This is a genomic window from uncultured Mailhella sp., assembly GCF_905187505.1.
Lineage (GTDB): Bacteria > Desulfobacterota > Desulfovibrionia > Desulfovibrionales > Desulfovibrionaceae > Mailhella.
On record NZ_CAJJIC010000003.1, the window covers coordinates 1 to 57671 of the forward strand.

At 60.6% G+C, this 57671-nt stretch carries 44 protein-coding genes (1 of these 44 running past the window's edge); 16 read left to right on the plus strand and 28 right to left on the minus strand.

The window, feature by feature from the left end; genetic code table 11:
• Positions 1–67: 67 nt before the first annotated feature.
• On the minus strand, positions 68–1579 hold the full coding sequence (locus QZZ60_RS00835) for an amidase family protein (RefSeq protein ID WP_295636464.1): 1512 nt from the start codon (positions 1577–1579) through the stop codon (positions 68–70).
• Between the two features lie 288 nt (positions 1580–1867).
• Entirely contained in the window at positions 1868–2407 is a 540-nt protein-coding gene (locus QZZ60_RS00840; protein ID WP_295636467.1) for an HPP family protein, read from the minus strand.
• 289 nt (positions 2408–2696) lie between these two features.
• Here QZZ60_RS00840 and QZZ60_RS00845 point away from each other — a divergent pair, with 289 nt between their 5' ends.
• The gene (locus tag QZZ60_RS00845; RefSeq protein WP_295636470.1) at positions 2697–3236 is read left to right on the plus strand and encodes a GNAT family N-acetyltransferase; all 540 of its coding nucleotides are present in this window, start codon (positions 2697–2699) and stop codon (positions 3234–3236) included.
• A gap of 222 nt (positions 3237–3458) precedes the next feature.
• On the opposite strand, the gene QZZ60_RS00850 is transcribed toward QZZ60_RS00845, so the two are convergent.
• The 3 genes from QZZ60_RS00850 to QZZ60_RS00860 form a co-directional block, all read right to left on the minus strand.
• Positions 3459–4319, minus strand: coding sequence for a YitT family protein (locus QZZ60_RS00850; RefSeq protein ID WP_295636473.1), 861 nt, complete (start codon positions 4317–4319; stop codon positions 3459–3461).
• Positions 4320–4428: 109 nt separating this feature from the next.
• Entirely contained in the window at positions 4429–6288 is a 1860-nt protein-coding gene (locus QZZ60_RS00855; RefSeq protein ID WP_295636476.1) for a cation-translocating P-type ATPase, read from the minus strand.
• Positions 6289–6423: 135 nt separating this feature from the next.
• Complete coding sequence (locus QZZ60_RS00860) at positions 6424–6699, minus strand: metal-sensing transcriptional repressor (RefSeq protein WP_295636479.1); 276 nt, start codon at positions 6697–6699, stop codon at positions 6424–6426.
• A gap of 707 nt (positions 6700–7406) precedes the next feature.
• Between QZZ60_RS00860 and QZZ60_RS00865 the strand changes: the two genes are divergently transcribed.
• Entirely contained in the window at positions 7407–9839 is a 2433-nt protein-coding gene (locus QZZ60_RS00865; RefSeq protein ID WP_295636482.1) for an EAL domain-containing protein, read from the plus strand.
• A 33-nt stretch (positions 9840–9872) separates the two neighbouring features.
• Here the strand turns inward: QZZ60_RS00865 and rlmD are convergent, their stop codons facing one another.
• On the minus strand, positions 9873–11363 hold the full coding sequence (rlmD, locus tag QZZ60_RS00870; RefSeq protein WP_295636485.1) for a 23S rRNA (uracil(1939)-C(5))-methyltransferase RlmD: 1491 nt from the start codon (positions 11361–11363) through the stop codon (positions 9873–9875).
• Between the two features lie 346 nt (positions 11364–11709).
• Between rlmD and QZZ60_RS00875 the strand changes: the two genes are divergently transcribed.
• Positions 11710–11844 carry a hypothetical protein gene (locus tag QZZ60_RS00875; protein WP_294445492.1) on the plus strand — a complete coding sequence of 45 codons (135 nt, stop codon included), beginning with the start codon at positions 11710–11712 and terminating at the stop codon, positions 11842–11844.
• A gap of 156 nt (positions 11845–12000) precedes the next feature.
• Here QZZ60_RS00875 and QZZ60_RS00880 read toward each other — a convergent pair whose 3' ends face one another.
• From QZZ60_RS00880 to QZZ60_RS00910, 7 genes are all read right to left on the minus strand, one after another.
• Positions 12001–12396 (minus strand): hypothetical protein, encoded by a 396-nt coding sequence (locus tag QZZ60_RS00880; RefSeq protein WP_295636490.1) that lies wholly within the window; start codon positions 12394–12396, stop codon positions 12001–12003.
• Between the two features lie 142 nt (positions 12397–12538).
• On the minus strand, positions 12539–14284 hold the full coding sequence (locus QZZ60_RS00885) for an NADH-dependent [FeFe] hydrogenase, group A6 (RefSeq protein ID WP_295636493.1): 1746 nt from the start codon (positions 14282–14284) through the stop codon (positions 12539–12541).
• Between the two features lie 23 nt (positions 14285–14307).
• Entirely contained in the window at positions 14308–16194 is a 1887-nt protein-coding gene (locus QZZ60_RS00890) for an NADH-quinone oxidoreductase subunit NuoF (protein WP_295636496.1), read from the minus strand.
• A 13-nt stretch (positions 16195–16207) separates the two neighbouring features.
• Positions 16208–16693 carry an NADH-quinone oxidoreductase subunit NuoE gene (gene nuoE / locus QZZ60_RS00895; protein ID WP_295636499.1) on the minus strand — a complete coding sequence of 162 codons (486 nt, stop codon included), beginning with the start codon at positions 16691–16693 and terminating at the stop codon, positions 16208–16210.
• A 176-nt stretch (positions 16694–16869) separates the two neighbouring features.
• Complete coding sequence (locus tag QZZ60_RS00900) at positions 16870–17895, minus strand: tripartite tricarboxylate transporter substrate binding protein (protein ID WP_295636502.1); 1026 nt, start codon at positions 17893–17895, stop codon at positions 16870–16872.
• Positions 17896–18073: 178 nt separating this feature from the next.
• On the minus strand, positions 18074–19462 hold the full coding sequence (locus QZZ60_RS00905) for a tripartite tricarboxylate transporter permease (protein WP_295636505.1): 1389 nt from the start codon (positions 19460–19462) through the stop codon (positions 18074–18076).
• A gap of 1 nt (position 19463) precedes the next feature.
• The gene (locus QZZ60_RS00910; protein WP_295636508.1) at positions 19464–19919 is read right to left on the minus strand and encodes a tripartite tricarboxylate transporter TctB family protein; all 456 of its coding nucleotides are present in this window, start codon (positions 19917–19919) and stop codon (positions 19464–19466) included.
• A gap of 164 nt (positions 19920–20083) precedes the next feature.
• Here QZZ60_RS00910 and infA point away from each other — a divergent pair, with 164 nt between their 5' ends.
• The 7 genes from infA (at position 20084) to QZZ60_RS00945 (ending at position 26209) form a co-directional block, all read left to right on the plus strand.
• On the plus strand, positions 20084–20302 hold the full coding sequence (gene infA, locus QZZ60_RS00915) for a translation initiation factor IF-1 (RefSeq protein WP_077071795.1): 219 nt from the start codon (positions 20084–20086) through the stop codon (positions 20300–20302).
• 112 nt (positions 20303–20414) lie between these two features.
• Complete coding sequence (locus QZZ60_RS00920; protein ID WP_295636514.1) at positions 20415–20687, plus strand: DUF4911 domain-containing protein; 273 nt, start codon at positions 20415–20417, stop codon at positions 20685–20687.
• A gap of 10 nt (positions 20688–20697) precedes the next feature.
• Positions 20698–21264, plus strand: a complete 567-nt coding sequence (locus tag QZZ60_RS00925; protein ID WP_295636517.1) for a LemA family protein — start codon at positions 20698–20700, stop codon at positions 21262–21264.
• A gap of 192 nt (positions 21265–21456) precedes the next feature.
• Positions 21457–23367, plus strand: coding sequence for a DUF2207 domain-containing protein (locus QZZ60_RS00930; RefSeq protein ID WP_295636520.1), 1911 nt, complete (start codon positions 21457–21459; stop codon positions 23365–23367).
• Between the two features lie 149 nt (positions 23368–23516).
• On the plus strand, positions 23517–24101 hold the full coding sequence (locus tag QZZ60_RS00935; RefSeq protein WP_295636523.1) for a hypothetical protein: 585 nt from the start codon (positions 23517–23519) through the stop codon (positions 24099–24101).
• Positions 24102–24110: 9 nt separating this feature from the next.
• A complete protein-coding gene (gene coaBC, locus QZZ60_RS00940; RefSeq protein ID WP_295636526.1) occupies positions 24111–25337 on the plus strand; it encodes a bifunctional phosphopantothenoylcysteine decarboxylase/phosphopantothenate--cysteine ligase CoaBC in 1227 nt (408 codons plus the stop codon).
• Between the two features lie 401 nt (positions 25338–25738).
• Positions 25739–26209, plus strand: a complete 471-nt coding sequence (locus QZZ60_RS00945; RefSeq protein ID WP_295636529.1) for a hypothetical protein — start codon at positions 25739–25741, stop codon at positions 26207–26209.
• Positions 26210–26361: 152 nt separating this feature from the next.
• Here QZZ60_RS00945 and QZZ60_RS00950 read toward each other — a convergent pair whose 3' ends face one another.
• From QZZ60_RS00950 to QZZ60_RS00965, 4 genes are all read right to left on the minus strand, one after another.
• The gene (locus QZZ60_RS00950; RefSeq protein WP_295636532.1) at positions 26362–27285 is read right to left on the minus strand and encodes a glycyl-radical enzyme activating protein; all 924 of its coding nucleotides are present in this window, start codon (positions 27283–27285) and stop codon (positions 26362–26364) included.
• Positions 27286–27377: 92 nt separating this feature from the next.
• Positions 27378–29849: a glycyl radical protein gene (locus QZZ60_RS00955; protein WP_295636535.1), complete on the minus strand. Its 2472-nt coding sequence runs from the start codon at positions 29847–29849 to the stop codon at positions 27378–27380.
• Between the two features lie 534 nt (positions 29850–30383).
• Entirely contained in the window at positions 30384–31079 is a 696-nt protein-coding gene (locus tag QZZ60_RS00960; protein ID WP_295636537.1) for a Crp/Fnr family transcriptional regulator, read from the minus strand.
• A 31-nt stretch (positions 31080–31110) separates the two neighbouring features.
• Positions 31111–31302 carry a hypothetical protein gene (locus QZZ60_RS00965; protein WP_295636540.1) on the minus strand — a complete coding sequence of 64 codons (192 nt, stop codon included), beginning with the start codon at positions 31300–31302 and terminating at the stop codon, positions 31111–31113.
• A gap of 192 nt (positions 31303–31494) precedes the next feature.
• Here QZZ60_RS00965 and QZZ60_RS00970 point away from each other — a divergent pair, with 192 nt between their 5' ends.
• Genes QZZ60_RS00970 through QZZ60_RS00980 form a run of 3 tightly spaced genes read left to right on the plus strand, consistent with a single transcriptional unit; the run spans position 31495 to position 37386 of the window.
• The gene (locus QZZ60_RS00970) at positions 31495–32721 is read left to right on the plus strand and encodes an efflux RND transporter periplasmic adaptor subunit (protein WP_295636542.1); all 1227 of its coding nucleotides are present in this window, start codon (positions 31495–31497) and stop codon (positions 32719–32721) included.
• Complete coding sequence (locus QZZ60_RS00975; protein WP_295636543.1) at positions 32714–35917, plus strand: efflux RND transporter permease subunit; 3204 nt, start codon at positions 32714–32716, stop codon at positions 35915–35917. The genes QZZ60_RS00970 and QZZ60_RS00975 overlap by 8 nt, the downstream gene beginning before the upstream one ends.
• The gene (locus QZZ60_RS00980) at positions 35914–37386 is read left to right on the plus strand and encodes an efflux transporter outer membrane subunit (RefSeq protein WP_295636546.1); all 1473 of its coding nucleotides are present in this window, start codon (positions 35914–35916) and stop codon (positions 37384–37386) included. Before QZZ60_RS00975 ends, QZZ60_RS00980 begins: the two co-directional genes overlap by 4 nt.
• 229 nt (positions 37387–37615) lie before the next feature.
• Here QZZ60_RS00980 and QZZ60_RS00985 read toward each other — a convergent pair whose 3' ends face one another.
• The 6 genes from QZZ60_RS00985 to QZZ60_RS01010 all read right to left on the minus strand — a co-directional run bounded on the left by QZZ60_RS00985 (position 37616) and on the right by QZZ60_RS01010 (position 47821).
• The gene (locus QZZ60_RS00985) at positions 37616–39679 is read right to left on the minus strand and encodes an FAD-dependent oxidoreductase (RefSeq protein WP_295636547.1); all 2064 of its coding nucleotides are present in this window, start codon (positions 39677–39679) and stop codon (positions 37616–37618) included.
• A gap of 3 nt (positions 39680–39682) precedes the next feature.
• Positions 39683–40999, minus strand: a complete 1317-nt coding sequence (locus QZZ60_RS00990) for a nitrate/nitrite transporter (protein WP_295636549.1) — start codon at positions 40997–40999, stop codon at positions 39683–39685.
• 60 nt (positions 41000–41059) lie between these two features.
• Positions 41060–41911 (minus strand): amidohydrolase family protein, encoded by an 852-nt coding sequence (locus QZZ60_RS00995; RefSeq protein WP_295636551.1) that lies wholly within the window; start codon positions 41909–41911, stop codon positions 41060–41062.
• Positions 41912–42162: 251 nt separating this feature from the next.
• On the minus strand, positions 42163–43149 hold the full coding sequence (locus QZZ60_RS01000; RefSeq protein ID WP_295636554.1) for a TAXI family TRAP transporter solute-binding subunit: 987 nt from the start codon (positions 43147–43149) through the stop codon (positions 42163–42165).
• Positions 43150–43190: 41 nt separating this feature from the next.
• Complete coding sequence (locus QZZ60_RS01005) at positions 43191–45092, minus strand: TRAP transporter permease (protein ID WP_295636557.1); 1902 nt, start codon at positions 45090–45092, stop codon at positions 43191–43193.
• An 812-nt stretch (positions 45093–45904) separates the two neighbouring features.
• Complete coding sequence (locus QZZ60_RS01010) at positions 45905–47821, minus strand: NAD(P)/FAD-dependent oxidoreductase (RefSeq protein ID WP_295636560.1); 1917 nt, start codon at positions 47819–47821, stop codon at positions 45905–45907.
• 202 nt (positions 47822–48023) lie between these two features.
• Here QZZ60_RS01010 and QZZ60_RS01015 point away from each other — a divergent pair, with 202 nt between their 5' ends.
• Positions 48024–49967, plus strand: coding sequence for a sigma 54-interacting transcriptional regulator (locus QZZ60_RS01015; RefSeq protein ID WP_295636563.1), 1944 nt, complete (start codon positions 48024–48026; stop codon positions 49965–49967).
• Between the two features lie 227 nt (positions 49968–50194).
• Here the strand turns inward: QZZ60_RS01015 and QZZ60_RS01020 are convergent, their stop codons facing one another.
• The 5 genes from QZZ60_RS01020 to QZZ60_RS01040 all read right to left on the minus strand — a co-directional run bounded on the left by QZZ60_RS01020 (position 50195) and on the right by QZZ60_RS01040 (position 55699).
• Entirely contained in the window at positions 50195–51184 is a 990-nt protein-coding gene (locus tag QZZ60_RS01020) for a TAXI family TRAP transporter solute-binding subunit (RefSeq protein WP_295636565.1), read from the minus strand.
• A gap of 1 nt (position 51185) precedes the next feature.
• On the minus strand, positions 51186–52037 hold the full coding sequence (locus QZZ60_RS01025; RefSeq protein WP_294445461.1) for an amidohydrolase family protein: 852 nt from the start codon (positions 52035–52037) through the stop codon (positions 51186–51188).
• A gap of 24 nt (positions 52038–52061) precedes the next feature.
• The gene (locus tag QZZ60_RS01030) at positions 52062–53960 is read right to left on the minus strand and encodes a TRAP transporter fused permease subunit (RefSeq protein ID WP_295636569.1); all 1899 of its coding nucleotides are present in this window, start codon (positions 53958–53960) and stop codon (positions 52062–52064) included.
• Positions 53961–54149: 189 nt separating this feature from the next.
• Complete coding sequence (locus QZZ60_RS01035) at positions 54150–55043, minus strand: lysophospholipid acyltransferase family protein (RefSeq protein WP_295636572.1); 894 nt, start codon at positions 55041–55043, stop codon at positions 54150–54152.
• Positions 55040–55699, minus strand: a complete 660-nt coding sequence (locus tag QZZ60_RS01040) for a lysophospholipid acyltransferase family protein (protein WP_295636575.1) — start codon at positions 55697–55699, stop codon at positions 55040–55042. Before QZZ60_RS01040 ends, QZZ60_RS01035 begins: the two co-directional genes overlap by 4 nt.
• Positions 55700–55863: 164 nt before the next feature.
• Between QZZ60_RS01040 and QZZ60_RS01045 the strand changes: the two genes are divergently transcribed.
• Together QZZ60_RS01045 and QZZ60_RS01050 are read left to right on the plus strand one after the other, a co-directional pair.
• Positions 55864–56706 carry a pseudouridine synthase gene (locus QZZ60_RS01045; protein ID WP_295636578.1) on the plus strand — a complete coding sequence of 281 codons (843 nt, stop codon included), beginning with the start codon at positions 55864–55866 and terminating at the stop codon, positions 56704–56706.
• A gap of 70 nt (positions 56707–56776) precedes the next feature.
• Positions 56777–57671 carry the 5' portion of a M17 family metallopeptidase gene (locus QZZ60_RS01050; protein WP_295636581.1) on the plus strand. The gene runs 641 nt beyond the window's last position, so 895 of the gene's 1536 nt are visible here — the first part of the coding sequence; it begins with the start codon at positions 56777–56779; its stop codon lies off the right edge, out of view.

Here is a 57671-nt window from a genome sequence, read left to right on the forward strand (position 1 = left end):
CCGGCCCGGAAGGGCCGGCTCCCTTCGTTTTGAAAAAGCGGCTTGCCTGCACTAGGCTTCGGGAGCGTCAGTCCACGGAGACGGAAGAGAAATCCAGATCGGGGAAGGCTGCCGGAGGTCTGCGGTGACGGGTGGCCTGCTCATAGGCATAGCCCATGCCGATGAGCGTCTCTTCGCTGAACGGCGCTCCCATGAGTTCCACGCCTACGGGTACGCCGAGAGGCGCGGCGGGACCGGCGACGGAAAAGCCTCCGGGCAGCGTGATGGCGGGAAGTCCCGTGACGGATGCCATGAGGCCGTTGCGTCCGGCCTGTCCGCGGGCGTCGTTTGTGTGCACCACGAGCATGGATTGAAGGGGATACACAAAGGCGTCCATGTCGTGTTCCGTCATGAAGGAAACGACGAGCTCATGCAGCCGGGAGTTTCTGTCAAGGCGGGCTCTGTATTCCGGATTGTCGGCGGGATTGATTTCCGCAGCCTTCTGCTCCAGGTCCAGGGCTACGGAGGGGGTGATCAGCCCCGTGGCCACATATTCCCTGATGTTGCGCACGGGCGCCGCGTCGCCGAGCTCACTGAGGTATCTGTTCAGAACGATGCTCTGTTCCCAGCGCTGAACGTCGTTGTTTCTTATGAGATCGGAAACCCGGAGTTCGGGAATGTCCACGCGCGTCACGGTGGCTCCCAGCGCCTCGAAGTCGCGGACGGCGGCATCCATGACCCGAAGAACGTCCGGATCGCTGCCGAGATTGGTGGTCAGAAGAGCCAGTCTTCTGCCCCGCAGAGCGTCGGTTCTGAGCGCCTTCGTGTAGTCGGGCACCGTTCGGTTTTTCATGACGGCCGTGCTGGCGTCGTCGGGGTCGTATCCTGCCATGACGCCGAGCAGCAATGCCGCATCGGTCACGCTGCGGGCTATGGGGCCGCCCTGGTCCTGAAGATCGGAACAGGGAGAGATGCCGGTGCGGCTCACGAGCCCTCTTGTGGGACGTATGCCCACCAGACTGTTGGCGCTGGAGGGCGAACGGATGGAGTTGACCGTGTCCGATCCGGTGCCGGCTGTGGCGAAGTTTGCCGCCACGGCCGCTCCCGTGCCGCCGGAGGAGCCTCCCGGCGTGCGCGTGAGATCGTAGGGATTGAGCGTCTGTCCTCCCAGAGAACTGATGGTCATGCCGTGATTGGCCAGCTCCGTGAGATTGGTCTTGCCCAGAATGACGGCTCCCGCCTCCCGGAGCCGGCGCACGGCAAAAGCGTCCCGCTTCGGTTGCAGATTCCTGAAGGCCAGAGCGCCGCTCGTGGTTTTCATGTCCTTGGTGTCGAAGTTGTCCTTGAGCACGAGGGGAATGCCGTGCAGCGCTCCGACGGGGCCGCCTGCGGCCCGTTCCGCATCCTTGTGCCGCGCTTCCTCAAGCGCTGCCGGATTGACGGTTATCATGGTTTTGAGGCAGCCGTCGTATACCTTGATGCGTCTCAGGTAATACCGTACCAGCTCTTCGGACGTGAGCGTGCCGTTGCGCATCATGGTTTCAAGTTCCGGTATGCTTCTCTCAAACACACCGGAAGAACACAACAATTCCTTGTTCATGAGAAATCCTTTTTTCCGTCGCCCGCGAAAAGACGTCTCTTTTCATGCAAATGGCGTGCCGCTTGTTATAACAACTTGAAATTGCAGGCGTTGCCGCAAGACCTGAAAGGCGTTGCCGGTACGTTTTCATATTGCCCGCACAAGAAGTTTTGGCAAGGGGCGTTCCGGTGACGGGTGTCGGGGCCGCAGGAAGAGAAGGTACAAAGTTGTTTCACTGGCGGCTCGGGAGAACAAAATTGAAAGGGACGCCACCAAAGGAGCGTCCCTTTTCAGAAAAAATGACGGGCGTCACCACCAGTAGAGAGGATAGCGGCGCGAATGGGGAACATTGTTGACGATGAGTGCGACGAAAAGCATGATACAGGCTCCGGTCAGACAGGGCACAAGGGCGTACCAGTAGCCGAGCTGCCTGATGCCTTCTCCTCCGGTGACGGCGATGAGGGCCGTGGCGCCTCCGGGCGGATGGAGCGTTCCGGTCATAAGCATGACGGCAATGGCCGTGGACACGGCAAGGCAGGCGGCAAGCCATGTGGACTCGGGAAAGAGCATGCCCATGGTGACGCCCGTAAGCGCAGAAACGAAGTGTCCTCCCACCAGATTGCGCGGTTGCGCCAGCGGACTTTGTATGGCCCCGAAGGCCAGTACGGCAGAGGCCCCGAAGGATCCGATGAGCAGAGGAAATCCGGTGCTTCTGGTCACGTGTCGTTCGAGAAGGGCAATGAGGGCGATGGAAATGCAGCTTCCCAGCCAGGAGAGAAGAATCTCCCGCATGCAGGTTCGGGGCGGCGTTGCTCCGCCTCCGCGCATTTTTTTCAGTACGTTCGTCATGTTTTCTCCCGTGCCGGAAGGTCTTCCGGCAGAAAGGAACATAGGGGAAAGACGGCGGAATGACTGTGCCTTCAGACACAGAACGCATCCTTTCCGCGGAAGAAGCGGGAGAGGCTCCGGCATGTGTCCGGGATGTCGTACATGGGAAAGGATCGTTCTGCCCGGAGCACGGCCGCCAGAAATGAGGGTGGCTCCGTTCGGGGAGCGTTTCCTGATTTTCGGCGTTTTCCAGGAAGGTTTGACTTTGCCGGCCCCCTCATGCAGTCTCGGGAACATGGGGAGGAAGGTGATGGCGGAAGGGATGATTCGTCTGGTGAGAGCTCGCCCTGAGGAGCTGCGGGACGTGATGCTGGCGGTGCAGGAGGCGTTTGCTCCTGCCGTTGAGGAGTCCTTCGGAAGAAACGATTACGGTCCTGTTCCGACGGACGAGGACGTGCAGGCGTCGTTCGACGCCCCCGGTGCGGAAGTATGGCACGTGGTTCAGGGGACGGAGCGCGTGGGCGGCGCGGTGGTGCGCATTGATGCGGCAGGCGGGCATAACGTGCTTGATCTGTTTTTCCTGTCTCCGTCCTGTCACGGCAGAGGACTGGGACTTGCGGCATGGCGGGCTTTGGAGACCATGTATCCGCAGACAAGGACATGGGAGACGGTGACGCCGTACTTTGAAAAGCGGAACATCCATTTTTACGTGAACAAGTGCGGCTTTCACATCGTTGAGTTCTTCAACGCACGCCATCGGGACTCTTCTCTTGTGGTTCCCCTGTGCCGGAACGGACTGCCCATGCCCGGCATGGACGAGTACTTTCTTTTTCGGAAGGTCATGAGATGAGAGCTTCCCTGCGGCCTGCCGCGTCCGCAAGGAAAAGTTCCTTCGGAAAGGACGGAGGGAGAGGGGAAAGGGGGACGCGTCCCATCTGCCCGGAAGGACGGAGCAGAAAATGACCGAAGACGGTCTGTCTTTTCCCGAGGCGGAAGGGCAGAGGCCGGGAAGCCTCTCGCAGGAAGCGTTTCTGAAAAAAAAAGCCGCAGCACGAATGCTGCGGCCGTCGCTCTACAGCGTGGGACGCTGATAGAAAAGTCCTTTGAGTTCCTGTGTCTTTACGGTGTTGATGAAGGAGTGGGGATCAACCTCGCGCACGGCGTGGACGACCTTTTTGCTCTCGTCGCTGGAAACGACGGAATAGACGAGGCTGCGTTCCTTGAGATGGAAGGAGCCTTCGCCTCTGAGTATGGTCGCTCCGTGCCGGGAGGTGGCATAGATGACTTCGCATACCTTCTGCGGGTTGTCCGTGACGATGAAGAGCGTTTTTTTCTGATAGCGCTTGTAGAGCGTGTGCACGACCTGCGTGGTGGTATACTGGAAGATGATGGAATAAAGGGCCTTGTCCCAGCCGAAGGAGAAGCCGGCCACGACCAGAAGCACGACGTTGAAGTAGAGCACGACGTTCCAGGCGTCGATGCCCTTTCTCTGGGAGAGGTAGATGGCGATGAAGTCCGTGCCGCCGCTCGTGGTGTCCATGCGCAGGCACAGACTGATGGAAAAGCCGTTGATGATGCCGCCGAAGATGCTGATGAGCAGGGTGTCGTAGGTAATGATGTAGGAGGGGATGAGATCGGTCAGAATGCCGGTGAGCATGATCATCAGACAGGAGTACAGCGTGAACTTCTTGCCGATGTAGCGGAACCCTATGTATATGGGGATCATGTTCAGCAGGAAGTTGACCACGGCGAAGGAGAGATGAACGTTCAGAAATCGTTCCGCAAGCCGCTGAATGAGGATGGTGAGGCCGGTCGCGCCGCCGGGATAGAGTCCGCCGGTCTGCACGAAGGTGTTGATGTTGAGCGCCATGAGCAGTGATGCCAGGCATACGACAAGAATGGTTTTTGAGTCGTCTTTCCAGCTGAAGAGCATGGGAACCCCTGAATGAAAGGTGATGGTCTATAAGTCTTCTTTACGGGTTCCTGAAAAAATAGCAAGAGGCCCGCGAAGGGCCTTTTTTCGGGAGAGAATACGGGATCTTTCAGCCCCGGAACTTCCATTTCAGAAGCAGGGCCGAGTGGAGAATGACGGCCACGGAGCCGGCGTTGTGGACAAGTGCGCCCGTCACGGGGGTAAGCAGGCCCAGGGCCGCCAGAATGATGGCCGCAAAGTTCAGCGTCATGGAAAAGGTGAGGTTGAAGCGTATGGCCTGCATCATGCGCCGGGAAAGACGGACGGCGTGCGGCACTTCGCCTATGCCGTCGCGCACGAGCACGATGTCGGCGGCATCCACGGCGATGTCGCTGCCCATGCCGCCCATGGCCATGCCCACATGGGCCCTTTTCAGAGCCGGGGCGTCGTTGATGCCGTCTCCGGTCATGCAGACGCGGTCATGCTTTTCCATGAAGCTCAGTTTGTCTTCGGGCAGACATTCGGCCTGCCATTCGCGTATGCCCAGCGCTCGGGCAATGTGCCGCGCCGCGTTTTCATGGTCTCCGGTGAGCAGCACGGGAGTGATGCGCGCGCTCTTCAGAGCCTGAATCGTGGCTTCGGCCTCGGGGCGTATCGTGTCGGAAAGAGCGATGAAGCCCGCAGCGGCGCCGTCCACGGCCAGCCATACGACGGTGCAGCCCTCGGACACGAAGCTTTCGGCAGCCTTCAGCGCCTGGTCGGAAGGCCCGGCTCCCTGTTCCGTGAGAAAGGCGGCGTTGCCTGCCAGCACGTCGCGACCTTCCACCCTGGCGCATACGCCGCGTCCCGGGATCATGCGGAAGGCTTCGGTTTCGGGAAGAGGCGCGTCATGCTCCGAGAGAAATCCCTTCGTCACGGCGCGTCCGAGCGGATGTTCCGAGCGCTGTTCCGCCGCCGCGGCCATGCGGTACAGAACGGCGGGCGTCATTTCGCGGCGCAGGCTTTGAACGGCGCGAACGGAAGGTGTGCCCATGGTGAGCGTGCCCGTCTTGTCGAAGGCGCATATGTTCACTTCGGCAAGGCGTTCCAGAGCGTCGCCTTCGCGTACGAGCATGCCGTGCCGGGTAAGATTGCCTATGGCCGCCACAATGGCCGTAGGCGTGGCCAGCACCAGCGAGCAGGGGCAGAAGACCACGAGAATGGTGACGGCGCGTATGACTTCTCCCGTGACAAGCCAGGTGGCAAGCGCCGCGGAAAACGCTCCCGCCACGATCCACGTGGCCCAGCGGTCGGCCAGACGGACTACTTTGGCCTTGCCGGCGTCTGCGGACTGCACGAGCCGGATCATGCGCTGAATGGACCCGTCCTTTCCGCTTTTGGTGGCCTGCATGTCGAAGGTTCCGTAGCAGTTCACGGTTCCGCTGTACACCTCGTCTCCTTCGGCCTTGTCCACGGGCAGGGCTTCTCCGGTGAGCAGCGCCTGATCCACGGAACTCATGCCTGCGACGACGACGCCGTCCGCGGGAACGGTCTCGCCGGGAAGCACGCGCAGTCTGTCGCCTTCACGCACGCTTTCGGCAGGCGTCATGACCTCCTTGCCGTCCTTGACAATGCGGGCGGTCTGAGGGCTGAGCCGGACGAGTTTTTCAATGCCTGCTCTGGCACGCGCGGTGGTGGCTTCTTCAAGAAGCGCGCCGAGCTGCATGATGAAGGCCACTTCCCCGGCGGCAAAGTCTTCGCCGATGATGACGGAAGCGACGAGCGCCGTGGCCACCAGAACGTCCGCCCTGATGTCGAAGCGGGTTGCGAGACCGACGAGGGCTTCCTTCACGATGGGGGCTCCGCAGAGCACGATGGCGGCCCAGGCGGGATCGACGGGAAAGACGCCGGGCATGATCATGCTGAGGAGCAGAGCGATGCCGGAAATGATGAGACAGAGAAGTTCCGTTTTGAAATCGTGCCAGAGCAGCATGAAATCCGTCTTTGCCATGAGCGTCCCCCGTGAGAGAGTTGTTCCCGATGAAAATACCTATAGGGGTATAGGTTTGTCAAGGCGGGGAGCGGCGGTGCACTGACGCGCGGCGGAAACCGGAGAAGAAAGGGGGGCGCTGATGCGCGGCGGGGATCAGTTCATGTTGGCGAAGCGCTCCACGGCCTTGGTGAAGCTGGCTATGGTCTGGTCGGCGTCGCCGTGCTCTATGCCGTCGCGAACGCAGTGACGTATGTGGCCTTCAAGCACCACCTGACCGGCCTTGTGCAGGGCGGACTTGGCGGCGTTTATCAGGGCAAGCACGTCTTCGCAGGGAACGTCCTCGTCGATCATGCGGTCGATGGCCTGCACCTGACCGATGATTTTTTTCAGGCGTCGGTGCAGGTTTTCGGAATCCATGCATTGTTTCATGCGGTTACCTCCGGCCCCTGGAACGGGGCGTATTTTCCGCCGAAGGCGCGGCTCCGGGCTCTGGAGCCGCAGCAGAGAACGCGTCCTGCGCAGCGGCGGGCATGCGCGGCGGAATGTCGCTTCCCAAGAGAAAGGGACGTCTCAACGAGTGTATCTTAAGTTTTTCTGCCTTCAAAGAAGGCGGAAGGTCGTCGTGCCGGAGCCTTCCGATGCGCGGACTCCCGCTTGTTCGACTTTTTCGGTCGCGCCTTCCGTCGGCATGTCTGCTTCTGTTTTTCTTTGACAGAAAGAGGGCGGGAAAAGTGCCGCTCATACGGCTGCGTCAGACGGACGCAGAAAGCTGAAATGACCTTTGCGGCTCTTCTGAGACATGTAGAGCCGCAAGTCTCCTTCATAAGGAAAAGGTCGACAAGGAGAGAAAAGAGCCTCGTCTTGTATGTCGGCTCGGTATGATATAGGATAATACATGTTTTTCGCAGAGAAAAAATGATTTGCCGCCGGGAACGGGGCGGAATATTTTTATGAGATGGCGTACATCTGCATGGATATGGTAAAGAGAAGAGTCGATGGATAGTCTTTGGAACAACAGTGAACTTCGTCAGCAGATGCTGAACCATTTTGGAGACAGTACAGGGGAATGTTATCAGTACTATTCCTTTGTGGAAAAAAAGTTTTGCTTTTCTGAGAATATTCGGAAAATAACGACGATGATTCCCGTTTCGGGCTGTTCGCTGGACGACTGGTATCGGGCGATATATCCCGCGGACTGCGTCAGGCTGAAGCGCTACGTATCCGGCTCCTTCAGCAGGGAGCGACAGCATTACCATTTCAACTATCGCATGCGGAACCGTTTCGGACAGCTGATATGGCTCAGCAGCAAGGGGAAATGCTATTTCGATGACTGCGGCGAGGCGAGTTTCTTTCTGGGAACGATATCGGCGCAGGAGCATCTGGAGCAGCCCGTCAGGGACAGCTGTCAGACGGCGTGGCTGATGGAGCTGGAAAAGGCTCATCATCAGGGACGGAGCGGTCATCTTCTGATGGTGAATGTGGATAACCTGAGCCGGATAAATCTGAAATACGGCCGGGAGTGCGGCAACGGCGTTCTTGAAGTGCTCAGGGACGCCATGAATGATGCCTGCACGGGAGAGCAGCGGGCATGCCGTATCAACGGCAACTGTTTCTGCATACTTCTGCCGGAGACGGACGACGCGCAGGTGAAGGCATATTTTCGGACGGTGCAGAGAAGTCTTGAAGGTGAGTGCACCATTTCCGGCGGCTGCGTTCCGCTGCAGAAGTATCAGATTCCGGAGAGCGAAATGCTCCTGCAGTACGCCGAGAGCTCTCTGGAGGCCGCAAAAAAGTCGGGAAAGAACCGGCTTTGCTTCTTCATGCCCGAGGACTATGAGCGAAAGATTGCCGCCCTGGAACTGCTCGAGGAAATGGAGAATGCCGTAAGAAACGATTTTTCGGGATTTTTTCTTCTTTATCAGGCGCAGATTCGTTCCGAAACTTTTGAGCTTGCGGGAGCGGAGGCGCTGCTTCGGTTCCGTTCGTCCCGAAGGGGCGTCATTTCCCCGGACGAGTGCATTCCGGTGCTGGAGCGGAGCGGGCTGATCGTGCCGGTAGGCGAGTGGGGCATCCGACAGGCGCTGGAGCAGTGTCGCATCTGGAGGCGGACGGTTCCCGACTTTCGCGTCAGCATCAACATGTCCTACCGGCAGCTGGGGCAGTCCGAGATTCAGGACGACGTTCTGAACCTGCTACGGGCGAGCGGGCTTCCCGGCAGCGCTCTCGCCGTCGAGGTCACGGAGGGCAGGGAGCTTCAGAACTATCCGTATCTGAACGCCGTGTTCAGCGCCTGGAAGGAAGAGGGCATAGAGATTGCCGTGGATGATTTCGGAACCGGCTATTCCAGTCTGAGCTGGCTGAAGGAACTGTCCATCGACGAGATAAAGATCGACCGCTGCTTCGTCAGGGACATTCAGCACAGCGCTTACAATCTGCGCCTTTTGTCCAACATCATCGAACTGGCCGCCGGCGGCAGCATCCGCGTATGCTGCGAAGGCGTGGAGACCTCCGAGGAACTTGCCGTTCTGGAGCCGCTTCATCCGGCGCTCTATCAGGGGTACTTTTTTGCCAGACCCGTGTCCCCTGAGCAGTTCGTGATGAAAAAGAAGTACCTGGAGTCCGGTCTTTGTCTGGACGACAGAAACCGGGAGGCGCTCTCCACCCGGCGGGATCTGCCTTCAAAGGACAGGTACGCCCTTGAGCACATCATACTGGAGAAGACCGAGGACATCATTTCCCTGTGTGATGTTCTGACGCATGAGATATACTATCTCAATGCGGCGGGGAAAAGGATCTTCGGCGTCAGGGACTACCGGGGACGGAAATGCTATGAGGCACTGCGGGGACGGAACACGCCCTGCGTTTTCTGTCCCAATGCCGAGCTGCGTCACGACTCCTTTCATATATGGGAGGACTGGAACAGTTACTGCGACAGGCATTTTCTTCTGAAGGACAAGCTGCTGGAGGTGGGCGACAGGACCCTGCGCCTTCAGGTCGGCATGGACATCACAAGGCGGGAGTACGTCAGTCGAAAGGCTCAGGCGCGTCTGGATTTTGCAAGGCGCATCACCGGCTATGTGGACGTGCTGCACAGACAGAAGAACTGGAGCCGCGCCGTGGATCTGGTGCTTGCATCCGTGGGTGAGTTCTACAGGGCGGATCGGGCCTATCTGTTTGAACCTTCTCCCCGGAAGCCCGAGTTCTGGGACAATACCTTCGAGTGGTGCGCTTCCGGCATCACGCCCCAGAAGGAGAATCTGCAGCAGGTGCCGCCGGAGGCGGTATCCCGGTGGATGGAACTTTTCCTGCACGACAAGTCCGTCATCATCTACAACACGGAGCCGCTCAGAAGGCATTCTCCCCTTGAATGGGAGATGCTTGAGAGTCAGGAGATTCAGCGTCTGATCGCCGTGCCGCTCATGGAAGAGGGACGCGTGGTCGGCTTCGTGGGGGTGGACAATCCCCGTTACGCCATTGAGGACGACACGCAGGTGCGGGTGCTGGCGAGCTTTCTTGTCGTACGCTTCCAGCGGGAAAGAAGGGAGCGTCAGGCAAAAAGCGACGCGTGATAGCGTCGCTCATGCGGGAGTGGAAAGCCTTTCCTAAGCCCTGCGGTCCGTTCGAGCTTCGTGCGCGGAGAGCGACAGCGCGGCCACGGTTTCCACGTGCGGCGTCTGCGGAAAAAGGTCCACGGGCTGCACGGCACGTATGTCATAGGCCTGGGAAAGCAAGGCAAGGTCGCGGGCAAGGGTGGCAGGATTGCAGGAAACGAGCACGAGGCGCGGAGGGCGGTGCTTGAGCAGCGCCTGCACGGTTTTCTCATCCATGCCCGCGCGCGGCGGATCGGTGACGATGAGGTCGGGCACGCCTCTTTCCCGGAAAATGCTCTCCAGCCTTGCGGCATCGCCGCATGCAAAACGGAACGTCGTCTCTTCCCGGAGTCTTTGGGCGTTGACGGATGCCAGCTCCACGGCCTGGGCCACGCTTTCCATGCCGAACACGCGCGCAAAATGCGGGCTCATGGTCAGCGCAAGGCCGCCCGCACCGCAGTAGATGTCCCAGCATTCCCCGCCCCGGAAGCCGCCTTCGCCGGAAAACAGGGACGAGGCAAGGTCGGCGGCCGTGTTGTAGAGCAGTTCGGCGGCGCGGCTGTTCACCTGGAAGAAGGAATTGTGGTCGAGGGTGAAGGTCACGTCGCGGCCCTGAAGATGCAGGGTTTCAGAAAGACGCGCTTCGCCCAGCGTGAACGCGGTTTCTTCGCCGTAGGCTATGTCGGCCTCGTCCGCGCGGATGCTGTGCACGAATCCCGTCACGCCGAGTCCGGCATCCATGAGCGCTGCGCCGAGCTTTCTGACGTTCGCGGTCTCCTGAGGCGAGGGCAGGGTGATGAGTTCCACAAGGCATCCCCCGGCGCGGGGCTCGCGGATGACGACGAATCGCAGAATGTCGCTGGGGCGTACGGAGCTGCTGAAATTTTTCTTTTTCGGCGTGCGTTCTCCGGCCTTTCTGCCGGAGGGGGCGGCTCGCAGGCCGAAGCGTCCGCACAGTCCGCGCACCGCTTCCAGCACCGCCATGGTGCGGGACGTTTGAAGCAGGCACTGCGTCACTTCCGTGACGGCGCGGGACGAGCGGGCCCGCAGTCCGAGCCGCGTTCCGCCGTTTTCATCCTGAGCGAAGGCGAATTCCATTTTGTTCCTGTAGCCCCATTCCGCCTCGTCTCCGACGCCGATGGTCGGACGAAGCACGCCTTCCGGCAGCTCCAGTCGTCCGAGACGGCGCAGGGCGTCCTGCACGATGCGCGTTTTCCACGCAAGCTGCCGGTCTCCGGGCAGACGCTGCCAGGGGCAGCCGCCGCATTTTTCGGCATGAACGCACGGAGCGGGACGCTCCTCGGAAGACGGCTTCACCACGCGGACAAGCTCGGCTTCGGCCATGCGTTTCTTTACGTGGCTGAGGCGGACAAGAACGCGCTCTCCGGGAAGTCCGCCCCGGACGAAGACGGTCATGCCCTCAGGGCTGCGTCCCACGGTTCTGCCGTCGGGAGAAAGGCCGTGCAGATCCATTTCCAGCGTGTCGTTCCTGTCGTATTCCATGGGTGTTCTCCTGAAACGTGATGGGGCATCATAGCAGGGCGGAGGAGGAAAGGCAAAAGCCTCCGGGAAGGGCGGAAGGCTTCCGGCTCTCGTTCGTACAGGCGCGGAGCCCGACGCTCTGCGAACGGGCCGTGCGTTCCGTCTCTCTGACGCCGGCTCCCGGTAGAGGTGCGTAAATTCCTTGCTTCTGCCGCATCGTCCTGCCGTTTTCGCCGCAAAGAAAACGGACGCGGCATCAAGTCGTTCCGGCGGAGCTCCTTGACTTTTTACCGGGCTTGGGAGAAGGTAAAAGCTGATTCCGGCATATCGGCCGGAAGGCCGTCCAGACTTTTCGAGGAGCACACGTATGGGAGAACTCATCACCAGCGCCATGCACTCCACCCCTCAGGGATTCGTGGGCGTGGGCTGCATCTTCATCTATTTCATTGTCATGATCTGCGCCATCATCTATCGCGTCAGACGTGGCGAGCACGTTCACTGATACCGTCATCATCGCACGAAAAAGGCGTTCCCTTCCGAGGAGGGGGACGCCTTTTTCGTTTTTTCAGCCTGCGGACATGGAAAGGGGAGAACGCTCGTCATGACCTCGCGCATCGCCCCTTTCGCCGGATGCTCCGCCTCGGGACGGCAGCAGGCATCACTGAGGAGTGCAGGGATGGCTGCGCAGGGCGAAGCGGGCCGTGCCTTCGGCCAGAATCTTGTCGAATTCTTCCATGTTGTTTTCCGCCACGTCCCGCAGGGCGAGCAGAAGCGGGATGGCCGTCATGAGCCAGAACTTGCCGGACACCTTGCCCGAGGAGGCGCCGCCGTGGGCGTAGGCCTCCACGAAGGGACGGGCGGTGTTGCTCAGTTCTTCGCCGGTCTTTTCCCGGAAGATGCGGTGAATGTCCATGACGAGCTCGTGCGAGCTGTAGGGGAAGGGCGTGTCGGCAAAGGCCTTTTTCATGTCTTCCCACAGATACGGGTCGCCGCGAAGGCCCCAGTTCGGGGGCTGTATGTTGAACATTTCGGAGAGAAAGCGATTTTCAGACATAGGTCCTCCACAGATTGAGCCGGAATGTTGCCGGTGCGGGGCTTCATATTGGCGGCAAGAGAAGGAAAAGTCAAAGCCTGCATGAAAAAAAAAGGCGCCCCGGACGTTTTCGTCCGGAGCGCCGGGAGATCAGGCCGCCGGCCTACTTGCTGCGGCAGGAGCGGTACTGTTCATAGTAGTGGGTGTGCAGAAGTTCGTGGGCCTTGTGACTGTTGGGCTCACCGAGGAAGTCCCGGTACAGGGCCTGTATTTCGGGGTTGTCGTGGCTTCTGCGCACGGGCAGGTTGCGGTCGTTGCGGTACAGGGCCTCGATGCGCAGACGGGGCGTGTCGGCGTCGAGGTTGATGGGCTGACCGCCGCCGTTGATGCAGCCGCCGGGGCAGGCCATGATTTCGATGAAGTTCCAGCCGCGGGGATTGCCTTCGCGGATCATGTCGCACACCTTGCGGGCGTTGGCCAGACCGTGTGCCACGGCCACCTTCAGCGTGAGAATGCCGTTGAAGTTCACTTCGGCCTCGCGTATGCCTTCCATGCCGCGCACGGCGTCGAGTTCGATGGGTTCCATCTCTTCGCCGGTGATCACCTTGTAGGCGGTGCGCATGGCGGCTTCCATGACGCCGCCGGTGGCGCCGAAGATGTTGCCTGCGCCGGAGCCCTCGCCCATGATGGGATCGAATTCCTCTTCCGGCAGGGCGAAGAAGTTGATGTTGGCTTCCTTGATCATCTGGGCGAGCTCGGTGGTGGTGAGCACGATGTCGGTGTCGGCAAAGCCGCTGGCCGAAAGCTCACGGCGTGCGGCCTCGAACTTCTTGGCGGTGCAGGGCATGATGGACACGGACACGATCTTGGAAGGATCGATGCCCTGCTTCTGCGCATAGTAGGTCTTGAGCATGGCGCCGAACATGGACTGCGGGCTCTTGGCGGTGGACAGATGCGGAAGCAGGTCGGGATAATAGAGCTCGATGAAGTTGATCCAGCCGGGCGAGCAGCTCGTGATCATGGGAAGCTTGCCGCCGTTCTTCACGCGGTCGATGAGCTCGTGGCCTTCTTCCATGATGGTGAGGTCGGCCGACCAGTTGGTGTCGAACACCTTGTCGAAGCCGAGGCGTCGCAGGGCGCTGACCATCTGACCGGTGGCGATGTCGCCGGGCCTGCCGCCGAAGGGTTCGCTGATGGCCACGCGCACGGAAGGAGCGGTCTGCACCATGACGATCTTTTCAGGATCGCGCAGAGCCTGCCAGGCGCGTTCGATGTCGCTTTTGAGCGTGATGGCTCCGGTGGGGCACACCTTGCGGCACTGGCCGCAGAAGGTGCAGGACACTTCGCCGAGACCGAGGTTGAAGGCCGGAGTCACGCGGGCGTTGAGGCCGCGGTAGGCGAAGGAGTAGATGCTCACGCCCTGCACTTCGGCGCACATGCGCACGCAGCGGCCGCAGAGAATGCACTTCGCCGGATCGCGCACGATGCAGGGATTGCTTTCATCCTTCGGCAGTTCAGGACGGTTGTATTCGTAGCGGACGCGGCGGATGCCCAGGTTGTTGGCCACGCGCTGCAGCTCGCAGTTGCCGGAACGCGAACAGGCAAGGCAGTCCTTGGGATGGTTGGCGAGCAGAAGTTCCACGATGTTCTTGCGCGATTCCAGCACTTCGGGATCGTTGGTGAACACTTCCATGCCTTCGCTCACCTTGGCGATGCAGGCGGGGATGAAGGAACGGGCCTTCGTGACCTTGCACACGCACACGCGGCAGGAGCCTTCGGGGCGCAGAAGAGGATGGTAGCAGAGCGTGGGAATGTTGATGCCGACAAGTTTTGCGGCTTCCAGTATGGTGGCGTCCGCGGGGGCGGTCACTTTCTGGCCGTCTATAGTCAGAGTAACGGTATCACTCATGATGATTCTCCTCGAGGTCGGGCTTACACGCGGCTGATGGCGCCGTGCTTGCACTTGTCCATGCAGGTGCCGCACTTGATGCACTTGTTGGGATTGATCAGGTGGGGCTCGCGCACCTTGCCGGTGATGGCGCCCACGGGGCAGTTGCGGGCGCAGAGCGTGCAGCCCTTGCACTTTTCGGGATCGATCCTGTACTGGAGCAGCTTGGTGCACACGCCGGCCGGGCACTTCTTGTCGTGAATGTGGGCCTCGTATTCCGAGCGGAAGAAGCGCAGCGTGGAGAGCACGGGATTGGGAGCCGTCTGACCGAGGGCGCAGAGAGACGAGGTGCGCATGGTGTGGGCCAGGCGTTCGAGTTCCTCGATGTCGCCGTCGCGTCCTTCACCGCCGCAGATGCGTTCCAGGATTTCCAGCATGCGCTTGCTGCCTTCGCGGCAGGGAGTGCACTTGCCGCAGCTTTCGGCCTGGGTGAAGGTGAGGAAGAAGCGGGCGAGGTCCACCATGCAGGTGTCTTCGTCCACCACGACCAGACCGCCGGAGCCCATCATGGCGCCTGCGGCGGTGAGGGAATCATAGTCCACGGGGTTGTCGAGCATGGAGGCGGGCAGGCACGCGCCGGAAGGTCCGCCTATCTGCACGGCCTTGAACTTCTTTTCGTTCTTGATGCCTGCGCAGATGTCGAAAATGATGTGGCGCATGGAAACGCCCATGGGAATTTCCACAAGACCGGTGTTGCGCACCTTGCCGGTGACGGCGAAGATCTTGGTGCCCGGAGATTTTTCGGTGCCGTCCTGGCGGAAGGCTTCCGCGCCGTCGGTGATGATGCGGGCCACGTTGGCGAAGGTTTCCACGTTGTTGAGCACTGTGGGCTTTTCCCACAGGCCGCGCTTGGCCGGGAAGGGCGGACGCACGCGGGGCATGCCTCTCTTGCCTTCGATGGAGCGCATGAGGGCGGTTTCTTCGCCGCACACGAAGGCGCCGGCGCCCTGCTTGATCTTAAGATGGAAGCTGAAGTCGGAGCCGAGAATGTTGTCGCCGATGAGTCCGAGGGCTTCGGCTTCGGCAAGGGCGATGCCGAGGCGCTTGATGGCGAGCGGATATTCGGCGCGCACGTATACGTAGCCTTCGGTGGCTCCGGTGGCCCATGCGCCTATGAGCATGCCTTCAATGACGGCGTTGGGGTCGCCTTCGAGCACGGAACGGTCCATGAACGCGCCCGGGTCGCCTTCATCGGCGTTGCAGAGCATGTACTTGGGTTCGGCCTTTTCGGCAGCCATGAACTTCCACTTGAGGCCGGTGGGGAAGCCCGCGCCGCCGCGGCCGCGCAGGCCGGAGTTGAACACTTCCTCAAGGGTGGCTTCGCGACCCATGGAAAGAGCCTTGGCTATGCCCTGGTAGCCGCCGTTGGCGATGTACTCAAAAATGTTTTCTGGATCGATGCGGCCGCAGTTGCGCAGCACGAGGCGCTTCTGCAGATTGTAGAAGAGCATGTCGCGGTAGCTGTGGCGCGGGGTCTTGCCGGTGCGGCCCTGGTAGTGCAGGCGTTCCACGGTCTTGCCTTCGAGCACGGTGGTCGTGACGAGTTCGTCGGCGTCCTCGGGCTGGACGCGCACGTAGAAGATGCCGCCGGGGTAGAAGATGACGAGCGGGCCGAGTTCGCAGAATCCGTGACAGCCGGTGACCACGATGCTTACGCGGTCGTGCAGACCGTGGTTGTCGATGGCCTTCTGCAGCGCGTCGCGGGTGTTCATGCTGCCCGAGGAGGTGCAGCCCGTGCCGCCGCAGATGAGTATCTGGTATTTTTCCTGCTGAGGCGCGCGGTTGTAGTGGCGCAGGCTGAGCAGAGGCCGGGCTTCTTCCTGCAGCTTGTTGAGCGCGTCGACGGAAGTGAGACGTTTCAGTTCAAGCATGTCGTCCTCTCCTTTATGCCAGGTAGCTGTCGAGAATGCCGGGAATGTCGTCGGGAGTCAGGCGTCCGTGGGTGTGGTCGTTGACCATCATGACGGGAGCCAGACCGCAGGCGCCGAGACAGGCCACGGTTTCGAGCGTGAAGTTAAGGTCCTTGGTGGTTTCGCCGGGCTTGATGTCGAGGTGATGGCTCACCGCTTCCAGAATGCCGGCGCCGCCGCGGACGTGACAGGCGGTACCCTGACAGACGCGGACAATGTTCTTGCCGCGCGGGTTGAGATGGAACTGTGCGTAGAACGTGACCACGCCGAACACCTCCGCGACGGGAACGCGCAGTTCCGACGCGATGGTTTCAAGAACTTCCTGCGGCAGATAGCCGTACACATCCTGAGCCTGCTGCAGAACGGGAATGAGCGCGCCTTTCGGGTTCTGCCGGTAGGGTTTCAGAATGTCCATGAGCGGAGCAAGGTCAATGGGGTTGGCCGTGCAGTTGCAAGACATGTGGGTATCCTCCTGGTACTATCCTGACTCATGCCCGCCGCGAGGCGCGGGCAGCGGAGCCTGTCCCTTGCGGGACGGTGTTTGAGGACGCATGCGGAAGGCGTGCGCCCGTGACGAAAAAGTCCGCAGTCCTTCTTGCGTCGGACAGCGGCACTCTTTCCTCCATCCCGTCGGAATCATTCTTTTTCAGAAAAAGATGCTCCGGCGGCCCCCTTTTTGGGGGAGGCGGCGGACAGGTCGGCTATGCCCGCAGCCTTGAGAATGTTTCCTTCCTCCTGCCATGCCTGGCGGAGGAATTCCCGGGCTTCCCGTCTGTTCCTGATCACGGGAGCCACGGAAAAGCCTTCCAGTGACTTTCTGTAGGCTTCGCTTCCCGCGGCCCTTTCAAAGGCGCGGGAAAGGTTTTCCAGCGTTTCTTCCGGCGTGTTGGCCGGAGCGAGAAGAATGAAGGACGAATCGCCCCGGCCGGGATCGGAAAAGCCCTTGTCGGAAAGCGAGGGCACGCCGGGAAGGGCAGGAAGATTCGTGCCCGCGAGCACCATGAGAGGATGCAGCTGTCCGTTTTTGATGCGGGGAAGGGCTCCGCTTGCCGCGGCGTCCACATGTCCCCCGAGAAGTGCGGCTTCAGCCTCGCCGGGGCCGCCAAAGGGCACGAAGCGCCATTTGAGCGAGGGGTCGCCCGCAGCCATGACGGCAAGGGCGATGTGGGAGGGCGTGCCCAGACCGGGAACGCCGATGCGCATTTCTCCGCCTTTCTCGCGCGTGGCGGCGAGGAAGGCGTCCATGTCCTTCCATGGGGCGTCGGGACGGGTCACCAGCACGGGCGAGGCCTGTCCGAAAACAAGCAGCGGTTCCACGTCCTTGAGCGGATCGTAGGGAGCGTCATTTCTGAAGGGAATGAAAATGAGCGCGTTGGTCACGCAGGCGGCCAGACGTGATCCGTCGGCTTCGGACTTCGTCAGTCTGGCCACGCCCGTCATGCCGCCCCCCCCGGGAACGTTCTGGACGATGATCTTTGCCCCCAGTTCCTTTTCCGCCTCACGCGCAAGCGTGCGGGCGACGGCGTCGAGGGCGCCTCCCGGACTGAAGGCGATGGAAAGCTGCACGTTGCTGCCCGAGGCAGAGGCGTCGGGAACAACGGGGAGAGACAAAAGAGCCATCCAGAGGGCGGCAAGAATGAAGTGTGGAGTACGCCATTTCATGTTGCATATCTCTACAGGGAAAAAAGAAATCGGCAAGCATAAAACCTTTTTTCACATAATAACCGACGATATATCTATATAACCTACTATAATGGCGGGATATTTGCAAGGGGGTGTTCATTGAGTGTTCAATCAGTTTACAAAAAGAAGCAAGGAAAAGTGAAAAAAGGGGACTATATTACCAGAAGGAGAGGAGTGTTTGCAACAGGTGGGTCTCGAGGCGCGGACCGAGCACGAAGGCAAGCACCAGCGGCGCGGGGGAACAGCCGCAGCGCCTGAGGATCACCGACAGCACGCCGAAAAGGAGGCACTGCACGGGGCCGGAAATGCCGTCCGCTCCCACATAGGAGCCCGTGAGACAGAGCAAGAGGATGACCGGCCACAGAAGGCGGAAGGGCAGGCGCGCAAGACGTGCCCAGAATCCGGCGAGACCGAGTCCCAGAGCAAGAAGCAGCACGTTTCCCATGAGGAGGCAGACGATGAGTCCCCAGTAGAAGTCGGGCTGACTTTCGGGCAGGGAGGGGCCGGGCACCACGCCCACGATGGTGAGCGCTCCGAGCAGGGCGGCCATGATGGGGTTGGTCGGCAGGCCGAGCAGAAGCAGCGGGGCGAAGGAAGCCATGGCTGCGGCATTGTTGGAGGCTTCGGGGCCGGCAAGTCCTTCCCATGCTCCTTTGCCGAACTGTTCCGGGTGGCGGCTCAGGCGCTTTTCCAGCGCGTGGGAGGCGAAGCTTGCGGTCACGCCCGCGCCGCAGGGGACAAGGCCCGTCATGAATCCGAGAAGACTGCCGCGCAGGGCGGCCAGAAAGGCGGATGTCCGGTTGAGAGGAGGCACGGCGTCCGCGGCGTTTTCGTTCGTTTTTTTCGGCGGGGAGAGCAGAGCGTCCAGAAGATCGCCTATGCCGAATATGCCGAGCAGCAGGGACGTGAGCTCCACGCCTTCGGAAAGCTGCCAGAAACCGAACGTGAGTCGGGAGGTGCCGTACACGGGAGCCATGCCGGGAAGCGCGAGCACAAGGCCGAGAAAGATCATGCACAGGCTGCGTCTTGCGCCGCCGGGACTGGTGAAGGCCACGAGAAGAAGCGCACAGCCCATGACGGCGGCCCGTCCCGCGGGGCCGAAGAAGAGGGCCGCCCGGGAAAGAACGGGGGCAAGCAGCACCATGCCGAGGGACGCGCTCAGGCCGCCCGTGAAGGATGCGAGCGTGGCCGTGGCGAGCGCCTGACGAGCCTTGCCTCCGAGCGCGAGCGGATGCCCTTCAAACAGCGTGGCCACGGCGTCGGCTTCGCCGGGGATGCCCATTAATATGGATGTGACGGCTCCGCCGTATTTGGCTCCGTAGAAAATGCCGGAAAGCAGGGAAATGCCGGAGAGAGGCTCGAGCACGTAGACCAGAGGAAAGAGCAGTGCCATGGCGGCGGGCGGGCCGAAGCCGGGCAGCACGCCCACGGTCATGCCGAGAAACACGCCCGCAAGAACGAGCAGCCAGAGCTTGAGGGAGGCTGCGGCCGCCATGCCGGCAAGAACGCCGGAAAACAGGGAAGGATCGGCAAGAGAGGCGTCCATGTCAGTTTCCGCGAACAAAAGAGAAAAGTGCGCCCCGGGGAAGGTCGTACTGCAGCAGGCGTTCCAGACCGAGCCAGAGCACGGCCGAAAGCAGCAGGGAGAGCAGCAGCGATTCCTTCAGCGTGCAGCCGCCTGAGCGGCAGGCGAGAAGGCCGGAAAAAAAGGTGGCGGGAAGCCACCCTGCGGGATGAATCATCGCAAGCCAGAGAAGACCGGCGGCGATGAGGCCGAGAGCGCGGCGTGAGGAGACCGGGGAAGGCTTTGCCTGCGGCGGTGCCTTCGGGGGCAGCATCAGCGCGCAGACGAGAAGTCCCGCTCCTGCAAGACGCGGCCAGAGGCCCGGTCCGGGAAGGCCCTCGGCGAGCACGGGCGGAGAGGCCAGAAGGACCGTGGCTCCGGCAAGAAGCAGCAGAGCGCGCAGGGCGTGACGAAAGAGAAGAGAGAAAAACGGAACCATGGCGGCATTCCGGGAAAGAAGAAAAGGGGCTTTCGGGCCGCGGCAAGTATAGAACAGAAGAAAAAGATGGGCAACGCGCGGAAAGCGGGGCGGGACGGGAGGCTTCCCCTTGACAGCGGGCCCATATTCGTGGAAGGTGTCTCGATAGTTTTTTTGGAGGAACCATGCCTAAAGAAGACGCCATTGAAGTCGACGGCATCGTGGAAGAAGCCCTTCCCAATGCCATGTTCCGCGTGAAGCTGGAAAACGGTCATGAAGTGCTTTCCCATATTTCCGGCAAGATGCGCAAGTTCTACATCCGCATTCTGCCCGGCGATCGCGTGAAGGTCGAGCTTTCGCCCTACGATCTGACCCGCGGACGCATTACCTATCGCATGAAGTAAGATGGAGCAGCCCGCCGCTTTCATGTCGGGGGAGGTCGTGTTCCGTCCTTCTTCCGGGAAGGGCAGCGGGCGACGAAAGCCCGTCCGTCTTCCTGCGGCCTGCACGTCAGAGATGCTGCTGATCCGTATCGCTCCCCGTGATACGGGTCTTTTTCGTTATCTTCTGGAAGGCGGCGGCGGGCATCTTGCCATGCTGACGGTGCTCGATCCGGCCAGGGGGCTTTTCAAGCTGCTTTTTTCTCCGCATCAGCGCGGGGAGCTTCTGGAACTTCTGGAAGGCATGAAGAAAACCGTGCCTTTCGAGGTGCGGGACTGGCCATGTTCCGGCACGGATCGCGTGCCGGATGGAAGAATTTCCGCCGAAGAGTCGGACAACCGCTTTTGAAGGAGCGCCCATGATCATAGCGGGCATTGCCGCCGTCGTCGTTGTCGTTCTTGCGCTTGTGCTCGTGTATCTTTACAACGCCATGGTGCGCGGCCGCAATCTTGCCGAGGAGGCATGGAGCGGCATAGGCGTGCAGCTTAGGCGCAGACATGATCTTGTGCCCTCGCTCGTGAGCGTGGTGCAGGGCTACGCCGTGCATGAAAAGGACGTGCTTTCCGCCGTGTCCCGCGCACGAGAGGCGGGCATGAAGGCCGAGGGCGGCAGCGCCCGGGACGTGGGCGAGGCCGAAAAGGGGCTCAGTCTTGCGCTCGGAAGGCTGCTCGCCGTGGCGGAAGCCTATCCCGACCTCAAGGCCAACGAGAACTTCCTGCAGCTTCAGCACTCGCTGACGAGTCTGGAGGACGATCTTCAGATGGCCCGCCGCTACTACAACGGCACGGTGCGCGAGCAGAACAACCGCATCATGCAGTTTCCGGGAAACATCGTGGCCGGCTGGTTCGGCTTCCGCAGGATGGAATATTTCGAGCTCTCCGACGGGAGCGAGGCGGCCGTGCCGGAGGGGTATCCCGCGAAGTAGGCTGCCGGGGCAGGGAGAGACTCGAGGGTGCGCCTTCGGTCTGCCCTCGGGAGAATCTGCAGACAACATGGGTGAGAAGGGAAGGGGCTCGTGCTTCTTCCCTTTTTTGTCGCCTCCGCTTACCGTAGTTCCACGGGAGCAAGGACGGCGCAGAGACTGACGCCATGATGGCGCCCGTACAGGGGGACAGACGTGAAGCAATGGCTTATGGCAATGCTTTTCTGGCTGCTCGTGGCGGCGGAGGCCCTGGCGGCACCCGTGCGCGTGCGCCAGTTCGACGCGGTCGTGGACGTGGCCGGCAACGGCGACATCGCGGTTTCCGAAACGCTTCTGGTGGACATCCCGGACGAGGGAGAATTCCACGGCATCTATCGCGACATTCCCGTGGCGACGCGCTGGAGGGAGCAGGGGCGTGCCGCCATGCAGGTGCTCGAGGTGCGTCTCGACGGGCGGACGCTTCCTGCCGACGACGTGAAAAAGTCCTCCGGCATGGTACGCGTGTATCAGCGCGACCGGGGGAGCGTGCTTTCTCCGGGCAGACACGAGTTTTTTCTTTCCTACCGCATGACCGGGCAGACCGGGCTTTTCGAGAACAACGACGAGCTCACATGGAACGTCACGGGAAGCGGCTGGGAAGAGCCCGTGGAGCAGGTGACGTGCACCGTGCTCTGCCCTCCGGGTGCGCCTTTCTTTGGTCAGAGGGCCTGGCTGGGAGAGCCGGGAAGTCGTCATTCTCCCGTGACCATGACCCATGAGACGAAGGACGGGCGTCTTGTCATGCGCTTTTCCGCGCAGCGCGCCGTCCGGCCCGGTGAGGAATTCACCGTGGCCGCAGGCTGGAAAAAGGGCTTCGTCACGCTGGAAAGGGCGGGCGGAACCGTGTCCGGCATCGTGATGTTTGCCGTGCTTGACGCCTGTGTGCTGCTGTATTTTTTTCTTGCGTGGTTCTTTACCGGCAGGGATCCGAAAAAGGGCGTCATCGTGCCGCTTTTTCATCCTCCGCATCGCCGTGCGTCTGGAGACGGCGGACAGGCCGGGCTTCTTTCGCCTGCGGCCGCGGGCTATCTTTTCCACAAGACGGAAGTGACGCCGGGCTCCTTCGGCGCGGCGGTCATTTCGCTTTCCGGGCGCGGCTGCTGCCGCATAGAGGGCAATGCGAAGGAGGGCTTTGTGCTCGACCGCGGCTTTGGAGATTCTCCCTTTGCAGAGGAGCAGCGCATTCTTGAGCAGCTTGAAGGCCGGGTGCCCGTGGACAGGGAGCACGGCGGGACCATTGCCGCCATGCGCCGCGCCATGGCGGCACAGCTTGGGCAGGAATACGGGAATCTGTGGAAGGGCGCCGGCGGCGCGATGAAGGGGCTCTTCGGCTCGGTGTGGACCTTCTTCGGCATGGTGGCGACGGTGACGGCGCTTGCGGCCGCCGTCGGATATGTGACGGGGGGAGCGCTGCCCGAAAAGGCTCCGGGCCTTCTCGTGCTCATGCTCTTCTTTTCCTTCCTGTTCCGCAAATTCTTTCAGGGGGCGGCCCGACTTTTCCGTTCAGGACGCTACGGTGTTTTTGCGTTTTTCCTTCTTTTTCAGGCTGGGATGCTGGCCTTCGTCGGCTTTTTCATCGTCACCGTCTTCAAAGATGCGCTGAACATGCTCGGTCCTGCGGAAACGGTGCTCGCCGCGCTGTCCCTGCTCATTCCGCTTCTCTTTTCCGGCATCATGGACGCCCCCACGAAGGAGGCCCGTGCCCTGCTCGACGGCATAGAGGGGCTTGCCCTCTACATGCGCATGGCGGAAGGTCCGGCGCTTGCCGCGCTCAATCCTCCGGAGAAGACGCTGGAGCACTATCGCGAGCTTCTTCCCTACGCCGTGGCTCTCGGCCTGGAACAGGCGTGGGGGGCGCATTTTTCCGCCGCGCTTTCCGCCGCGGCCGTTTCGGAGGCACAGGTGCTGACGCCCGCGCTTGCGGGAGCCTTTGCCGCCGATGCGGACAGAAGCGCGTCGTCCTTTGAAAGCTCCCGCGGATCGTCGGCATCTTCGTCCAGCTCCTTCGGCGACGGCGGAGGAGGCGCGGGCAGCGGCGGCGGGGGCGGCGGCGGGGGCGGCTGCTGACGCCGGACTCCGGAGCTTATTCGCGCCGTTTGCACATCCTTTTTTTTTAGCATAGTGTATAGGTGGACATAAGGCGGAGAAAACAGGTCCTTTGCCCTTCTTTCACGTTTTTCCGAGCAAGTATCTTCCCCCTTTCGGAGGTGTCTTTCATGAAAGCTCGCATGATGTTCGCCGGTCTGGCCGCTGCCCTCATGCTTACCGGCTGTTCCAGCATGTCTTCCATCAGCAACCCCTTTGAACAGCCCAGCATCACCGAAACCTATGTCTCTCAGTTCCGGGACGTGCCCATTCCGGCTCCCATGAGCACCATTCCTTCCGAAACGCTGGTCACCGTGGGGCCCGACGGCAGCAAGTTCGGGCTGGAATCTTTCAGTGGCCGCGTGGACGGCACTTCTCTGGCCAACGTCATGATGCAGAACATGGCCCGGCAGGGATGGCAGCTTCGCGGCTCCAGCGTCGGTGTCCGTTCCGTTCAGCTTTATGAAAAGGCTCCCCACTATGCGGCCATCTTCTATCGGGAGGGCGTGGTGAACACGTCCATGGACGTGTGGGTGGTCAACGGCGTGAACGTTGACATCCTGAGCCTTGTGCCCGAAGTGCACAACAGCGTGAACAGCGGCCTCTCTTCCGGCGCGTCGTCCTACTCCGGTTCTTCCTCCTACTCCGGCTCCTCCTATTCCGGCTCCGGCTCGTCCTACGGCGGTTCCGGCCAGGTGACCAAACTTTCCGAATAGGATTCCTTCATGGAAAAGCATCTGCTGTTCAAGCGTTTTGCGGACAAGAGGCTGCATATGGGCGTCTGCGGTTCCGTGGCCGCCTTTCGCGCTGCCGAGCTGGTGCACCGCTGGCAGGACACGGGCGCGAACGTGAGCGCCACGCTCACCGCCGCGGCGCAGAAGTTCATATCGCCGCTTACCTTCCGCGCTCTCGGCGCGTCGCCGGTGTACGGGGACATGTTCGGCTCCGAGGAGCCCTTCGAGCATCTGGAGCCGGGGCAGATCGCCCATGCCATGGTCATCGCTCCGGCTTCTGCCGACATGCTGGCCCGGCTTGCGCACGGTCTTGCGGACGACATGCTCTCCGCTCAGGCGCTGGCCTTCGACGGTCCCGTGGTGGTGGCTCCCGCCATGAATCCCCGTATGTGGCGAAATCCCGCCACGCAGGCCAACGTGGAGACGCTGCGCGAGCGTGGCTTCATCTTCGTCGGTCCGGACAGCGGCGTGGTCGCCTGTCACGACGAGGGGCAGGGGCGGCTTGCCGATCTGCGCATGATCTACCTTGCCGGTCTCAAGGCGCTCACCCCGCAGGACATGGAAGGCAGAACCGTCATGCTGACTCTGGGGCCCACGCGCGAAGGCTGGGACGACGTGCGCTTCTGGACCAACGGGTCCACCGGCACCATGGGCGCATCCATCGCCGTGGCCGCGTGGCTGCGCGGTGCTGAGGTTCACGCCGTGTGCGGTCCCGTGGACCTGTGGCTTCCCGATGATCCGGCCTTTCATCGTCATGACGTGACCACCGCCTCTCAGATGCTGGACCGGGCGAGAATGCTCTGGCCTTCGTCCGACGCGGGCGTGTTCACCGCGGCCGTGGCGGATTTCAGACCCGAGCCGCACGGTCCGGGCAAGTTCAAGAAGGATCGCGCGGGCGACGGCTTCACGCTTTCCTTCCTGCCCAACGCCGACATTCTGCGAACCCTCGCCGAGGAGCGTTCCGAAGGACAGGTCGTCGTGGGCTTTGCCGCGGAAAGCGTGCCCGACATGGACGCGCTCGGTGTGGCCGTTCATCACAAGCTGGAAACCAAGGGCGCGGACATCGTGGTGGGCAACCGCATATCCGACGGCTTCGGCCGCGCGGCCAACCGCGTGTACGTGGCCGACGCTCAGGGGCGCGACGAGGTATGGCCGGACATGCCCAAGCCGCAGGTCGCCTGGAAGCTCATCGACTGGATGCGCACGCTGTTCGTATGATGGTTCCTTCCGCCATAGTGCGCCCCTGGCTCAAGGCGGGGCTTGCCGCGCTGCTTCTGGAAAGTCCGCAGCGCGCGGCTGAACTGCGCGCATCGAAGGAGGACTCGGCCGAGGAATCTTCCTTCCCGCAGAGTGCCGGAGTTCCCCGGCAGAATTCGCCGTCCTTCCGTGCGTCTGTGCCGGAACGAAGAAGCGTGTCCAGTCCGCCTTCCGCGTCCTCTTTCGCTGCGGAGTCGTTTTCGCCGGGGGCCCCGGTGCGGCCCGCCTCCCCTCGAGCGGCTGCCCCCGCATCCGTTCAGGTCAGGCAGAATCCGTCTGTCCCTCCCGCGGCCGACGCTGTCCGGGATCGGCCTGCGCCTTCTTCTGACGGAGGACTTCTTGCCACGCCCGGCGCGCTGCCGGTGGAGAACTGGCCCGCAAGCTGGCTGGCGCTCAAGAACCGCCGCCCCCTGCCGCCGCGTCCTCTCGTGCTCTGGACCTACGCCGGTCTCGGAGAGGATCTTACCGGCAGGCCGGACGACGTGCGCCGTCAGGTCATCGTGCGCATGCTCATGGAGCTTCGGCATCCGGGCGGAACGCACGTGTTCTGGCCATGCGGTCTTGTCGGAGAAAAGCCGGAAGACGGGCCCGCGCTGTTCTGGTCGGGCGTGAAGCTCTTGAATCCCCGCGTGCTGCTTCTTTTCGGCTCCGATGCCAGAGACACGCTTTCCATGCCGAAGACGCTTCTGCCCTTCTGTCAGGAAAGAGTGTACGGCAGGCTCGTCATACAGCTTCCGCGTCCGCAGTCTCTAGCTCAGGATGAGGCTTCCTTCAAGCGCGCTCTGGCTTTTCTTTCCCGTCTTCTGCGCTTCTGCGCCCGGCGTCAGGCGTAGCGGCAAGCGTTCCAGTTTCTTTGCAGAACGCCTTCCCCGTCGAATGGACGGGGAAGGCGTTTTTGCGCCGTGCGGCGCAGACAGGGGACGGGAAAGGGCACTGCAGGCCGGTGCTTGTTCGTGGTTCTTGCCGGAAGCGGGGGAGGGCGGGGTCAGGCCGTGGGATGGGGCGTTCTTCCACTCCGCTGCACGAGCGCGTTCAGAACGGGCATGACGCCGGGATCAAGCACGGCGTCCTCCAGCGGGTAGCGGCGGCCGAGATAGCCGTATTTCGGCAGGCCGAGACGGTGATAGGCCAGAAGCTCGTAACCCGTTTTCGGGGGAAGTTTGTCGAGTATCGCCGCAATGTCCTCTTCGGTGTCGTTGAAGCCGGGAATGACGGGCGTGCGCACGAGTATGGGCAGATGAGGAAAATCACGCCGGACGCGCTGCAGATTTTCCACGATGACGTCGTTGCGCGCTCCGGTAAAGCGTTCATGCTTCTGAGGATCGGCGCATTTCATGTCGAATATCAGGGTGTTCAGGAAGGGGGCGGCCCGCTGCAGCTTCTCGTACGGATAGAAGCCGCAGGTCTCCACGGCGGTGTCGACGTGACGGCGTCTGGCTTCCCGCAGCAGGGCGACGGAGAATTCTTCCTGCAGAAGGGCCTCGCCGCCGCTCAGCGTGATGCCTCCTCCCGAGCGGGAGTAGAAGATGCCGTCGCGCTCCACGGCGTTGAGGATCTGAGCCACGGTCTTTCGTTCGCCGTAGCAGGTCTGGGCCCGGGAGGGGCAGACCTTCACGCAGGCCATGCAGTTCGTGCAGAGGGAAACTTCGAAGCGCACCATGCCGGAGTCGGGGGAAAGGGCTCCCGAGGGACAGGCCTCAAGACAGCGGCCGCAGAGCTCCGCGCCTATGCAGCGCGAGGGGTTGAACGCCTTTTCCGGGCGCGTGTTCTGGGACTCGGGATTGCTGCACCAGCGGCAGCGCAGGCCGCAGCCCTTGAGAAAGACCAGGGTGCGGATGCCCGCCCCGTCGTGAACGCTGAACTTCTGGATGTTGAAGACCAGCCCCTGCCGGTCATTGTCGTCTTGCATAGGCGTCTCCTCGGACATGACGGGAACCGGGAGGCAGAGCTCTGCCTTCCGGAAAGTGGCGGGGAGCCGGGGCGTCCCGGTCCCCCGTCCGTCTAGACCTGTTCGTATTCCGTGCGTTCGATGATGTCGTTCTGAAGAGCTGGAGACAGGTCGCAGAAGTAGGCGCTGTATCCGGCCACGCGAACCAGCAGGCCCCGGTAGTTTTCCGGCGTCTTCTGCGCCTTCAGGAGGGTTTCGCGGTTGATGATGTTGAACTGGAGATGCCAGAGCTTGAGGTCGCACCAGGTGCGGATGAGGTCCACGATTTTGCGCGTTCCTTCCTCTCCCGCCACGCTCTTGGGAGAGAGCTTGATGTTCAGCAGCCGCGAGGCGCGGTGCAGCATGTCGTAGTTCTTGGAATGATAGCTGGAGAGCAGCACGGCCGTGGGGCCTTCATGGTCGGCGCCCTGAGAGGGAGAGGCGCCGTCGGACAGGGACGTGCCGGCGGTGCGTCCGTTCGGCGTTGCGCCTATGACGTTGCCGAAGGTGATGTGCGAGGTGATGGGCACGAAGCGCAGTTCGGCATTGAGTCCTCTTTCCTTGGAACTGCGGTCGGCCTCCTCAAGGGACAGACGGTCGAGATCCTTGGCTATGGCGTCGGCATAGGGGTCGTCGTTGCCGAAGGCGGGAGCGTGGAGCAGCTGTTCGCGGAGCGGCTCATAGCCCTTGAAGTCGGCCCGGCAGGCCCGGAGGAGCTCTTCCATGGAAACGACCTTCTCCTCGAATACCAGCTTCTTCACGGCGGCGAGGGAATCCACCACCGTGGCGTAGCCCAGCATTTCAAAATAGGAGAAGTCCACGCCGCCTTCGATGCGTTCGCTCTGCAGATCGGTCATGGCGTTCATGCACAGGTCGTGCAGGCAGGAGGAAAGCGGGGAGGCGAAGTGTTCCGGACGCAGCCTGTCCACGACGGCCTGCTGCTGGAAGGAGCGGCGTATCAGATGGACGTGCTGCTTCTTGTAGGCGTCGTAGAATTCCTCCCAGGTGCGGAAGGTCAGGGGATCGCCCGTTTCCAGGCCGAGCAGCTCGTCGCCGTAGTAGGGCATCCGGCCGTTGTACATGGTCATTTCCAGCGCGGCGGCAAAGTTGATGTAGGCACAGCCGGAGGTGTAGGTGTCGCGGTTGGGATAGCGGGTTTCCGTGCAGCCGGATACGGCGTAGTCGTAGGCTTCGGCAAGGGGGACGCCCTTGAGGGCGTTCAGAGGGATGACTTCCTCGTCGTTGATGAGCTTCGGATAGCCCGAGCCGTCCTTGATGGTCAGGGCCACTTCGTGCAGGAAGCGCTCGGGGGAGCGGGAATGGATGCGTGCCGCAAGATCGGGATAGTTGAGGGGAAATTCCCTCTTGGATTCCAGGAAAAGGTAGGAGAGCTCGTTCGTCGCGTCTTCGCCGTCCCTGGTCTGTCCGCCTATGGTCACGGCTTCCCAGTGGGCGTAGCCTTCATAGAAGTCGGAGCCGGAGGGAGATATGTTGAAGTCCACGAACTGGGCCATTTCCACCCACATGCACTCCAGCAGTTCCTTGGCCTGTTCCCGGGTGAGGATGCCGTCCTCCATGTCCTTTTTGTAGAAGGGATAGAGGTACTGATCCATGCGTCCGTTGGACACCACGCCGCCGGTACGCTGTTCCAGACGGGAGAATATCTGGACGAACCACTGGCACTGCAGCGCTTCATGGAAGGTGCGCGCGGGATGGGCGGGAACATGGTCGCATATCTCGGCGATGCGGAGCAGCTCTTTTCTGCGTACGGGATCGGCTTCCCCGGCGGCCAGCTTCCGCGCCAGATCGGCATGGCGTCTGCCCCAGATCATGATGGCGTCGCAGATGACGAGCATGGCTTCGAGGAAAGGCTTTTTCGTGGAAATGTCCAGGGCGTTTTCCAGATCGAGGGAAGCCAGATTTTCCTCGATTTCCTTCTTCAGGCCGAGAAAGCCCTTGCGGATGGCCTTCTCATAGTCGGGACACCACTGGAGCCCGGAGCGGTACGAGGCGGTTTCGTTGACGATGGATTTTGACTTCAGACCGCGGTCGTCCGAGTAGGTCAGCTTGCGCAGTTCGGGCGGCAGGGCGGCGTTGAGGTGTTCATGGAACGTTTTGCCTTCCCAGTACGGCGCTATGTCTTCTAGGGCGATGCGCACGTCTTCATCCGATATGCGGAAGGGATTGGTCTTGCGGCTGTTGATGCCGGCAAGAACCTCCCTGTAGAAGTCGCCGTCGAGCTCGGGGTAAAGGATGCCGTGACGGCCGAGGCAGCCGGCACGTCCCGCAAGAAGGGAGTCCTCGTCTATGTACACGGTGATCTTTTCCGCCACGTTCTTCATCGCCCTGGCCCAGCGAAGCGTGAGAAGCTGTCCTTCCGTCTCTCGCATGGATTCCGTGAAGTAGCGTGCCCGTTCTATGTCTATGTGGGGAATGTCGAACTGGACGCGGTCGCGTATGGCAAAGACCCGTTCGTGACCTTTCCGGCTGACGTGATGGCTGCAGATGCGTTCTTCCTGGGGAGACAGACAGCAGGCCTGAGACATGATGGACCTCCATGAAGGACAGAACCGGAAGTTCTGCGTGAAAAGGGTTGCGTTTTCGGTCGCCGCGTCCTTGGCTGTGGCCGCAGCGTCCTTCATGCCGACGGCGGATGCGGAAGCCTTCGCCCGGACTTTCTGGCGTGCGGCAAGCTCCCGTGCTCTTTTTCTCCGGGAACCTGACGCCCGGAGAGGGCCCGGGCATCCGGCGCCTTTTTTCTTTCTCATGGGAGATACGCAAAGGGATGGGCCGGACGGCACGCGGTGTTCCGAAGACTGAACGTGCGTGAAGATGGAGGAAGCATAGAAGAAACGGCAAAAAAAAAGATGCGCCGAAAAGCATTTTTTCCCGATATTTGTCCTGAACCGGGAAAGGCTTTGCCGTTCTGCGCAAACGGCGGGTCTCCCGCCGGAGGGGGAAGGCCTGCGGCACGGGCCTTGGGGCGAGTCTCCTCTCAGGCTGCATCGTGGGCCGGGCGCAAAGCTGCGCGCCGGAAGTCCGGGAACGTGCGGACGGCCCCGGCGCCTCTTCCCGCCGGGCTAGAGCAGCAGCTCGCCGCAGGCGGCGCGGAAGAGGCGCCGCTCATCGAGGATGGAGAGCCTCGTTTTGGTGAAGCACTCTAGGATGCCGTGCTTTTTGAGGGCCAGAACGACCTTGTTGAGGGAGGACTTGTGCACGCCGAGCAGCAGGGAAAGCTCTATCTGGCTTATGCCCGGGGAAAACGAGCTTCTGCCGCAGCTGTCGCAGCAGTAATACATCCACATGGCCACCTTTTCTTCCACGGTACGGCAGCTCATGATGGAGAGCATGGCGTCGAACAGGGACAGCTTGACGCTGACGGAATAGAGCATGCTGCGCATGAGTTCGGGGTGCGCGGCGATGAAGCGCTCGTCGTGAAGGAGGTCTCCGGGAAAAATGTGGCACTCCACGTCTGTCAGACACTGAAAGTGCGGCAGGCTCTGGCAGAATCCCGAACAGACGTAGGCTTCCCGGACCAGGGTGCCGGGGCCGAAGATGAGCATGGAATGCGCGCCGCCTCCGTAGGAGGTGTGGGTCGAGCAGATGCGGCCGGAGGTCAGATAGCCGAAGCTTCTCGTCTCCCCGTCGGGAAGCAGGAATTCCCCTTTTTTCAGGACCATGCGCCGACCGGCGGAGAGGACGGCCTTCCACTCCGGGGAAAGGTTGTCCACCATGCCGGGCAGAAACCGGCGCGAGCCGGGCCGGAATATGTGCATGGCTCTCTCCTTGTGCGGCTGAAGGCGGCTTCTACGGGCGTTTGTTCTGATTTTCCTTGTCCTTCATGCGCTTTTCATAAAGCTTTGCGGAGGTGATTCCCGCAAGCAGTCCCATGGTGGAGCCGAACACGATGCCTTCCGCCGTGTTCACGAAGCCGAGGAGCACGGCGAAGATGCCGACGGAACTGCCGATAAGGAAACCGCGAAGAATAAAAGGACTCATACAAAACCTCATGGCGCGCTTTTCATCGCCGTATTAAGACAAAGGAGATTGCCATAATCTACGTTTGCCCGGTCTTTTGTCAATGCGCGGGCGGACGAAGGGGCGTTTCTTCTTTCTCCGGGCTTTTCCGGCGAAGAGAGGCGTCCGATTCGGGACGGGCCCCGGCAAACCGTTCAGCCATGGAGGGAAGCCATGAATGCGCTGCGTGCAAGTGGAGTCGCGCTGCTTTGTCTGATTCTGGTCGCCTGCAACGAGGATGACAAAAAACAGTCCGCCGGGGCGACGCTTCCGCCGCCCTTCGTGAAGGCCGTGAAGCTCGAGCGCATGGACGTGCCCCTTTACGCCACGTTCATGGGACAGACCCAGGGCAGCCGCTCCGCCGCGGTAAGACCGCAGGTGTCGGGCATTCTTCTGAAGCGCTTTTTCAAGGAAGGGGCGTATGTGAAGCAGGGGACCGTGCTCTTTGAAATAGACGAAGCTCCGTTTCAGGCGTCGCTTCGTCAGGCGGAAGGGCAGCTGGCCGATGCCGTGAGCACGCTGGACAACGCCCGCAAGGAATACGACCGCGTGCAGAAGCTCTACGCTTCCAATGCGGTGAGCCGTCAGGAGCGCGACAGCGCCTATGCCGCCTGGAAAAGCGCGCAGGGACTGCGGGAGTCGGCGCAGGCCGCCGTGAACGAGGCGCGCATAAAGCTCGGATACTGCCGGGTGGAAGCGCCCTTTTCCGGCTTTACCAGCCGGGAAGTGACGCGCACGGGCAACCTTGTGGGCACGGACAGCACGCTGACGTACATCAATCAGAGCGACCCCATGGACGTGGAATTTTCCGTGCCGAGCGTGGAGCTGTTTTCCATGCGCGACATGGAGTCGAAGGGCAGGGCCGTAAGCTACGGCGAAGGCTCGTCCGCCGCCCTTTCCCTTCTGGACGGTACGGATTACGACCGGCAGGGAAAGGTGATCTTTCTCGACACGCAGGTGGATTCCTCAACGAGCGCCGTGCGGGCCCGGGCCCGCTTTCCCAACGCGGAAGGCATACTTCTTCCGGGCGAGTTCGTGATCGTGCGGGTAGGAGGGGCGAAACTCGTCGGTGCGATCATGATTCCGCAGGAAGCGATCATGCAGACGGAAAGCGGAACGGCCGTGTACGCGCTGGATGACGCGAATCGCGCGCATCTTTCTCCCGTGACGCTCGGCCCCGCCTTCGGCAGCAGCTTCCTTCTGGAAAAGGGACTTGAGCCGGGACAGAGAATCGTGGTGCAGGGTCAGAACAAGGTGACGGCCGGACAGATGGTACGGGCGGAAGAGCTCAGGCAGAGTCTGAAGGCCGATCCGCTGGACACGCCGGAATCCTCTTCCCCCGTGACGGGAAGCGGCGTGGAGGATGCTCCCGCTCCGGTCAGGGAGGTCAGCCATGAGTGACGATTCCCTGAAAAAGAACGCAGCCGGGCCGTCGGCTCCGTCCATGCCGTCATCATCGGTGGCTCCCGTATCCCCCCGCGCCGGCTTTTTCCTGCGTCGTCCCGTGCTTTCCATGGTGCTTTCCATCTTCATCGTGCTGGCCGGGCTTCTGTCCATACGCGAGCTTCCCGTGGCGCAGTATCCGGACCTCATTCCTCCGACCATCACGGTGAGTGCGCAGTATCCGGGTGCGAGTCCGGAAATCATCGCCCAGACGGTGGCCACGCCCATCGAGGAACAGATCAACGGCGTGCCCGACATGATCTACATGAGCTCGGTCAGTTCCTCGAGCGGCTCCATGCAGATTTCCGTGACCTTTGCCGTGGGCACGGATGCCGACATCGCGCAGGTGAACGTGAACAACCGTGTGCAGGCCGCAACGCCCATGCTGCCGGAAATCGTGCGGCAGTACGGCGTGACGGTGGACACCTTTTCGCCCGCCATTCTGGAAATCGTGGCGCTGTATTCCAGGGACGGCATGCACGACGCCACCTACCTCAGCAATTACGCTCTCGTGAATCTGCTCGACGGTCTCAAGCGTGTGCCCGGCGTGGGACAGGCCGAGATCATAGGCAGTCGTGATCACGCCATGCGCATCTGGCTCGATCCGCTCCGCATGGCCGAGCTCGGCATCAGCGTGAGCGACATTTCTCAGGCCGTGAACGATCAGAATGCCCAGTATTCCCTGGGAAGCGTGGGCAGTCAGCCCGGCTCGGACAGTCTGACCATGACGTGGCAGCTTCAGGGAGAGGGGCGTCTGGTGACGGCCGAGCAGTTCGGCGACATCATACTCCGTGCGTCCCCGGAAGGCGGCGTGCTGCGTCTGCGCGACGTGGGCCGTGTGGAGCTCGGCGCGGAAAGCTACAACTTCGCCTGCGCCATCGACGGCGCCACCGCCATTCCTCTGGCCATATTTCTCGCGCCGGGCAGCAACGCGCTGGCCACGGCCGAACGCGTGGCCGCCTACATGGAAGAGCAGGAACGGTATTTCCCCGCCGGCATGGGCTACGTGGTACCCTACGACACCACCATTTTCGTGCGTCTTTCCGTGGAAGAGGTGGTGCGCACGCTGGTGGAGGCCATGCTTCTTGTGTTCGCCGTGGTGTATCTCTTTCTTCAGGACTGGCGGGCCACGCTCATTCCCTGCCTGGCCGTGCCCATCGCGCTCATAGGCACGTTCGCGGGCGTCTATCTTCTCGATTTTTCCATCAACACGCTTACGCTTTTTGCGCTGGTTCTCGCCATAGGCATGGTGGTGGACGACGCCATAGTGGTGCTGGAAAACGTGGAACGCGTGCTTCGCACCGAGGGGCTCGACGTGGCAGGAGCCACGGCCGTGGCCATGAACGAGGTGACTTCGGCCGTCGTCGCCATCGTCTTCGTTCTGTGCTCGGTGTTCATTCCCGTGGGTTTCCTCGGCGGTCTTGCGGGCGTCATGTACCGGCAGTTCGCCGTGACCATCGCCATTGCCGTAGTCATTTCCGGCATGGTGGCACTGACGCTCACGCCAGCGCTCTGTCTGAAGCTTCTCAAGGGCGAGAGAGAAACGCCGTGGGCTCCCTTCCGCTTGTTCAACCGCTTTTTTGATGCCGTAACGGAAGGTTTTTCACATCTGGTCCTGTTTTTTCTGCGTCACGGACTGATCTCCTGCGGCATTCTTGCGGGGCTGTGTCTGTGCACGGCCTGGCTTTTCACCAGAGTACCCACCACGCTGGTGCCGGAAGAGGATCAGGGCGCGCTCATGTGCACCATTTCCCTGCCGGAGGGCTCGGCTCTGCCCAAGACGCGCGAACTCGTCACGAGCGTGAGCGAGGCCGTGGGGCGTCTGCCCGCCGTGGCCCACGTGCTCAGTCTTTCCGGGTATGACCTTGTGAACAGCACGCTGGACGCCAGCGCGGGCACGCTGTTCATTCAGCTGAAGCCATGGGACGAGCGAACGACGCCGGAACTCGGCGTGGCGGCAACGCTGCGGCAGATATACGCTCTGGGTCTCGGCGAAAGCCGTGGACTCGTTCTGCCCTTCAATCCGCCGCCCATCATGGGCATGAGCAATACCGGCGGATTCGACATGGAAATTCAGACGACCTCCGGCACGCCGGAGGAGCTGGCGCAGGTGGCCGACGACTTTGCGGCAAAGGCCTCGAAGCAGGCGGAACTTTCCGGCGTGAACAGTGCCTTCAGCGTGGACGCGCCGCGTCTTTTCGTGCGCCTCGACAGGGAAAAGGCCGCCATGTCCGGCGTGGACTGCGCGGACGTCTTCAATATGCTCGGCGCGACGCTGGGTTCGACCTACATCAACGACTTCAACCTGTCCGGCCGCACGTTCAAGGTCATGATGCAGGCCGATGAACGGTTCCGCAGTCTGCCGGACAGCATGCGTTCTCTGTATGTGACCTCCTCCACCGGCGATCAGATTCCCCTGACTTCCCTCGTTACGGTGACCACCGACGGCGGGCCGTCCACGGTGTCGCATTTCAACGGACTTCTGTCGGCCAAGATCACGGGCAATCCCGCGGCCGGAGCAAGTTCCGGTCAGGCCATCGCCGCGCTGGAAAAGGTGGCGGACTCCCTGCCGCAGGGGTATTCCTTCGCCTGGTCCGGCGTGACGTATCAGGAAGTGGAGACGGGCGGCACGGATTTCGGCGTGCTCGGCCTGAGCGTGCTCATGATATTCCTCATCCTCGCCGCGCAGTATGAGCGCTGGAGTCTGCCTCTGGCCGTGCTTTCCGCCGTTCCCTTTGCCGTATTCGGCGCCATCGCGGGCAACTGGCTTACGGGCCTCAGCAACGACATCTATACGCAGGTGGCCATCATCACGCTGCTCGGACTGGCGTGCAAGAACGCCATTCTCATCATCGAGTTCGCCGTGGAGCTGCGCGATCAGGGCAGGGATCTGGAGGAAGCCGCGGTTCAGGCCGCAAAGCTCAGGTTCAGGCCCATCATCATGACGTCCATAGCCTTCATTCTCGGCTGTCTGCCGCTGGCCTTCAGCTCCGGCGCAGGCGCGGCGAGCCGTGTGTCCATTGGCGTGAGCGTGGTGTGCGGCATGATTGCGGCAACGGTGCTCGCTCCTCTGCTCGTGCCGTGCTTCTTCGTGCTGGTCATGCGTGTTTCCGAGCGCCTTTTCGGGGCGTCGCGCAGGGAGGAAAAGTCATGAAACGCGTGCTTGCGGCTTTGATGGCGGCAGTTGTTCTGTCGGGCTGTTCCTTCGCTCCCGAGTATCACCGGCCGCAGCAGTCCCTTCCCTCCTCATGGGGTGAGGAGGGCTCGAGGCCTGAACCCGGCGAGCTGTCGCGGGAGTGGTGGCGGCGCTTCAACGACGAGGCGCTGAATGAACTCGTGTCGCTCGCGCTTTCGCAGAACAGAAACCTGGAACAGAGTCTGGCAAGGGTGGATGCCGCCCGGGCGGCTCTCGGCATGGCGCGTGCGGATCTTTTCCCGCAGATTTCCGCGCAGGGCGGCGGCGAGAGAACAAGGAGCAGCCTGGATGCCTCCGCCACCTACGGCGTCATGCGGGAGCTGGGGGCTCTTGAGGAGCGTGTGGACGCCATGGACGGACAGGGCGTGCGGCGCATCTCTTCCCCCTCGCGCGTGGATTCGCTGTGGAGCGGCGCGGTTCAGGCCGCGTGGGAGCTCGACATCTGGGGCCGCTACCGTAACGCGGCTGCGGCGGCGAAGGAAAATCTGCTTTCTGCGGAAGACGCCGCGCATGCCATGGAACTGACTCTCGCGGGACAGGTCTGTTCGGCCTATTTCGATCTTCTGAACTATCGCGAGCAGCGGGACCTTACCGAACGCACGCTGAAGACGCGGGAGGCTTCTGCCGCGCTTTACGAAAAGCAGTACGCCGCAGGAGCCATCAACGAGCTGGACATACTCAACGTGCGCACGCAGGTGGATGCGCTGAAGGACAGCCTTGCTCAGGCGAAAACAAGGGTGGAGCAGGCCGAGGGCGCTCTTCTGCTCCTGACGGGTGCGTCGCCGGACGCCGTGTTTTCGGGAAGAGCGCGGGAAGGGGCGAGACTTGCCTCCTTTCCTGCCGTGCCGCAGCTTCCCGCAGGTCTTCCTTCAGAGCTTCTTACGCGAAGGCCCGACATCCGCGCGGCAGAGGCTTCGCTTCGTGCGGCGCACTTTCAGGTGGGCGAGGCGCGCGCCGCGTTCTTTCCCTCCATCAGCCTTACAGGAAGCCTCGGGACGTCGAGCACGCAGCTCGACGGACTTTTTTCCGGTGCGGCTGGTACCTGGAGCTTCGGCGGCAACGTGAATCTGCCGCTTTTAACCTTCGGTCGAACCATAAGCGGCGTGCGGCAGGCCGAGGCCGCGGTGCGCTCCGCAGCCGCAGCCTACGAGCTTTCCGTCCAGCAGGCCTTCAGCGACATACGCTCCGCGCTGGCGGCGCAGAAGGGGACGGCGGAGAGCGTGAAAAGCCTTGCCGCCGCGTCCGAGCGCATGGCAAAGGCCGCAGAGCTCGCCCGTGTCCGCTATGAGGCAGGCTATTCGCCCTATCTCGACGTGCTGGAGGCTGAACGTACTTTGTATTCTTCTCAGATGCAGCTGGCCGCAGGAAGAGCGGCACAGCTTTCCGCCGTGGCGCAGGTATGCGTGACCCTCGGCGGAGGCTGGTAGAGTTCCGGGAAACGGGCACTGTCGCGGCGTATTAAAAAGAACGACGCTCTTTCCGAAGAAAGAACGCCGTCATGGCAGGGGCTGTTTGCAGGGGAATGACAGGGAGAGCCTTTCTGCCGGGAGCAGGGGAGAAAGCCGGAGGCGTGCTGCGGAAAGGCTCCGGTTTTCTCCCCCTTTCGGGGACGAGCGGGCCAGGCAGGAGGTTCGCAGGACCGCTCTCGTGGGTGGGTTAGAGCTTGCAGCCTATGCTGCGTCCGTTTTCCATGGCGTTGACGATGAGGCTGCCCACGTCGGCGCCGTTGACGGAACCGGCCATGTGGATTTCAGGCACGATGCCTTCCAGGCTGTTCTTGAGGGAGAGATCGGGCTTCTGCGAGGTGAGCACCATGACGGTGTCGCCTTCGGCGAGATGTTCCTTGCCCTCCTTGTCCACGTAAATGACGCCCTTGGACGTGATTTCCTTGAAGGACACTTCCGTGAAGGCGGTGATGCCGCGCTTCTGGAACCAGGGACGCACTCTGTCCATGTAACGGGGAGGAATGCCCTTGCCGAGTTCCGCACCGTCTTCGAGCACGCACACTTCGCGGCCGCGCTTGTTGAGGAAGATGGCTCCCTGCACGCCTTCGATTCTGCCGCCGATGATGACCACGCGTCTGCCGATGGGCAGGAAAATCTTGGTCAGCTTGTGCAGCAGATCGGGGCCGAACACCACGAGCGGCAGCTTGACCTGCTTGCTCAGGGAGTTCACGCCGGTCACGTTCCTGCCGTTCACGCCGGGCAGTTCGGGCAGCGTGTAGAGACCGCCCGTGGCGATGACCACGGCATCGGGCGCTTCACGACGAACATAGTCGGCGTCCACGGCGGTGTTCAGACGAATGTCCACGGGCAGCTTGGCGAGCTGTCCCGTAAGATAGGGCACGATGGAGCGGATGTCTTCCACGTCGGAGCCCTTGATCATGGACGCGAGCGGCAGCTTGCCGCCGAGAGCCCGGCTCTTTTCGCACAGAATGACCTTGTGTCCGCGCAGAGCGGCCACGCGGGCGGTCTCCATGCCGGCGGGACCGCCGCCGATGACGAGCACCTTTTTCTTTTTCTCGGCGGGCGTGATGCGCAGTTCGCGTTCGCGGCCCATGGAGGGGTTGACGCGGCAGCGACGGGGACGGCCGGCAGGCGGATCTTCGCAGGTACCGCAGCGCGTGCAGCGCACGATGTCGTCAATACGGCCTTCCATGACCTTGCGGGGAAATTCGGGATCGGCCCAGAGATAGCGGCCGAAGGCCACAAGGTCGGCCTTGCCCTGCGCAAGCACGGCTTCGCCCTTGTTCTCGTCCATGCGGCCCACGGCGATGACGGGAATGGAAACGGCCTTTTTGATGGCTTCCGCCGGAGGAACCAGCAGTCCGAGTCCGCGGTAGTCGTCCATGTAGGGCTTCATGTGTTCTTCCGGCTCGGGATAGGGCCAGTAGTCGGGCAGATAGCGGAACGGCAGCGGACCGTAGCCGTAGCCGGACACGCTGATGTAGTTGACGCCGGCTTTTTCAAAAATTTTCGCCGCTTCCACGGCTTCTTCCACGGTAAGCTCACCCTTTGCGCCCCATTCGTGCCCGTTCATGCGCAGGCCGATGGGATAATCCGCGCCGAGGCGGCGGCGCAGCTCGGTGATGATTTCCACGATGAGACGGGTGCGGTTTTCCATGCTCTGGGGGCCGTATTCATCGTCGCGATGGTTCCATACGCGGCTCAGAAAGCTTTCCAGATAGTAGCCGTGGGCGCAGTGGACTTCTATGCCGTCGAAACCGCAGGCGGCCACGCGTTCGGCAGCCGCGAAATAAAGCTGCTTGTCTTCTTCTATTTCCTCACGGGTGAGGCCGTGCACAGCCTTGCCCGGGCTGGGAATGTCCTTGACGTCCATGGAGGAGGAGCCCACGGGCAGGCCGCCGCCGTGACCTGCGGCCGCAGAGGGGCCGCCGTGATGCAGCTGGCACATGACAGGGCAGTCGTGGGAATGGACGCGGTCCACAAGATTCTTCATGCCGGGAATGAACTTGTCGTCGCTGAGCGCACCGTACGGCCCGTAGGGATGGTCGGGTCTCCAGGTGACGGCCGAAACGATGAGCAGACCTACGCCGCCTGCGGCGATGGTTTCATAAAAGTCCGTCACGCGCTGCCCCGCCGAGCCGTCCTTTTCAAAGAACCAGCTCGACTGAGGGGCCTTGACCATGCGGTTGCGGAGCTTCAGCCTGCTGTTGATGGTTATGGGTGCAGTAAGATGCGGGAATGAGGCGTTACCCATGTTTCACTCCTTGGCGGTGGCGTATGCGTGTTTCGTCTGTTCTTCCGACCGCAGGCAGAAGATGACGGCTATGAGGGCACAGATGAACATGGCCATGAAAAGCATGAACATGACGGAGTACTGCGAAAGCTGGTAGGAACTCTGGCCGGGGGCCTGCCACTCCATGATCCAGCCGCTCACGAGCTGGAGCAGGGCGGTTCCTATGTAGCAGTAGATGTTGATCATGCCTGTGGCGGTGCCCACGATCTCGCTGGGAAATTCGTCCTGAATCTTGGCCAGGGCTATGCCTCCGAAACCGCCGCAGAATATGCCGAACAGAAGCGCCCAGGCAGGAAGGACGAGTTCGGGCAGAACGGGCGTGGAAAGCACGAGCGGTATGCCGAGAACGATGGAAATGACGCACGAGACGATGAGCAGAAATTTTTTGGAAAAGGATTCGCGCTGGGCGATGAATCCGGCAAGCGAGGGGCCGAGAACGGCGCCGAGCGCCATGAAGAAGAGCACGCCGCCCGCGGCATCCTTGCTCAGACCGTAGCCCTGGATGAAGTAGGGACCGGCCCAGAGGCTCGTGATGGCGAAGAACGAACCGTAAATGCAGAAGAACCAGACGGAGATGGCCCAGTAGGCGGGCTTGCGCACAATGTAGGACATGACCTTGCCGATGGGCTGGCTCTTGTGCTCTGCAGGGGCAACAGGCAGTCTGCCGGGAATGTCTATGTCGTTGCCGAATTTTTCTTCAGGGGTGTTGCGCGTCCATATCCATACGGCAACGCTCATGCATACCGTGACGGCGGCGGCAAGCAGCATGCTTCCGCGCCAGCCGGCAAACTGGGCGAGCTTCATGAGGGGCCACGTGGCAAGCAGCATGCCGCCGGAGCCCAGAGAAAGAATGAGACCGGTGATGAGCACGTGCTGATGATGGGGGAACCAGCGGAGAAAGACGCGGAGCGAAGGCACGAAGACCATGCCCATGCCCATGCCGATGATCACTCGGCCCACCGTGGCCGCGGTGACGGAAGAGGAAAGGGCGAAAAGCAGCGTGCCGGAGGCTCCGAGAAGCATGAAGAGCGTGATGGTGTTGCGCGAACCCCAGCGGTCGGAAAGAATGCCGGCGGGTATCTGCATGAAGCCGTAGGGGTAGAAATAGGCCGAGCTCATGACGGACATGAGTCCGCCGCCGACGGCGAAGTCGGTCATGATGTCGACGGCAAGAGTGCTCGTGGAGGTTCGGAAGAAGCTGACAAGCGCGTAGCACGCAGTAAGCAGAAAAAAGAGAAACCATGCGTACTTTTGAATGTCAGGCTTCTGTGCTGGGGACATAGGGGCTCCTGGTCCGGATGCAAGGGGGAAGGGCCGTCCCTTCCGGGACGGCCCGGGGAATTACTCTGCGATGTCGAGCTTGAGGGCGCGGGCGGCGTTCTTGTAGAGAAGGCCGGGCAGAACCTCGGGCTTGAAGGGCAGGGCGCAGAACTGTTCCACGCCGTCCTTGAAGCCGATGAAGGGATACGCAGTGCCGAAGACCATGCGGTCACGCATGAAGGTGTTTGCAGCCATGACGTAGTCGCTCACACCGGGCACGTTGAACATATACATGTCGGGGCACAGATACAGGTTGGGACGCTTGAAGGCCACAAAGAGAATCTGCTGCACCCAGGGGTAGCCGCCGTGCGTGTTGATGACGGTCAGATTCGGGAAGTCGCCGCACACGCGGTCGATGATGACGGGGTTGCTGTGGCTGAGGTCGGGGCCGTTGCCGCCGCCGCCCATGAGCAGAACCGGAATGCCCTTGGAAGCGCAGTGCTCGTAGACGGGGTAGATGCGGCGGTCATCGGCATACATGGGGTTGGAAAGAACGCCGGGTTCCATGCCTACGGCGCAGAGCGGACCGTTTTCCACCACGCGTTCGATTTCAGCAATGGCGGCGGTAGGATTGGTGGGATCAATGCCGGCCACGCCGATGAACTTGTCGGGCCATTCCTTCACGATTTCCACAATGTCGTCGTTGGGCACATTGCCCATGAAGGCATTGGCCTGACGGCCGGGCACGACACCCATGGTGACGCCGGCTTCTTCCATTTCCTTGAGCATGAGGGCCATGTCGCCGGTCTTGGCGGAAGGCGGAGGCGTCATGCCGAGGTTGCCGCTCCAGCGGGCGATGCGCTCCTGATTGCGGAAAATGTGCATGTTGAGAAAGCCGCGCGTGGCGGGACGAAGACGAAAGTCGATGATCATGGCGGATAATCTCCTTGAAAAGACTGAAGGTTCAGAACCGGAATGAACCGTGTCCATGACGAAGCAATAAAAAGCAAAAATCGTGCCAGTATGGATATTTTATTATAATTATTTGATATTATTTATATTTATAATATGTGTCACGTGTATTTTTCTGTCTATAATATGGACATGTTTACTGGACATGTCCATAGTGTCCAGCAATATGGCAAAAGGAAGGGCCGGAAGCGGAATCCGGCCCGGAATGGCATTTATTTCAGCCAGCCCTTTTCCTTGTAGTATTTTACGGCGCCGGGATGCAGATCGTGGGTCACGCCTTCCCAGGCGGTTTCGGCCTTGAAGTTGCCCCATGTGGGGTTGGCGGCGATGACTTCGGCAGCGCCTTCACACATGGCCTTGGTGAGGCGGTAGGCCACATCTTCGGATATGTCGGAGCGCACCAGCAGTTCCTGAGAAGTGGTCACACCGGGAACATCGGACCCCATCTTTCCGTTGTATTCTGAGGCCTTGAACACGGTGGGCGTGAGCATGTATTTTTCCTTGACGCTGGCAGCCACGGAGTCTTTCACAGGCAGCCAGGTCAGGGGCGTGTTGTTGATGAGATCCGTGAAGAACCAGGCTTCGCCGGGACCGACCCAGAACATCATGTCAACCTGTCCGTCCTTTGCCATGTCGGCCACGTCGCCGAAGTTGTTGGAAATGAGCTTGCCGCCCCAGGAGGTGATGTCCTTGTAGGTTATGCCGTATTCTTCGAGAATCCAGCGGCCCATGACTTCACTGGCGGAGCCGCGGGGACCGGTGGCGAGACGGATGGCCTTCTTTTCCGCCTTGAGCTGATCAAGGGAAGTGATGCCGGTGTCGGTGCGCACCACGATATTCATGCGGGAGATGTTGCGCAGGTTGGCCAGTGCGCTCAGATTGCCAACGGGCTTTTTGAAGGGAGCAGAGCCGTCTCTTGCGCATACGGCAAGACAGGTAGTTTCCACGGCCACGTCGACTTCTCCTCTCTGGAGACGGATGGGGTTGGACACGTCGCTGCCGGGCAGCATGGTGACGGCGGCTCCTTCGTTGGTGGAGGAGTACACCTTGCCGAGGGCGCCCATGCCTATGTAGCCGGTACCGGCCACAGGACCGGCAGTGGCATTGATGGACAGACCCGCGGCGTGAGCGGAGGGCGCGAGCATGGGAGCGGCGCAGAGCATGAGACCGGCCAGGATGGAACCAAGAGCTTTCTTCATAACGGGACTCCGAGGTAAAAAGGTTGTTTTTTTTTGCTGTGTTACGCTGTTTTGGTCGAGGGAGTGCCGGAGGAGCGGCGACGTATGGCCTGCATAAGCAGAACGACGACTATCATGGCCAGACCAAGCATATCCGTGTAGGAGCCGGGATAAATCATCATGAGACCGCCTATGAAAAGCAGCGGGCGTTCCCATATTTTGGCCGTGGTGATCAGGTAGCCCTGAAGACCGGCGGCCAGGCCGATGACGCCGACAATGGAGCTGACGCAGGCCATGATGACTTCCGAGGTGGAGCCGATGAGCAGCAGCGCGGGCTGATACACGAACATGAAGGGGATGATGAACGCCACAAGGCCGAGCTTGCAGGACACGAATCCCGTCTTCATGGGATTGGCTTCTGCAATTGCTGCTCCGGCAAAGGCCGTGACGCATACGGGAGGCGTGATGACGGACAGAATGGCGAAGTAGAAGACGAACAGGTGGGCGCTGATCATGGGCACGCCTGCTTTCATGAGCGCAGGTGCTCCGAGCGTGGCCACGATGACGTAGGCGGGAGCCGTGGGCACGCCCATGCCGAGAATGATGCAGGTGACGGCCAGGAACAGCATGAGGAGGAAGAGATTGTTGCCGGCAAGATCCGTGATGACGCTGATGAACTTGTAGCCTACTCCGGTGAGGGTGATGACGCCCACAATGATGCCGGCGGCTGCGCAGCAGGAGGAAATCATCATAGCGTTTTTGGAGGAAAGCGCCAGTGCGTCCAGAACTCCCTTGAAGGTGAGACGGGTTTCCTTGCTGAACTGGGAGATCACGAAAATGGAAGCCGTGGCGAAGAAGGCGGAGGAGATGACGCTTCTTCCCATCCAAAGCGCTGCAATGAGAATGACGATGGGCAGCAGGTAGTAGAGCTTTCTGATGACGGTCTTGGCATCAGGCACGAGCTCGGCAGGCAGATAGCCGAGATTGTTGCGCACGGCTTCAAGATGGATCATGGAGAGCAGGGCCCAGTAGTAGAGCACGGCGGGCAGCAGGGCGGCGGTGGCTATGGGCAGGTAGCCGAGTCCGGTGAGGTCGGCCATGATGAATGCCGCGGCTCCCATGACCGGGGGCATGATCTGACCGCCAGTGGAAGCCACGGCCTCAACGGCACCGGCAAAAGCCGGAGTGTATCCGACTTTCTTCATGAGCGGGATGGTGAATATGCCCGTGCTGTAGACGTTGGCGGGAGAAGAGCCGGAAATGGTACCGAAGAGGGCGGAGGCAAAAATGGCCACCTTGGCAGGACCGCCCTGGGATTTTTTGGTCAGCAGACAGGCCAGATCCATGAACACGCTGCTCATGTTGCTGCGTTCAAGGAAGGCGCCGAACATGATGAAGGCAAAGATCATGGTGGCTCCCGTGGCGAGGCAGGTGCCGAAAATGCCGTCCGAGAGCAGGAACTGCATTTCTATGAGTCGATCGTAGGCAATGCCGTTATGACCGATGGAAGCGGGCAGATAAGAGCCGAAAAGGCCATAGAGCAGAAATGCCAGCGCAACGCAGAACAGGGGAAAGCCCGTGGTCCTGCGCGTTATTTCAAGAACGAGCAGAATGCAGGCAGTGCCGAGTACCAGGTCGACGTTGGTCACTTCATCAACATAGACGATTCGGTTGAGCAGATTGTCAAGCTCGACATAGAAGTAAAGGCCGATGGCTACGGCTACGGCGCAAAGAAGGAGATCGATGATGATGAAAATGACAGGTTCTTCCTTTCCTTTGTATCTTTTGAGAGGGGGAACCAGAAGAAACACCAGCACCATGACGGCAGAAAGGTGAATGCCCCGCAGAAGAGGCGGCTCGAGGATGAAGAATCCTCCGGTAAAGAGTATCTGAAAAATAGCCAGCGCCACGCCTACGGCATAGGCCACAGGCTTGAGACATGCCCTGTTGACAGAGAGTTTCACATCTGACTCCTTCCATGAGAAAAATGATAAAAAGTGGGATGTCCCCACACTTTGTTTGTTCTTTTTTATGCAAATAATATGCCAGGATCATTTTTTGATGCATTATGTGTCGGAAGGATTGAAATGTGGTTTGTGCGCGAAGCAACAAGATGAAAGCAGGAAAAGGTGATATGTTTAAATTTTGGACATGATTTTTTATACATGTCCAAAATGTAGACAACACAGTGTCTGTTCCGCATTTTTTCAACGTCTTTCCAACTTCACGGAACAGTGTGTTTTTTCCTCATCTTAAATATGGAAGAACGTGCGGTTTTCAGAGCTTTCGAATCAGTTTGTAGGCGTCATCCATTATGATGAATGGCACCATTATAACAATAATTATATAGTTGTATTAAATATTTCATATCATATTGTCAGGTAATTACATGACAGATTTTTATGCAAAAATATATATTCATAGCGATTTTTCACGTATATTTTTATTGTATAAAACTATATTTGTAAAAGTTTAATGATTCCATATTAATGTTATATATTACGAATATGTATAATGAATATTATATAATATCATATTTAATCTAAGCATTGTTTTTATGATGAAATATTTATGGTATTTAATGTGTATTATATGAATTAATATTAATGCTGTAATTGATAGGTGTTTTTTATAGGGTAAATGAGACTGATAAAAAAAGAAGAGGTCCATATTGTGCATATATACACAATATGGACCTCTCAGGAAATTATGCCCGGCGCGGGCAGTTTTCAGTCTCACAAGACGTCAGCTTTTCGCCTTTGTGAAAGGTGATTTTTTAGAAGCTGAGCGCGGCCTTGAATCCGGCCTCGATGGCAGTCATGATCTTGCCTGCCTTGGTGCAGTCGCCCACGGTGACGAAGGGAATACCGGCGTCGCTGAGCTCATGGGCGAGCGTGCGGTTGGAACGATATCCCACGGCAACCACTACGGAGGAGAACGGACCTATCCAGCGTTCCAGACCTTCGGGGTCCTTGACGCGCACGGCACGTTCGGGCGTGATTTCCAGCACCTGGGTGCTGGTGAGAATGGTAGTCCTGCGTTCCTTGAGGCGCAGAAGCAGGTAGCGGCGGGTTCTGCTTTCCATGTCCTTGGCGATGTCGGGCTGCATTTCCAGAAGCGTGACGTGTTTGCCCTGCTCGGAAAGCAGATCCGAGGTTTCGGCGCCGATGAGACCGCCGCCGAGCACGAGGGGATTGTCTCCGGTATTGGCGCCGTGAAGGGCGTCGGAAGCGGTCATGGCTCCGGGCACGCGGCAGAAACCGGGGAAGACGGGCTGGCTGCCGGTGGCAAGAACGACGACTTCGGGCTGTTCGCTCTTCACGAGCTCGACGCCGGCTTCCTCATTGAGGCGAACGTGCACGCCGGCCAGAGCGAGAGCCTTTTCATAGTAGTTCATGATGCGCGTCAGATCCTGCTTGTAGGGCGGAAGAGCGGCGGTTTCCAGCAGTCCGCCAAGTGCGGGGCCCTTTTCCAGAAGCGTGACCTTGTGCCCGCGCGTGGCGGCCACAAGCGCCGCTTCCATGCCGGCGGGGCCTGCGCCTATGACCATGACCTTTTTGGGCTTGGCCGCGGGCGAGAGATTGTAGGCCTTTTCCATGCCCGAAAGAGGGTTGAGGGCGCAGCCTACGCCCGTTCCGCGGGCGGAACCGCCCACGCATCCTTCGTTGCAGGAAATGCAGCGGATGATGGGCTTGTGGCTGTTCTGCAGTTTGTCCGGCAGGAAGGGATCAGCGATGAGAGCACGGCCCATGGCCACCAGGTCGGCCTTCCCTTCTTCCAGAATACGTTCGGCCACATCTTCGTCGGTGACGCGTCCCGCAACAATGACGGGAACGGCGGCGTTGACGCTTTCACGGATGCTGCGGGCGAGGTCGGCGTTCCAGCCTCTGGGCACGCAGGAAGGCGGGGAAACCATGAAGTTGGTCTCGCGCAGCCCCACGGAGACGTGAAGACCGTTGATGCCTTCCGCGACCAGAGCGCGGGAAAGCGCCTGGGAATCCTCCAGCGTGATGCCGCCGGCAAGCCCTTCCACGGCGCTCATGCGATAGGTGATGGGGAAATCGTCGCCCACGCGGCGACGCACTTCGCGGTATACTTCCAGAGCGAAGCGCATGCGGTTTTCCAGACTGCCGCCCCACGCATCCTGACGATGGTTGGTATAGGGAGAGAAGAACTGGCTGATGAGATAGCCGTGAGCGCCGTGCAGTTCAATGGCGTCCAGTCCGGCTTCGCGGGCGCGGACCGCGGCGTCGCCCCAAGCGGAAATGAGCATGGCGATTTCTTCTTCGGAAATCTCGCGCGTGTCCGTGTAGGAGGTGACCCCGGGAATGGAAGAGACCACGAGCACGGCCTGTCCCGTGGCGGCGGAATTGGCGGCCCGGCCGCCGTGCTGCAGCTGAATGGACACCCTCGCGCCGTGCTTCTTCATGCGCGAGACCATGTTTTTAAGGCCGGGTATCATGCGGTCGTCGGAGAGACCGAGACCGCGGGAAAAGGAATTGCCGGAAGGATGGACATAGGTCGCCTCCAGCGTCACGAGACCGGCCCCGCCCATGGCACGCGCCTCATAGTAGTTGATCATGCGCTCGGTCACCGTGCCGTCTGCGGCGGCGAACTTGGTGGACATGGGAGGAAAGACTATGCGGTTCCTCAGCGTAAGGGAACCGAGCTGAACGGGAGAAAAAAGTTTCATGGTTGGCTCCATCAGAAAGAAAGAATGCGAATTCTGTGCCAGAAGCAGGTCTGCAATAATCATGCCATGGACAATTATAGTTCTTTCCCTTTGATTGCAAAGGGTTGTCGTTTTGCTTGTGACCAAAATATGGACATGTAGCTGTGGACATGTCCAAGGGATGAGTGTATTCTGTCCCGACAATTCTCAAAAAGGAGCCCGCATGAACAGCCAGCGCAACAGGGAAAGCATTTATCGGGAGTGGGAACGCTTCCAGAACGGTCAGCCGGTGGACGAATCCATCATCACCCCGAGCATACTGCGTTCGTGGCAGCGCTGCCGCCTGCTTCATGTGGATCCCGATGAGGGCAGCCGGCGCAGACTCGCTCCCGAAGAGCTGGAAAAGACGCTGCGCAAGAACGCCCTGCTCATACGCATCGCCCGCGGGATCATGGAACGCCTTTACAATCCCATAAGCTCTTCGGGGAGCATCATTTCCATTTCCGATGCCAACGGCGTCATTCTTTCCTGCCTGCGGGACGAGAAGAAAAGCTATCCCATACCCAACATCGAGCCGGGCAGCATAGCGCTGGAAAGTTCTTCCGGCAGCAACGCCATAAACATATGCCTTGTGGAAAAAAGACCCGTGGAGACCTGGGCGGCCGAGCACTACTGCCGGATGCTGCACAACTGGTTCTGCGCGGCGGCGCCCATATGGAACACCAAGCACGAGCTTGTGGGCGTGCTCAATGTCACGCTGCCGTGGGACATGTTCCATACCCATACGCAGGGCATGATCGACAGCGCCGCCTATGCCATTTCCGAGCAGCTCCGTCTTCACTTCCTTCTGGAAGAACAGCGCGTCATCTTTGAGATGATGGATGAGGGCCTGGTGGTCCTCGACGCCGACGGCATCATCCGCTTCATCAACAAGAAGGCGCAGCAGATGCTGGCGATTTCCAGTCTTAACGGCGTGAAGCAGATCAGCGACGTCATTCTTTCCAAGGACATATTGCGCGCCATTTTGTCGGAAAAGGCCAGCTTCATGGATCAGGAAGCCCTGCTGCAGCTTCGAACCGGAACGCTGAGCTGCATGCTTTCGGTGTCCTGCACCGAGGAGGGCGGGAGCCGCGTGGTCACGCTGCGGGAAGTGAAAAGAATCAAGGAGTCGGCGGCGCGCGTCACGGGAGCCAAGGCCGTGTTTACCTTCAACCACATCGTGGGGGCGTCTCCCGCGCTTCAGAACGTCATTCAGATGGCGAGGAAGGCGGCCAAGAGCGATGCCACCACCCTCATTCTCGGCGAAAGCGGCACGGGCAAGGAGCTTTTTGCCCAGTCCATGCACAATGCCAGCAGCCGGGCTACGGGAGCCTTCATTACCGTGAACTGCGGCGCTCTTCCCCGCGAGCTGGTGCAGAGCGAGCTGTTCGGCTACGACGAGGGAGCGTTCACCGGAGCGAGCCGTCTGGGCAAGCCCGGCAAGTTCGAGCTGGCCGACAACGGCACCATTTTTCTTGACGAGATAGGGGAAATGCCCATGGATGCCCAGGTTTCTCTGCTGCGGCTCCTGCAGAACGGAGAAGTCACGCGCGTGGGCAGCAAGTATACCCGTCAGGTCAACGTGCGCGTCATAGCCGCCACCAACCGCAATCTTCAGGAATCAATAAGGGAGAAGTCCTTCCGCGAAGATCTTTATTACCGTCTCAACGTAGTCTCGCTGAACATTCCTCCGCTCAGGGAGCGGCGGTCGGACATACGTCTGCTGACGCAGCACTTTCTTGCGCATTTCATGATGACGCAGAACAATCCCGAGCTGCGCATGACCGAGGACGTGTTGAGAATACTGGAGGGATACTCCTGGCTGGGCAACGTGCGCGAACTGGAAAACACCGTGGAGCGCATGGTGTTCATGGCTCCCGATTCCGGTCTCATCGACGTGGATTCCGTGCCGTTCAACATCATCAACGGATCTTCGACCGGACGCGTGGCGGAAAAATCCGCATCTTCCCCGGGATTTCTGGAAATGCAGGAGCGCGAGAGCATACTCAGGGTGCTGCAGGACTGCGGCGGAAACATACGGGCGACGGCTCAGAAGCTCGGTATTTCCCGAAGCGGTCTGTATGTGAAAATGAAGAAGTTCGGCATTTCGCCTGACGAGTGCCGCTGAGGGCGGGAACAGAAACGTGTCTGCCCGTGACGCCGTGATGTGAGCGCCTGCCCCGGCGGCTGGTCACATCGGGGGAAGAAGATGCCGTGCGGTTTGCCCGGCATTTTTTTTACTGAAGCAGCTGCGGTGCGGGAGGACCGGACGGACGTCGCCGTCCGGCTGGCAAGAGAAAAAAAGGGCAGCCCCCGAAGGGACCGCCCTTTGTCATGATGTCTGTTCAGACAGGCTTACTTGATGTAGCCCATTTCCTTGTAGTACTTGGCAGCGCCGGGATGCAGCGGAACGGCAAGGCCGGTGCCGGCTTCCTTGGCGGTGAAGCTCTTCCAGAAGGGGCTGGCGATGACGATGTCGTCGCGGCTTTCGCAAATGGCCTTCACGAGCTTGTAGACGGTGTCTTCGGGCACGTTCTTGTTGACCATGAGTTCGGTGCTGGCGGACACGGTGACGATGTCGTGGCCGAACTTGCCGTCATAGTAGGAAGCGGGGATGACGCCGCGGTCAAGGCCGTACTTCTTGTGCACGGCTTCGATGACCTTTTCGCTCACGGGCAGGATGTCGAGGTCGACGCTGTTCATCATGTCGCGCACGATGAAGGCTTCGCCGGGTCCGATCCACAGAGCGATGTCGAGCTGGCCGTCCTTCATCATGGCAGCGGCGTCGTTGGTGGAAGGCGTGTAGATCTTGCCGCCCCATTCGGTGATGTTCTTCTGAGAGATGCCGTATTCTTCAAGAATCCAGCGGCCGAACAGATAGGAGTTGCCGGCGGTGTGGCTCATGGAAATGCGGATGGGCATCTTCTTTTCGGCGATCTGCTCGAGAGAGGTGATGCCGGAGGCCTTGTTCACGATGAAGTGCATGAGGGTGGAGTCATGCAGGTTGAGCATGCCCATGACGTTTTCGGCAGGCTTCTTGTAGGGTTCGATGCCCTGCGCGGCAGCCACGATCACGGAGTGGGCGGCAATGCCGAAGTCGCTCGCGCCGCGGTCGACGTGCAGCACGTTGGCCAGACCGCCGCCGGGGAAGATGGCGACGTCAATGTCGGGATAGTGGGTGGAAATGGCCTTGCCCATGGCGCCGACGCCCACGTACCAGGCGCCGCCGGCGGGAGAGGCCGCAGCCTTGAGTTCGGTGAAGGTCTTGGAAATGGCGGGAGTGGCGCACACGGCCACTACGGCCGCGGCCGCGGTCAGGGTCTTCATGATGTTGGTGAAGTTCATGTTATGCCTCCTCGGGAAGGTTGAGCTTCAGGACTTTCGCGGCATTCTTCCAGAGCAGCTTGGGCAGCACTTCGGGCTTGAACAGCCCCTTGAAGTGCTTCACGCAGTCCACGATGGGCATGAGCGGATAGGCCGAGCCGTACAGGAAGCGATCCTGCATGAAGTTGTTGGCCGCCATGATGTAATCCATGCAGCCGGAGCAGTTGAACAGGTACATGTCGGGGCACAGATAAATGTTCTTCTGGAAGAAGCACACGCCGAGAATCTGCTGCACCCAGGGCCAGCCGCCGTGGGAAATGATGAAGTTGGTCTTCGGGAAGTCGGCGGCGATGCGGTTGATGATCTTGGGGTTGCTGTAGGTGATGTCGGGGCCGGCGCGGCCGCCGAGCATGAGGATGATCGGAATCTGATGTTCTTCGCACAGTTCATAGATGGGATAGATGCGGGGATCGTCGGCGTACATGGGCTTGTCCAGCGCGCCGGGTTCCATGCACACGCCCTTGAGCGGTCCGTTGAGAACGGTGCGGTGGATTTCTTCCAGAGATTCCGTCTTCTTGGAGGCGTTCAGACCGGCGATGCCCACGAAGCGGCCGGGGAAGTCGTCGAGCAGCTTGATGATGTCGTCATTGGAAATGGTGCCCTTGAAGTGACCGTTGCGGCCGGGAATGACGCCCATGGTGACGCCGGCTTCGTCCATTTCCTGAAGCATGAGCTCGGGGGACTTCTTGGTCACGGAGGGGGCCTGCTTCATGGAGAAGCTGGCGGTCAGCTTGGCAGTGCGTTCCACGTTGTCGTACACGCCGATGTTGAGGAAGCCCCGCGCCGGGGGACGCATACGGAAGTCAATGATCATGAGAAAGACTCCTTGATAAGATGGTTATGCCTGCTGGGGCCGGGCTCCGGAAGAGCGGCGGCGGATCAGCTGAAGAACGATGGTGAGGGCCAGAAGGCCGAAGCCGAGCATATCGGTATACAGGCCGGGATAGATGCAGGACACGCCGGCGGCTAGGAGCATGATGCGCTCGAGGATGGTCGCGTTGGCAAGAAGGTATCCCTGCATGCCGCCGGCAATGGCGATGGCACCGACGATGGCGCTGGTGGCCGCCCAGAGAATTTCACCGGTGGAACCTATGCTGAGAAGCGCGGGTTCAAACACGAACATGTACGGCACGATGAAGGCCACAATGCCGAGCTTCATGGCTATGAAGCCTGTCTCCATGGCCTTGCTTTCTGCAATGGCTGCGCCTGCGAAGGCGGCCACGCACACAGGGGGCGTGATGAAGGACAGAATGGCATAGTAGAACACGAACATGTGGGACACGAGCACCGGGGCGCCGGCCTTGATGAGGGCGGGAGCGCCGAGGGTGGCGACCACGATGTAGGCCGGGGTGGTGGGCACGCCCATGCCGAGCACGAAGCTGGTGAGCATGAGCATCACCATGAGCAGGATCATGCTGTCGCCGGCAAGAATGGTGATGAGGTTGATGAACTTGTAGCCGATGCCGGTGAGCGAAAGGGTGCCCACGATGACGCCGGAGGCGGCGCAGCAGGCGGAGACCATGAGGGCGCCGCGGGAGGAAGCGATGAGGGCTTCGATGAAGCTGCGGAAGGTGAAGCGGGTTTCCTTGCGGAACATGCCGAGGATGATGATGCTCAGCGTGGCCACGTTGGCGCAGAAGACCACGTTGCGTCCCATGGCGAGCAGGGCGATGAGCACGCCGATGGGCAGCAGGTAGTACAGACGGCGCAGAATGCTCTTGCCGGAAGGCACCATCTCGGGATCAAGCTTGCCGAGGTTGTACTTCACGGCTTCAAAGTGAATCATGAAGAGCAGGGAGAGATAGTACAGGATGGCAGGGATGAGAGCGGCCTTGGCCACAGCCAGATAACCGGCGCCGGACAGGTCGGCCATAAGGAAGGCGGCCGTGCCCATGACGGGGGGCATGAGCTGTCCGCCGGTGGAGGCCACGGCTTCCACGGCGCCCGCGAAGGGAGCGCGATAGCCGACCTTCTTCATGAGCGGAATGGTGAAGATGCCCGTGCCGTACACGTTGGCCGACGCGGAACCGGAAATGGTGCCGAACAGGGCCGAGGCGAAAATGGCCACCTTGGCGGGACCACCCTGCGAGTTGCGGGTGAGGTAGCAGGCCAGATCCATGAAGATGGAGCTCATGCCGGACTTTTCAAGGAAGGTGCCGAACATGATGAAGCCGAACAGCGTTGAGGTGGCAGTACCGATCGGGATGCCGTACACGCCTTCGTTCAGCAGGAAGAGATGTTCGACGATGGTGCCGAAGTCGAAGCCGGTGTGCTTGACGGCGCGGGGCAGCATGTCGCCGAAGAAGGTGTAGAGAACCAGAATGCCGGACACGATGACCAGAGCCCAGCCCGTGGTACGGCGAGTGATTTCAAACACCAGAAGCACGGTGACGCAGCCGAAGAACTTGGCGGACGTCGAAACCTCGTCGATGTAGCGCATGCGCGTCGTGATTTCGTCCAGATGCATGCCGTACCACACGGCAACGGACAGGGCGAGCAGGGCCAGGCACAAGTCGAGGAGCACGCACCAAGTGGGCTCCTTTTCGCCCTTATCGAATTTTCGGCATGGGATATACAGGAAAATAAGTGCCGTGATGAACGCCACAAAGACGACGCGCATCATGGAACCGTCCAGTACTCCGAAGCCAGAGGTGAACCAGATCTGGAACAGTGCCAGCGCCAGTGCCAGAGCTTTGGCGAAGGGTTTGATTCCTTCCCTTGTCAATGAAAAAGCCATGAGCCACTCCCTTGAGAAATTTGTACCATTGTACCGGAATGCTCATGCAATAATTGTGCCAGCTATTATTTTTTTGAAAAAGGTTGAAAAATCAGGGATACGGTTCGGAAAAGGGCCTCTTTTGTGTCCTGTTTTTGGACATGTGCACACTAGACATGTCCATTGTCGGACGATATCGGCTTCAAAGGCTCAGTTTTTAACGTGTTCCTTGGTTTTCCAGCGGTCATGCATCCAGAACCACTGTTCCGGATTTTCACGAATGAAGCCTTCTATGGCCTGCGTATAGAAGGTTGCAGCCTGTTTGATCTGTTCTTCACGTGTGCCTTCCAGAGTGGCGGTATCGAGCGGATCCTTCAGGCGGAAGACATAGTCCGGGCCTTCACGCATGAGCACCACAGGCCACACAAGGGCTTTGGTGCGCACGGCAAGAAGCGCGGGCCCCATGTTCACGGCCGCAACTTCACCGAGAAAGGGCAGAAACTCCGCTTCGGAGCTCGAGGTGTTGTGATCCACGAGAAAGGCCACGATGCCTTTTTTGTGCAGGGCGCGTATGACGCTCATGGCAGCGTTCCGGTGTCCTATCATGTCGGCGCCCGTGGCTTCGCGGCATGAGGCGATGAATGCCTGTACCGCCGCATCGTGGTAGCGGCGCACCACCACCATGCGCGGACGCGGCGGAGCGTAGAGCTGGCCGAGCATGGAGGCGAGCAGTTCCCACGAACCGTAGTGGGCCGTGGCCGCCACGATGGGGCGGTCGCATTCACGCAGCTTCTGCATGAGTTCCGGGGACTCGATGCGCAGTCTGGGGGAGTCCATGCCGAATTTGCCGGTAAGCAGTATTTCCAGAAAGGAACGGCCGGTATGGCAGAAGCTCGCTTTGGCCGTGCGTTCTGCGGATTCTCTGTCCATGCCGAGATGTCTCATGATGTTGGCGACGGCCAGAAGACGGCGGGAAGGCACGCAGCGCCAGATGATGCGGCCTGTCAGGTTGCCGAGAAAGGCCGTTCCGGGAAAGCCCAGAAGTCGCAGAACGTGTCCCGCTCCGCAGAGCAGGTGAAAGCGCAGGCGTTCAGAGCGCGTCATGCCGTGACTCCGGGAATGAGCCCCACGGCCAGCTCGTGAAGTTCCTTTTCCAGTCGGGCGCTGGCCCTGAGCATGGTTTCCTCTTCAATGTCGGGAATTTCCTTCGAGCCTTCCCCCCAGGCGTGGCCGAAGCGGATGATGACTTTGGAAAAGGGCAGGGGAACCTGAAATCTGTCCCATGTGGGAAAGCGCAGCGCGTTCCTTGCGTAGATGCGTACGGGCATGATGCGGCCGTTGGTGCGGTTGGCCAGAAAGAAGGGCCCTTCCTTGGTCTTGTGACGCGGCCCCGCGGGACCGTCCACGGTGATGCAGGCGTGCACCTGCTCGTTTTTCATCATGCGGGCAAGACTGAGCAGGGCCCGCACGCCTCCGCGGGTGCTGGAACCCCGCACGGCTCCAACGTTCTTGGAGGCGAGAATGCGGGCCAGCATGTCGCCGTCCGAGCTCGGGCTGACGATGGAGACCACGCGCAGCTGGCGGGAGACGGGAATGAGCGAGAAGAGCTCGTCATGCCAGAGGCAGAAGATGAGTCGTTCCCCCCCCGCATGGATGGAGTCTACTTCCTCGCGGTTTTCCTCCTGTATGCGGAGGGTCGCGCAGATGGCGGTATACAGATGGGAGAAAAGCGCGGAGGTAAAGGCTGGGGGCAGATGCATGATTCTTTGTTCTTGCCTTGTTCTTTATGATGGGAAAAAGGGACGGCCTTGTCGAATACTCTTGACGGAAGGTATGATAGCCCACATTATCCCGATGTTCCAGTGGAGAAAGACGACTTTTTTCCGGGGGAAATGAGATTGCCCCCATTGAGGAGATGCAGCACGTGTCGGAAGGTATCAGATTGAACAAGGCTCTTGCGGATGCCGGAGTATGCTCGCGCCGCAGAGCCGACGAACTTGTCTTTGCCGGCAGAGTCGGCATCAACGGCGTGCCTGCGGAAAGTCCGGGGCAGAGGGTGCTGCCCGGCGACGTCGTGTCTGTGGACGGCCGGACCGTAACGCTGAAGGATGAACGGGCGGATTCCTGCTGGCTCATGCTCAACAAGCCCGTGCGCGTCGTGTCCACGGCCAGCGATCCCGAGGGGCGGGAAACCGTTCTTGATCTTGTGCCGGAGCCGTGGAACCGGCGGCGACTTTTTCCCGTGGGCAGGCTTGATTTCTTTTCCGAAGGATTGCTTCTTGTCACCGACGACGGGGAGCTCGCGCACAGGCTTACCCATCCGCGCTGGCATTTGTCCAAGGTTTATCAGGTCCTCGTCAGGCCGGAACGCGGAGAATCCTCGGTGTCCGCGGCGCTTTCTCTCATGCGCCGGGGCATGACGCTGGCGGAAGGCGACAGGCTGGCGCCGGTGGAAGTGAACGTGTTGTCGTCGTCAGGGCGCGGAGTGCTTCTGGAAATGGTGCTGCATCAGGGGCTCAACCGTCAGATACGCCGCATGTGCCGCGACGTGGGCTTTACCGTTCTTCGTCTGAAAAGGGTGAAGGAAGGTCCCCTCGAGCTCGGCTCTCTGGCGCCGGGCAGGGTGCGTCCGCTTTCCGACGCCGAGGTGTCGGCCCTGCGGCGTGCCGTGGGGCTTGGCAAGGAGCCGGAAGAATCCGCTGACGACAGAAAGCAGCGTTTTTCCTCTCCGGGAGCGCGTCGGGAACGTCGCCGTCCGCATTCATGATGTTTACGGTTCCGCGTCTTCAGATTCCGGAGGACCGTTTTTATTAATAATGACTTGTTGAGGTAGTCGCATGGATATCCGATTTCAGACCGGCGGGCCTTCCCGCTGGAAGGCCGATGTTGTCATCACGTTCGTTTTTGAAGGCGAGGGCGTGGAAGAAGCCTGCCCGGTCCTTTCGCAGAGCGCTCTCTGGCTGGGCATAGCCCCGGCATGGCGCGATTTTCGCGGACACCGGGATGAGCTCGTCATGTTCTACGGGCCGCAGGCCATGGAGATTTCCCGTGTGCTCGGTGCGGGGCTGGGCAGGGTGGACAAGGCGGATCTGACCGTGTTCCGTCATGCCGTGGGCAGAGCGGTCCGTCTCTGCCGCGAGTATGATCTTGCCACCGTCGGTCTTGACGGCGCATCGCTTGCCCGCGTGGCGGAAAGAATGGGAGTGGCCCTGGAAACTCTGACTCGCGAAGCCGTGATTTCCGCATTCCTTGCCCTGTATCGCTACGAGCGCTGGAAGAGCGAAAAGAGCAGACACGACGATCCTCGCTGGCTGGCGCTCATGCTGGAAGGGGAGTTCGTGGAAGACGGCGTGCGCGCAGCGGCGAGAATGGCCGAGGCCGAGGCCGCCGGCATCATGCTTGCCCGCGACGCGGCCAACGATCCTGCCAATGTCATGACGCCTTCCGCCTTTGCCGAAAAGGCCCGGGAGGTGGCCGTCAAATACGGCATGACGCTGCGGGTGCTCGGGCCTTCCGATCTTGAGAGCGAGGGCATGAACGCCTATCTCGCCGTGGCCCGGGGGTCGGCCGAAGAGCCGCGCATGGCCGTGGTGGAATACGTTCCCCGCGGTGCGGAGGGCCGTGACCCCGTGGTGCTCGTGGGCAAGGGGCTGTGCTTCGATTCCGGCGGCATCAGCCTCAAGCCTGCCAAGGGCATGGAGGAAATGAAGGGCGACATGTCCGGCGCGGCCG

Excerpts from the sequence above, each read along its gene's own strand:
- QZZ60_RS00835 (WP_295636464.1), bottom strand. The coding sequence starts at position 1,579 with ATGAACAAGGAATTGTTGTGTTCTTCCGGTGTGTTTGAGAGAAGCATA.
- QZZ60_RS00840 (WP_295636467.1), bottom strand. The coding sequence starts at position 2,407 with ATGACGAACGTACTGAAAAAAATGCGCGGAGGCGGAGCAACGCCGCCC.
- QZZ60_RS00845 (WP_295636470.1), top strand. The coding sequence starts at position 2,697 with ATGGCGGAAGGGATGATTCGTCTGGTGAGAGCTCGCCCTGAGGAGCTG.
- QZZ60_RS00850 (WP_295636473.1), bottom strand. The coding sequence starts at position 4,319 with ATGCTCTTCAGCTGGAAAGACGACTCAAAAACCATTCTTGTCGTATGC.
- QZZ60_RS00855 (WP_295636476.1), bottom strand. The coding sequence starts at position 6,288 with ATGGCAAAGACGGATTTCATGCTGCTCTGGCACGATTTCAAAACGGAA.
- QZZ60_RS00860 (WP_295636479.1), bottom strand. The coding sequence starts at position 6,699 with ATGAAACAATGCATGGATTCCGAAAACCTGCACCGACGCCTGAAAAAA.
- QZZ60_RS00865 (WP_295636482.1), top strand. The coding sequence starts at position 7,407 with ATGATTCCCGTTTCGGGCTGTTCGCTGGACGACTGGTATCGGGCGATA.
- rlmD (WP_295636485.1), bottom strand. The coding sequence starts at position 11,363 with ATGGAATACGACAGGAACGACACGCTGGAAATGGATCTGCACGGCCTT.
- QZZ60_RS00875 (WP_294445492.1), top strand. The coding sequence starts at position 11,710 with ATGGGAGAACTCATCACCAGCGCCATGCACTCCACCCCTCAGGGATTC.
- QZZ60_RS00880 (WP_295636490.1), bottom strand. The coding sequence starts at position 12,396 with ATGTCTGAAAATCGCTTTCTCTCCGAAATGTTCAACATACAGCCCCCG.
- QZZ60_RS00885 (WP_295636493.1), bottom strand. The coding sequence starts at position 14,284 with ATGAGTGATACCGTTACTCTGACTATAGACGGCCAGAAAGTGACCGCC.
- QZZ60_RS00890 (WP_295636496.1), bottom strand. The coding sequence starts at position 16,194 with ATGCTTGAACTGAAACGTCTCACTTCCGTCGACGCGCTCAACAAGCTG.
- nuoE (WP_295636499.1), bottom strand. The coding sequence starts at position 16,693 with ATGTCTTGCAACTGCACGGCCAACCCCATTGACCTTGCTCCGCTCATG.
- QZZ60_RS00900 (WP_295636502.1), bottom strand. The coding sequence starts at position 17,895 with ATGAAATGGCGTACTCCACACTTCATTCTTGCCGCCCTCTGGATGGCT.
- QZZ60_RS00905 (WP_295636505.1), bottom strand. The coding sequence starts at position 19,462 with ATGGACGCCTCTCTTGCCGATCCTTCCCTGTTTTCCGGCGTTCTTGCC.
- QZZ60_RS00910 (WP_295636508.1), bottom strand. The coding sequence starts at position 19,919 with ATGGTTCCGTTTTTCTCTCTTCTCTTTCGTCACGCCCTGCGCGCTCTG.
- infA (WP_077071795.1), top strand. The coding sequence starts at position 20,084 with ATGCCTAAAGAAGACGCCATTGAAGTCGACGGCATCGTGGAAGAAGCC.
- QZZ60_RS00920 (WP_295636514.1), top strand. The coding sequence starts at position 20,415 with ATGCTGCTGATCCGTATCGCTCCCCGTGATACGGGTCTTTTTCGTTAT.
- QZZ60_RS00925 (WP_295636517.1), top strand. The coding sequence starts at position 20,698 with ATGATCATAGCGGGCATTGCCGCCGTCGTCGTTGTCGTTCTTGCGCTT.
- QZZ60_RS00935 (WP_295636523.1), top strand. The coding sequence starts at position 23,517 with ATGAAAGCTCGCATGATGTTCGCCGGTCTGGCCGCTGCCCTCATGCTT.
- coaBC (WP_295636526.1), top strand. The coding sequence starts at position 24,111 with ATGGAAAAGCATCTGCTGTTCAAGCGTTTTGCGGACAAGAGGCTGCAT.
- QZZ60_RS00950 (WP_295636532.1), bottom strand. The coding sequence starts at position 27,285 with ATGCAAGACGACAATGACCGGCAGGGGCTGGTCTTCAACATCCAGAAG.
- QZZ60_RS00955 (WP_295636535.1), bottom strand. The coding sequence starts at position 29,849 with ATGTCTCAGGCCTGCTGTCTGTCTCCCCAGGAAGAACGCATCTGCAGC.
- QZZ60_RS00960 (WP_295636537.1), bottom strand. The coding sequence starts at position 31,079 with ATGCACATATTCCGGCCCGGCTCGCGCCGGTTTCTGCCCGGCATGGTG.
- QZZ60_RS00965 (WP_295636540.1), bottom strand. The coding sequence starts at position 31,302 with ATGAGTCCTTTTATTCTTCGCGGTTTCCTTATCGGCAGTTCCGTCGGC.
- QZZ60_RS00970 (WP_295636542.1), top strand. The coding sequence starts at position 31,495 with ATGAATGCGCTGCGTGCAAGTGGAGTCGCGCTGCTTTGTCTGATTCTG.
- QZZ60_RS00975 (WP_295636543.1), top strand. The coding sequence starts at position 32,714 with ATGAGTGACGATTCCCTGAAAAAGAACGCAGCCGGGCCGTCGGCTCCG.
- QZZ60_RS00980 (WP_295636546.1), top strand. The coding sequence starts at position 35,914 with ATGAAACGCGTGCTTGCGGCTTTGATGGCGGCAGTTGTTCTGTCGGGC.
- QZZ60_RS00985 (WP_295636547.1), bottom strand. The coding sequence starts at position 39,679 with ATGGGTAACGCCTCATTCCCGCATCTTACTGCACCCATAACCATCAAC.
- QZZ60_RS00990 (WP_295636549.1), bottom strand. The coding sequence starts at position 40,999 with ATGTCCCCAGCACAGAAGCCTGACATTCAAAAGTACGCATGGTTTCTC.
- QZZ60_RS00995 (WP_295636551.1), bottom strand. The coding sequence starts at position 41,911 with ATGATCATCGACTTTCGTCTTCGTCCCGCCACGCGCGGCTTTCTCAAC.
- QZZ60_RS01000 (WP_295636554.1), bottom strand. The coding sequence starts at position 43,149 with ATGAAGAAAGCTCTTGGTTCCATCCTGGCCGGTCTCATGCTCTGCGCC.
- QZZ60_RS01010 (WP_295636560.1), bottom strand. The coding sequence starts at position 47,821 with ATGAAACTTTTTTCTCCCGTTCAGCTCGGTTCCCTTACGCTGAGGAAC.
- QZZ60_RS01015 (WP_295636563.1), top strand. The coding sequence starts at position 48,024 with ATGAACAGCCAGCGCAACAGGGAAAGCATTTATCGGGAGTGGGAACGC.
- QZZ60_RS01020 (WP_295636565.1), bottom strand. The coding sequence starts at position 51,184 with ATGAACTTCACCAACATCATGAAGACCCTGACCGCGGCCGCGGCCGTA.
- QZZ60_RS01025 (WP_294445461.1), bottom strand. The coding sequence starts at position 52,037 with ATGATCATTGACTTCCGTATGCGTCCCCCGGCGCGGGGCTTCCTCAAC.
- QZZ60_RS01030 (WP_295636569.1), bottom strand. The coding sequence starts at position 53,960 with ATGGCTTTTTCATTGACAAGGGAAGGAATCAAACCCTTCGCCAAAGCT.
- QZZ60_RS01035 (WP_295636572.1), bottom strand. The coding sequence starts at position 55,043 with ATGACGCGCTCTGAACGCCTGCGCTTTCACCTGCTCTGCGGAGCGGGA.
- QZZ60_RS01040 (WP_295636575.1), bottom strand. The coding sequence starts at position 55,699 with ATGCATCTGCCCCCAGCCTTTACCTCCGCGCTTTTCTCCCATCTGTAT.